The following is a 57671-nucleotide window of genomic DNA, read 5'->3' on the forward strand; positions in this document are numbered from 1 at the left end:
CGCCCGGTTACATTCCGAACCCGGAAGCTAAGCCTCACAGCGCCGATGGTACTGCAGGGGGGACCCTGTGGGAGAGTAGGACGCCGCCGAACAATTCTTCAAAAGGTCGGATCCTGAACTTCGGTTCGGGGTCCGACCTTTTTCTGTTGTGCGTAACGTGTCGTTCACGTTCCGCGCCCAGCATCCACTACATGGGTACTGCTGCAATGCTCAGGGCCGCCGGCGTCGGAGTCGGCGACGAGGTCGTCGTACCGGCCTTCGGCAACGTCGAGATCGCCGAGGCCGTGACCCTGGCCGGTGCGCTTCCGGTGTTCGCCGACATAGACCCGGTGACCTACTGCCTCGACCCCGACGCGGTCGAGGTTGCCGTAACGTCCCGCACCGCGGCCGTCGTTGTCGTGCACCGATTCGGACGGCACGCCGACATCGGGCGCTTGCACGCGCTCGGCCAGCGGCACGCGCTGCTCGTACTGGAACAGGGCGAGTCCGAGGCGCCGTACGACGAGATAGCGCAGCGCAGGGAGCGTGCCGCGTATCTCGACGCCAAGCTGAAGGGTGTCCGGACGCCGGACGGCGGTGACGGGCACACCTATCAGCAGTACGTCGTCCGGGTGCCGGGCAACGGCCGGCCGGACCGGGACGCCTTCGCACGTGCCGTGCGTGCCAGGGGAGTCGAGTGCCGGGTACCGGTGAAGACGCCCGTGCACCGGCTGCCGGAATTCCGGCGCTGCGTGTCGCTGCCGCAGACCGAGCTGGCCGCGGACGACACGCTCGCCCTGCCCGTGGACGCCTCGCTGACGAAGCGTGAGATGCAGAGGATCGTCTCTGCCTGCAACGCCCTCGGGGGACTGCTCCAGCCCGCCTTCTGAGCGTGCACCGAACGAATTTGGGAACTCGGGCCCGCTCGGGGTACAGTTTCTTCGTCGCCGCGAGGGAAACCTCGACAACGACAGGCCCCTATAGCTCAGTCGGCAGAGCGTCTCCATGGTAAGGAGAAGGTCAACGGTTCGATTCCGTTTGGGGGCTCCGCAAAAAGGCCCCACCCATTCGGGTGGGGCCTTTTCGTGCTTCCTCATGCCTCCTTGTGGATGCCCGGGACGCGCATCGCCAGAATCGCCATGTCGTCCGACGGGGCATCCGACGCGAAGCGCTCCACCGCGCGCATGATGCGTGCGGCCACCGCGCCGGCCGTCAGACCCGTGCACGTGGTGAGGACGTCGGCGAGGCCGTCGTCGCCCAGCATGCGCGTGCCCTCCCGGCGTTCGGTGACGCCGTCCGTGACGCACAGCAGCACGTCACCGGGGTCGAGGATGACCGTCTCCTCGTACAGCTCCAGGTCCTCCATGACGCCCAGCAGGGGCTGCGGTTCCGCCGACGGCACCACCGTGCCGTCCTGGCGCAGGCGCAGCGGCAGCGGGTGGCCGGCGCAGACCAGCTTCAGCTCGGCGCTGCCGTCCTCCTGCGTTCGCAACTCGCCGTAGAGGAGGGTCAGGAAGCGGCTGCGGTCCCCCTCGTCGAGGATCGCGGAGTTCAGGCGTTCCAGGACGGCCGGGCCGGACAACCCCTCCCGGGCCAGCAGGCGCAGCGCATGCCGGGCCAGGCCGGTGACCGCCGCCGCGTTCGGGCCCGTACCGCAGACGTCGCCGATGGCGAAGCCGTAGGCGCCGTTGCCGATGGGGAAGACGTCGTAGAAGTCGCCGCCGACCTCGTTGCCCTCGCCGGCCGCGCGGTAGATGACCTCGACCTCGACGCCTGGGATGTGCGGCTGGCCCGGCGGGAGCAGGCTGCGCTGGAGAGACTGGCTGATGGCCGTACGTTCCGAGTACAGGCGGGCGTTGTCCAGGGCGAGGGCGGCGCGGCGGCTCAGGTCCTCGGCGAGTTCCAGGATCTCCTGGCGGAAGTGCTCGTCGGTGGGCTTGCCCAGGGTCAGCATGCCGATGACGCGGTTGCGAGCGACGAGCGGCAGAACGACGGTCTCGCCGCCGACCGCGGAAGCCGTCGCGAGCGTCGGGCCGATGCCGGAGGCGAGCCGGTGCGTGGGCCCGCCGGTCAGGCCGAGGCTGCGCATGGAGGTGCGCAGGGCCGCCTCGTGGGCGACCTCGCCCGGGGTCGTCCAGACGCGTGCGCCGGGCGTCGGTACCGGGTCCGGCGGGGGGACCTTCGACAACAACGACTTGATGCCGTCGATGAGTTCCTCGTCCTCGTGCAGGACGTACGACAGATACGGCTCGGAGGCCTGGTCCGCGATGGTGTACACCGCGCACCAGGTGGCCAGGGTCGGGACGGTCATCTGGGCCATCAGGGCCAGGGTCTGGTCCCGGTCCAGGGTGCCGGCCAGCAGGTCGGAGGCCTCGACCAGGAAGCTCAGGGAGCCGCGGCGCAGCCGTTCCAGCTCGCCGAGGCGGGCGGACTCGACGGCCAGGGCGATGCGGTCGGCGGCGAACTGCAGGCGCAGCGCCTCTTCGTTGGTGTAGCGGCCGGGGGCCTCCGCCGCGACGCCGAGGGAGCCGGTCAGGCGGCCCTCGACCTTCAGCGGGACCGTGACGACCGAGCGCATGCCGGTACCGGCGAGCAGCGGTACGGCACCGGGCACCGCGGCGAGATCGTCGTGGACGGCGGGCATGCGGGCCGAGCCGTAGCGGCCGGGGCCCGCCTCGACGGGCACGCGCGCGAAGCGCTGGCGGGCGGAGGGCAGGCCGGTGGAGGCGCGGACCTCCAGCTCCGTCTCGTCGTCGGTGGCGAGCAGCAGGAACGCGGAGTCGCCGTCGAGCATGTCCCGGGCACGTTCCACCGTGCGCTGCAGCAGGCCGTCGAGGTCGTCCGGGGCGGGGGAGCCGATGAACACCTCGAAGGGGTCGGTGCTCTGCCCGTCGGAGGACTGCGTCTGGTCGGATGCGGGCACGCGGGACGGCGTCTGCAGGACGGCGCGCTCGTGGTCGCGGACCAGGAGGCAGACGGTGGACGGCTCGCCGCCGGTGTCGCGGACCCTGAGGTGGGAGGCGTACACCCGGGCCACACGGCCGTCCTCGCCGCGGATGCCGTAGGTGCCCTCCCAGCGGGAGAGCTGGAGGGCCTCGGCGATGCCGGTGCCGGTGCCCGGGGTGTGCGGCCAGGCGGCCAGCTCGGTGAGGGGCTTGCCGATGACGTCGCCCGCCCGGTAGCCGAAGAGTTCCTCGGCGTCCTCGTTCCAGGCGCTGACGGCGCCCTTGCGGTCGACCTGGAGGACCGCGACGCGGACCCGGCCGTCGGCCAGCGGGAGGAGGTCGGCGGGCAGGGCCGGACCGGCGGTGCGGGTGCCGACCGGGCGTTCGGGCAGGTTGAGCTGGAACCAGACGTTCTTGTGGGTGGGCGTGTAGTCGACGCCCCAGCGGGTGGCCAGGGCCGCACACAGCTGGAGGCCGCGGCCGCCCTCGCGGTCGGGGTTGCCCATGGTGGCGGGGGAGCTCTGGAGCGGGACCTCGCGCTCCGGGTAACGGTCGGAGACCTCGATGCGCGCGCCGTCCTCGGTGCGCAGGCACAGCACGTCCGCGTGCGTGCCCGCGTGGACGACCGCGTTGGTCACCAGTTCGCTGGTGAGTACCACGGCGTCGTCGACGATGTCGGCGAAACCCCAGCCCTGGAGGGTGTCGCGGACGAAGGCCCGGGCGGTCGCGACCGATCGCCCGACGGGCTCGAAACGGGCAGCCGCGCGCGCGGTGATCACAGGACTCCTCGGCCGGTCGTCGTCGTGCAGGGCTTCCGGGCCGGACGGCTCGCGCCGCTGCTGCGGCATCAGCTCGCCCGTCGGCTGTGGCTCCGGGGGCTGTCCCCCGGGGATCAGTCCGGTGGTCATGGTCTGCGGCCGCCCCTCCGATGCCCGCTCTTTTCTCGTGCCACCGCCCAGGCCGGTCGGGACCGGTGCGGCTGGACAGCCGGATGCAAGGTTACTTACCTTCGCCGTCCGAGCGGATGCCGGTCGCCGGTGTTCACCCCCCACGGTGTGCGGACGATGTGCGAAGCTGCCGAACTGTTATGGCCTGGTTCGGCCGGGGTGAAACACTGGGCAGGCTTCTGATGAAGGTCGGGTCGGGCTGCGTGTGTTCCGTGTACGGCGGGCAGCAGCCCCTGGTGCGGCCGGATCTCGTCTGGCAGAAGTACGCAGAAGTAACCGGTACGCGGAAGTAACCGGTATGCCGAGGACCGGCAGGCCGGGGCCGAAGCGGCCGAGCACAGCAGTAACGGTCTACCCCTCCGGGAGGGACACAGTGGAGTCTGGCGCGGCGACGCGAGGCACGAAGACGCGCGCGAAAGGCGGACCGTCCCTGGGCAGGAGCGGCGGGACCACCGAGGTGGACACGGCTGCTCTGAACCGGCTGCTGGTGGCGCTGGTGTCCATGCGTGACGGGAACTTCCGCAAGCGGCTCACGGTGTCCGGGGACGGCGTGATGTCCGAGATCGCGGCCGTCTTCAACGAGGTGGCCGACCGGAACCTGCATCTGACCGGTGAGCTGTCGCGGGTGCGGCGCATGGTGGGGCGTGAGGGAAAACTCACGGAACGGCTGGAGACGGGGGCCTGCGAGGGCTCCTGGGCGACGGCGATCGACAACTCCAACGCGCTCGTGGACGATCTCGTCTGGCCCGTCTCCGAGGTCAGCCGGGTGCTCACGGCGGTCGCCGAGGGTGATCTGTCGCCTCGGATGGAGCTGCGCACGCAGGCGCCGGACGGCGGCACCGGGCATCCGCTGCGGGGTGAGTTCCTGAAGGTCGGCCGTACCGTCAACAACCTGGTCGACCAGCTGTCGACGTTCACGGACGAGGTCACGCGCGTGGCCAGCGAGGTCGGCACCGAGGGCAAGCTCGGCGGGCAGGCCCAGGTGCGCGGTATGTCCGGTTCGTGGAAGGACCTGACCGAGTCCGTCAACACCATGGCGGACCGGCTGACCGCTCAGGTGCGGGACATCGCGCTGGTGACCACGGCGGTCGCCAAGGGTGATCTCTCGCGCAAGGTGACCGTGCATGTCGCCGGCGAGATGCTGGAGCTGAAGAACACCGTCAACACGATGGTGGACCAGCTGTCGGCCTTCTCCTCCGAGGTCACCAGGGTGGCCCGGGAGGTGGGCACCGAGGGCATCCTGGGTGGCCGGGCGCAGGTGCCCGAGGTGGCCGGTGTGTGGAAGGAGCTGACCGACTCCGTCAACACGATGGCGGGCAACCTGACCGCCCAGGTGCGCGGGATCTCTCAGGTCACGACAGCTGTGGCCAACGGTGATCTGTCCCAGAAGGTGACCGTTCCGGCGCGGGGCGAGGTGGCGCAGCTCGCCGAGACGATCAACCAGATGACGGAGACGCTGCGGATCTTCGCCGACGAGGTCACGCGTGTGGCCAACGAGGTGGGAGCGGAGGGCCGGCTCGGCGGGCAGGCGAACGTGCCGGGTGCGGCCGGTACGTGGAAGGACCTGACGGACTCCGTCAACACGGTGTTCCGGAACCTGACGACCCAGGTGCGGGACATCGCCGCCGTGACGACCGCGGTGGCCAGCGGTGATCTGTCGCAGAAGGTCACCGTGGACGTGGCCGGCGAGATGCTGGAGCTGAAGAACACCGTCAACGGCATGGTGGACCAGCTGTCGGCGTTCGGTGCCGAGGTGACGCGGGTCGCGCGGGAGATCGGTGTCGAGGGTGAGCTGGGCGGTCAGGCGCAGGTGCCCGGCGCGGCCGGTACGTGGAAGGACTTGACCGACTCCGTCAACACCGCGTTCCGCAACCTCACCGGGCAGGTCCGCAACATCGCCCAGGTGACCACGGCGGTGGCCAACGGCGACCTGTCGCAGAAGGTCACCGTGGACGTGTCCGGCGAGATGCTCCAGCTGAAGAACACCGTGAACACGATGGTGGACCAGCTGTCGAGCTTCGCCGACCAGGTCACGCGGATGGCCCGGGACGTGGGTACGGAGGGCCGGCTGGGCGGTCAGGCCCGGGTGGACGGTGTCTCCGGTACATGGAAGGAGCTGACGGACTCCGTCAACTTCATGGCCGGCAACCTGACCTCCCAGGTGCGGCAGATCGCCCAGGTGACGACGGCCGTGGCGCGCGGTGACCTGTCGCAGAAGATCGACGTCGACGCGCGCGGCGAGATTCTCGAGCTGAAGAACACGATCAACACGATGGTTGATCAGCTGTCCGCCTTCGCCGACCAGGTGACCCGGGTGGCGCGCGATGTGGGTACCGAGGGGCGCCTCGGCGGGCAGGCGCAGGTGCCGGGTGTCGCCGGTGTGTGGCGTGACCTGACCGACTCGGTGAACGGCATGGCCGGCAACCTGACGGCCCAGGTGCGCAACATCGCGCAGGTCGCCACCGCTGTGGCCCGCGGTGATCTCTCCCAGAAGATCACCGTGGACGCGCGCGGGGAGATCCTGGAGCTGAAGAACACCCTGAACACGATGGTCGACCAGCTGTCGTCGTTCGCGCAGGAGGTCACGCGGGTGGCCCGTGAGGTGGGCACGGAGGGCATGCTCGGCGGCCAGGCCGAGGTGCAGGGTGTCTCCGGCACCTGGAAGGACCTCACGCAGTCCGTGAACTTCATGGCGAACAACCTGACCATCCAGGTGCGCAACATCGCCGAGGTCACGACGGCGGTCGCCAAGGGCGACCTGTCGAAGAAGATCACCGTTGACGCGAAGGGCGAGATCCTCGAGCTGGTCACGACGGTCAACACGATGGTTGATCAGCTGTCCAGCTTCGCGGAGCAGGTGACCCGGGTGGCCCGTGAGGTGGGCACCGAGGGCATCCTGGGCGGTCAGGCGCACGTGCCGGGCGTGACCGGCATCTGGAAGGACCTGAGCAACAACGTCAACCTGATGGCCAACAACCTGACCATGCAGGTGCGGAACATCTCGCAGGTCTCGGCGGCCGTCGCCAACGGTGACCTGACGCGTCAGGTCACCATCGAGGCGCGAGGTGAGGTCGCGCAGCTCGCCGACACCATCAACACGATGGTGAAGACGCTGAGTTCGTTCGCCGACCAGGTCACCAAGGTGGCCCGTGAGGTGGGTACGGACGGCATCCTGGGCGGTCAGGCGCATGTGCCGGGGGTGGCCGGTACCTGGAAGGACCTCACCGAGTCCGTGAACCAGATGGCGTCCAACCTGACCGGCCAGGTGCGGAACATCGCCATGGTGACGACGGCCATCGCCAAGGGTGACCTGACGAAGAAGATCGACATCGATGCGCGCGGTGAGATCCTCGAGCTGAAGACGACGATCAACACGATGGTCGACCAGCTGTCCAGCTTCGCCGAGGAGGTCACACGGGTGGCCCGCGAGGTGGGTACGGAGGGACAGCTCGGCGGTCAGGCACGCGTGCGTGACGTCGACGGCACCTGGCGGGACCTCACCGAGTCCGTGAACGAGATGGCCGGGAACCTGACCCGCCAGGTGCGTGCCATCGCGCGCGTGGCGACCGCGGTGACCCGTGGCGACCTGAACCTGAAGATCGACGTGGACGCGTCCGGCGAGATCCAGGAGCTGCAGGACTACATCAACAAGATGATCGCCAACCTGCGCGACACCACGATCGCGAACAAGGAGCAGGACTGGCTCAAGGGCAACCTGGCCCGGATCTCGGCCCTCATGCAGGGCCGGCGGGACCTGGAGGACGTGGCCTCGCTGATCATGAGCGAGCTGACTCCGGTGGTGTCCGCGCAGCACGGGGCGTTCTTCCTGGCGATGCCGCTCATGGAGGGCAAGGACGTCGGGAGCGGCGACGACGACTACGAGCTGCGGATGCAGGGCTCGTACGGCTACTCGATGGGCTCCATGCCGACGTCGTTCCGGCCCGGTGAGGCGCTGGTCGGCACGGCAGCCGCGGAGAAGCGCACGATCCTGGTGGAGAACGCGCCCAGCGGCTATCTGAAGATCTCCTCCGGGCTCGGGGAGGCTCCGCCGGCGCAGGTGATCGTGCTGCCGGTGCTGTTCGAGGGCAAGGTGCTCGGCGTGATCGAGCTGGCGTCCTTCACCCCGTTCACGCAGATCCAGAAGGACTTCCTGAATCAGATCGCGGAGATGATCGCGACCAGCGTCAACACCATCTCGGTCAACACCAAGACCGAGGAGCTGCTGAAGCAGTCGCAGGAGCTGACCGAACAACTGCGCGAGCGTTCGGCCGAGTTGGAGAACCGGCAGAAGGCGCTGCAGGCCTCCAACGCCGAGCTGGAGGAGAAGGCCGAGCTGCTGGCCCGGCAGAACAGGGACATCGAGGTGAAGAACACCGAGATCGAGGATGCCCGGCAGGTCCTGGAGGAGCGCGCCGAGCAGCTCGCGGTGTCGATGCGCTACAAGAGCGAGTTCCTCGCGAACATGTCGCACGAGCTGCGCACGCCGCTGAACTCGCTGCTGATCCTGGCCAAGCTGCTCGCCGACAATGCCGAGGGCAACCTCTCGCCGAAGCAGGTCGAGTTCGCCGAGACGATCCACGGGGCCGGCTCGGACCTGCTGCAGCTGATCAACGACATCCTCGACCTGTCGAAGGTCGAGGCGGGCAAGATGGACGTCTCGCCGACGCGTATCGCGCTCGTACAGCTCGTGGACTACGTGGAGGCCACCTTCCGGCCGCTGACCGCAGAGAAGGGCCTGGATCTGTCCGTACGGGTCTCCCCGGAGCTTCCGGCGACCCTGCACACCGACGAGCAGCGGCTGCTGCAGGTGCTGCGGAACCTGCTGTCCAACGCGGTGAAGTTCACCGACTCCGGGTCGGTGGAGCTGGTGATCCGGCCGGTCGGCACGGATGTGCCGAAGTCCATCCGGGAGCAGCTGCTGGAGGCCGGTTCACTGGCCGACCCGGACGGCGAGCTGATCGCTTTTTCGGTGACCGACACCGGCATCGGCATCGCCGCCGGCAAGATGCGGGTCATCTTCGAGGCGTTCAAGCAGGCGGACGGCACCACCAGCCGCAAGTACGGCGGCACCGGTCTCGGCCTGTCGATCTCGCGGGAGATCGCGCAGCTGCTCGGCGGTGAGATCCACGCCCAGAGCGAACCGGGCCGCGGTTCGACCTTCACCCTGTATCTGCCGCTGTACCCGAGCGAACTGCCGCCGCAGGGCTACCAGCAGGCCGTGCCCGCACTGGAGGCAGGCGACCTGGTGGCGTCCGAGGCGCACCTGTCCTCGGAGCTGTCCGCGGTGGAGGTCGAGACGCCGGCCGAGGTGAAGTCGTACCGGGAGACGCAGAACGGCGCCGCCGCGCTCTTCCGGCGCCGCCGGCGGACGCTGCCCGAAGAGGTGGAGCGGCTTGAGCAGTGGACGGCGGTCCCGGAGCAGGAGCGCGGACAGCAACAGAGCCGTGCGGTACGGTTCGGCGGCGAGAAGGTGCTGATCGTCGACGACGACATCCGTAACGTCTTCGCGCTGACCAGCGTCCTGGAGCAGCACGGGCTTTCGGTGCTGTACGCCGAGAACGGCCGTGAGGGCATCGAGGTGCTGGAGCAGCATGACGATGTGGCGGTGGTGCTGATGGACATCATGATGCCCGAGATGGACGGGTATGCGACGACCACGGCGATCCGTCGGATGCCGCAGTTCGCGGGGTTGCCGATCATCGCGCTCACCGCGAAGGCGATGAAGGGCGACCGGGAGAAGGCGATCGAGTCGGGTGCCTCCGACTACGTCACCAAGCCGGTCGATCCCGATCACCTGCTGGCGGTGATGGGCCAGTGGATGACCGCGAGGTGACCCCGGCGGGCGGCTCGGCCGGACCTGGCGTGAACGGCAGGGGAACCTCGGACGTGCCCCGGGAGTTGCTGCATGATGAGGGTCGGCAAGGCGCAGGAATCCCGGATTCCGGGAACTTTCCGGGGTTCCGTCGCGTTTCCGGTACGTGCACAGTGACATCGCGGTGACAGGGTGTGGCGACAGGCGGGGTGCGGCTACGATGACCGGCACAAGGACGGGCGACGAAAGGGAGTCGTCCCCTGGGGCGGCGCCCGGTGTACCGCCGGGGCGAGGAGGGCGGGCCATGGTGCAGAAGGCCAAGATCCTCCTGGTCGATGACCGGCCGGAGAATCTGCTGGCGCTGGAGGCCATCCTCTCTGCGCTCGATCAGACGCTGGTGCGGGCATCGAGCGGGGAGGAAGCGCTCAAAGCGCTGCTCACGGACGATTTCGCCGTGATTCTGCTGGACGTCCAGATGCCGGGCATGGACGGGTTCGAGACCGCCGCCCACATCAAGCGGCGCGAGCGGACGCGGGACATCCCGATCATCTTCCTCACGGCGATCAACCACGGCCCGCACCACACCTTCCGGGGCTATGCGGCGGGCGCGGTGGACTACATCTCCAAGCCGTTCGACCCGTGGGTGCTGCGCGCGAAGGTCTCGGTCTTCGTCGAGCTGTACATGAAGAACTGCCAGCTGCGTGAGCAGGCTGCGCTGCTGCGGCTCCAGTTGGAGGGCGGCGGCAAGGGCGGCGTCGCAGGCAAGGAGTCGGCCGGGCTGCTCGCCGAGCTGTCCGCGCGGCTCGCGGCCGTCGAGGAGCAGGCGGAGGCGCTGTCCAAGCAGCTGGACGACGACTCCGCGGACGCGGCGGCGGTGGCCACGGCGGCCCATCTGGAGCGCAAACTCACCGGATTGCGCCGGGCACTGGACGCCCTGGAGCCGGGCACGGGCGCCACCGGCGCATCGGTGCCCTCGCAGAACTGAGGTACGCGGGGATCGCAGTTGCCGATGAGTGTGCGTCAGTTTCGGTCCTCGCCAAGCACGACACGAACGAGTGAAGCTGTGGGCACACGTGTCCGCCGTCGTCTCCCCCGGTAACCTCACACCCATGGCCTCACGTCCCTCCGCAGCGAAGAAGCAGCCCGCCAAGAAGGCTGCGGCTCCCGCGAAGGCTCCGGCGAAGAAGGCCGCAGCGAAGAAGGTCCCGGCCAAGAGGGCACCCACAAAGAAGGCCGTGGCGAAGAAGCCCGTTCCGAAGCCGGCCCCCAGTCCCACCGGGGGCGTCTACCGGCTCGTGCGCGCCCTCTGGCTCGGCCTCGCGCACGCCGTCGGCGCCGTCTTCCGCGGCATAGGGCAGGGCGCGAAGAATCTGGACCCGGCCCACCGCAAGGACGGCGTCGCGCTCCTGCTGTTCGGCTTGGCGCTGATCGTCGCCGCCGGGACCTGGGCCGACCTGAAGGGCCCCGTCGGCGACCTGGTGGAGATCCTCGTCACCGGCGCCTTCGGCCGGCTCGACCTGCTGGTGCCGATACTGCTCGCGGTGATCGGCGTGCGGTTCGTCCGGCACCCGGAGAAGCCGGAGGCCAACGGGCGGATCGTGATCGGCCTGTCCGCGCTCGTCCTCGGCGTGCTCGGCCAGGTCCACATCGCCTGCGGCTCACCGGCCCGCAGCGAGGGCATGCAGGCCATAAGGGACGCAGGCGGCCTCATCGGCTGGGCGGCGGCCACCCCGCTGACGTACACCATGACCGAGATGCTCGCCGTACCCCTGCTGGTGCTGCTGACGGTCTTCGGTCTGCTCGTGGTGACCGCCACCCCCGTCAACGCCGTCCCGCAGCGGCTGCGCACGCTCGGCGTGCACCTGGGCGTGCTGTCCGACCGCGAGGACGAGTTCGCCGGGGAGGCGGAGGAGTACGACGAGCCGTGGCGCGAGACGCCGCCCGCGCGCCCGCGCAGGCGCTCGAGCGCCCCGCAGGCTTACGACCCCGAAAACGCCGAGGAAGAGGCCCTCTCGCAGCGCCGCGGGCGCCCCAGGCGCTCCGCGGTGCCCCAGCCGGATCTCCAGCGGCAGATGGACGCCGTGGACGTCGCGGCGGCGGCCGCCGCCGCGCTCGACGGCGCCGTCCTGCACGGCATGCCGCCGTCCCCGCTCGTCGCCGACCTCACCCAGGGGGTCAGCGCGGGCGAGCGCGAGGACACCACCCCGGTGCCCACTCCCGCGGCGGCGCCGGTGCCGGCCGCCCGACCCCAGCAGGAGAAGCTCGGGACCGGAGCCGTACCCGACCTGACCAAGAAGGCCCCCGAGGAGCCCCGCGACCTGCCCGCGCGCGCGGAGCAACTCCAGCTGTCCGGCGACATCACCTATGCGCTGCCCTCCCTGGACCTGCTCCGGCGCGGTGGTCCCGGCAAGGCGCGCAGCGCCGCCAACGACGCGGTCGTCGCCTCGCTCACCCAGGTCTTCACCGAGTTCAAGGTCGACGCGGCCGTCACCGGCTTCACCCGCGGCCCGACGGTCACCCGCTACGAGGTCGAGCTCGGGCCCGCCGTGAAGGTCGAGCGGATCACCGCACTCACCAAGAACATCGCGTACGCGGTGGCCAGTCCCGACGTGCGGATCATCAGCCCCATCCCCGGCAAGTCCGCGGTGGGCATCGAGATCCCGAACACCGACCGGGAGATGGTCAACCTCGGCGACGTACTGCGTCTCGCGGAGTCCGCGGAGGACGACGACCCGATGCTGGTCGCGTTCGGCAAGGACGTCGAGGGCGGGTACGTGATGCACTCGCTGGCGAAGATGCCGCACATGCTGGTCGCCGGCGCCACCGGGTCCGGCAAGTCGTCCTGCATCAACTGCCTCATCACCTCGGTCATGATGCGGGCGACCCCGGAGGACGTCCGGCTGATCCTGGTCGACCCCAAGCGCGTCGAGCTGACCGCCTACGAGGGCATCCCGCACCTGATCACGCCGATCATCACCAACCCCAAGCGGGCCGCCGAGTCGCTGCAGTGGGTCGTCCGCGAGATGGACCTCAGGTACGACGACCTGGCCGCCTACGGGTACCGGCACATCGACGACTTCAATCGCGCGGTGCGCGAGGGCAAGGTCACGGCGCCCGAGGGCAGCGAGCGGGAGCTGCAGCCGTACCCGTACCTGCTGGTGATCGTGGACGAGCTGGCCGACCTGATGATGGTCGCCCCGCGCGACGTCGAGGACGCCATCGTGCGCATCACGCAGCTCGCGCGTGCTGCCGGCATCCACCTGGTGCTCGCCACCCAGCGGCCCTCGGTGGACGTGGTCACGGGTCTCATCAAGGCCAACGTGCCCTCCCGGCTGGCCTTCGCCACCTCCTCGCTGGCCGACTCCCGGGTCATCCTCGACCAGCCCGGTGCCGAGAAGCTGATCGGCAAGGGCGACGGGCTGTTTCTGCCGATGGGCGCCAACAAGCCGACCCGTATGCAGGGCGCGTTCGTCACCGAGGAGGAGATCGCGGCCGTCGTCCGGCACTGCAAGGACCAGATGGCGCCGGTCTTCCGGGACGACGTCACGGTCGGCACCAAGCAGAAGAAGGAGATCGACGAGGACATCGGCGACGACCTCGACCTGCTGTGCCAGGCGGCCGAGCTGGTCGTCTCCACCCAGTTCGGGTCGACGTCCATGCTCCAGCGCAAGCTGCGCGTCGGCTTCGCCAAGGCCGGGCGGCTCATGGACCTCATGGAGTCCCGCAACATCGTCGGACCGAGCGAGGGCTCCAAGGCGCGTGACGTTCTCGTGAAGCCCGACGAGCTGGACGGCGTACTCGCGCTGATCCGCGGGGAGTCCGAGGGATGAGGCGGAGGTCCGTCCGGCGGATGCCGGTCATGCCGGCCGGCGGCATCGCCGTGATACACCCGTTAGAGACCGGCGAGCAACCGTTTCCCTTTGCCGCACGTCAAGTTGAGCGAGAGGACAGGTAGACGTCCCACACTGGGGTACCTGCTTGTCCAGCCCTCGGGGTGTCCGGCCATTCCGATGGCGTACAAAGTCCCACCGTCCGGTTGCCCCACCCTTTCGTACCCCCCCTAGACTGAGCTTCCAGCACAGGTGGCTACACGCTCGAAAGGCGCCCCCGTGTCCATCGGCAACTCCCCTGAAGACGAGCGTCCGTTCCCAGACGAGTCCCAGGAAGCCCGACCCTCCGTCGGCCGCGCGCTGCAGCAGGCACGGATCGCGGCCGGGCTCACCGTGGACGAGGTCAGCAGTGCCACTCGTGTCCGTATCGCCATCGTGCACGCCATCGAGGCGGACGACTTCGCTCCCTGTGGCGGCGTCGTCTACGCCCGTGGTCACATCCGCACGCTGGCCAAGGCCGTCCACCTCGACCCCGAACCGCTGATCGCCCGCTTCGACGCCGAGCACGGCGGCCGTCCCGCGCCCACCCCCGCCGCACCTCTGTTCGAGGCCGAGCGGATCCGGCCCGAGCGCCGCGGGCCGAACTGGACCGCGGCCATGGTCGCCGCGATCGTCGTCGTGATCGGCTTCGTCGGCTTCACCGCCTTCAAGGGAAGCGACGACAGCGGCGACGCCAAGTCGCAGGTCGCCGAGGGGGTCAAGCCTTCCGCGGGCAAGACGTCCTCGCCCAAGCCCAAGAAGGAGGAGCCCGCCGAGCCGAGCGGCGAGCCCTCCGACAGTGCCATCGCCGCAGCTCCCCAGGACAAGGTCACCGTCCAGGTCAGCGCGGCCGACGGACGCAGCTGGATCTCGGCCAAGGACCACAACGGCCGGATGCTCTTCGACGGGCTGCTGAAGAAGGGCCAGTCCAAGACCTTCCAGGACAACTCCAAGATCAACCTGATCCTGGGCGACGCCGGCGCGATCGAGCTGTACGTCAACGGCAAGAAGATCGAGGACGACTTCAAGCCGGGCTCCGTGCAGCGCCTCACGTACACGAAGGGCGACCCCGTGGCGGGCTGACGAGCGGCGCGGCGGCGGTACGCGCGGCGGATGTGACGGAGTCGGCCAAGATCGGCCAACCCCGTCGACGTGGGCTGTCAGTGAGACAAAGTAGTCTTGAGCCCATGCCTGAACGCCGTACCGTCGCACTCGTCACTCTCGGCTGCGCTCGTAACGAGGTGGATTCCGAGGAGCTCGCAGGCCGTTTGGAGGCGGACGGCTGGCAGCTCGTCGAGGACGCCGCGGACGCCGATGTCGCCGTGGTCAACACCTGTGGCTTCGTGGAAGCCGCGAAGAAGGACTCCGTCGACGCCCTGCTGGAGGCCAACGACCTCAAGGACCATGGCAGAACCCAGGCCGTCGTGGCGGTGGGCTGCATGGCCGAGCGGTACGGCAAGGAACTGGCCGAGGCGCTGCCCGAGGCCGACGGCGTACTCGGCTTCGACGACTACGCCGACATCTCCGACCGTCTGCAGACCATCCTGTCCGGCGGGATCCACGCCGCGCACACCCCCCGCGACCGGCGCAAGCTGCTCCCGATCAGCCCGGCCGAGCGGCAGGAATCGGCCGCCGTGGTCGCCCTGCCCGGCCACGGCCCGGCCGACCTCCCGGAAGGTGTCGCGCCCGCCTCCGGCCCGCGCGCCCCCCTGCGCCGCCGCCTGGACGGCTCCCCGGTCGCCTCGGTGAAGCTCGCCTCCGGCTGCGACCGGCGCTGCTCCTTCTGCGCCATCCCGTCCTTCCGCGGCTCCTTCATCTCCCGACGCCCCAGCGACGTGCTGAACGAGACGCGCTGGCTGGCCGAGCAGGGCGTGAAGGAGATCATGCTGGTCTCCGAGAACAACACCTCCTACGGCAAGGACCTGGGCGACATCCGCCTGCTGGAGTCCCTGCTGCCGGAGCTGGCCGAGGTCGACGGCCTGGAGCGGGTGCGGGTGAGCTACCTGCAGCCGGCCGAGATGCGCCCCGGCCTGATCGACGTCCTGACCTCGACCCCGAAGGTCGCGCCGTACTTCGACCTGTCCTTCCAGCACTCCGCGCCCGGCGTGCTGCGCGCCATGCGCCGCTTCGGCGACACCGACCGCTTCCTGGAACTGCTCGACACCATCCGCACCAAGGCCCCCGAGGCCGGCGTGCGCTCCAACTTCATCGTCGGCTTCCCCGGCGAGAGCGAGTCGGACCTGGCCGAGCTGGAGCGCTTCCTGAACGGTGCCCGGCTGGACGCCATCGGTGTCTTCGGCTACTCCGACGAGGAGGGCACCGAGGCGGCGACCTATGACGACAAGCTGGACGAGGACGTCGTCGCCGAGCGGCTGGCGCGGGTCTCCCGGCTCGCCGAGGAACTCGTCTCGCAGCGCGCCGAGGAGCGCGTCGGTGAGACGGTGCGGGTCCTGGTGGAGTCGGTGGACGAGGAGGAGGGCGTCTACGGCCGCGCCGCGCACCAGGCGCCGGAGACCGACGGCCAGGTCCTGCTCACGAGCGGCGCCGGCCTGAGCGTCGGACGTATGGTCGAGGCAAAGGTGGTCGGTACGGAAGGTGTCGACCTGGTGGCCGAGCCGCTGGCCGGCTCGCTCGCGTGTAGTGAGGAGGCGGGCAGATGACCGGAGTCCCGGCATCCGCCGCGGGTGGCTCCTCCGGCGCGCAGGGCGCCCGGGGTCCCGCCGCTGCCGACGGCGCCCGGTCCGAGGTCTCCGGTTCTGCTTCCGGCCCCGACAACGGGGGCAGGGCCCCGCGCGGCGGCAAGATCGCGGCCGCGGCCGTCAACCAGGCGAGCGTCTGGAACGTAGCCAATCTGCTGACGATGCTCCGGCTGGTCCTGGTGCCCGGCTTCGTGGCGCTGATGCTGGCGGACGGCGGCTACGACCCGGCGTGGCGCGCGCTGGCCTGGGCGGCCTTCGCCATCGCCATGATCACCGACCTGTTCGACGGGCACCTGGCACGCACGTACAACCTGGTCACCGACTTCGGGAAGATCGCCGACCCCATCGCCGACAAAGCGATCATGGGGGCGGCGCTCATCTGTCTCTCCGCCCTCGGTGACCTGCCCTGGTGGGTGACGGCCGTGATCCTCGGCCGGGAACTCGGCATCACCCTGCTGCGTTTCCTGGTCATTCGCTACGGCGTGATCCCCGCCAGCCGCGGCGGCAAGCTGAAGACGCTCACCCAGGGCGTGGCCGTCGGGATGTACGTCCTGGCGCTGACCGGCTGGCTGGCCACCCTGAGGTTCTGGGTGATGGCAGCGGCGGTCGTGCTCACGGTGGCGACGGGCCTCGACTACGTGAGACAAGCCATTGTGCTGCGCCGGCAGGGAATCGCCGAGCGCGCGGCAGCGTTGGAGGAGAAGGAAGCGTGAGTTCCGGGGCCACCGAACTGGTGCGACTACTGACCGTGAGGGGCGAGACCCTTGCCGTCGCCGAGTCGCTGACCGGTGGCCTGGTAGCGGCGGAGATCACCGGGGTACCCGGAGCCTCCCGGGTGTTCCGGGGCTCGGTCACCGCCTACGCGACCGAGCTGAAGCACGGGCTGCTGGGTGTCGACGCCACTCTGCTGGCGCAGCGCGGAGCAGTGGATCCGCAGGTCGCGGCCCAGATGGCGGCCGGAGTCCGCAAGGCACTCGGCGCCGACTGGGGCATCGCGACCACTGGGGTCGCCGGCCCCGACCCCCAGGACGGCAAGCCCGTCGGGACGGTGTTCGTGGCCGTCGACGGGCCCCTGGCCGTCCCGGACGGTTCTGCCGGTGGCGGAAAAGTCGGTGCTCTGCGGTTGAACGGCAGCCGTGCGGAAATTCGTATGGAGAGTGTACGGAGCGTACTCGCACTGCTCCTGGAGCAGGTTGCGGGCGAACAGACTGGGAATGAGCGGGCACAGGATACGGAACGGAACGGGGGGTTTTGATGTTTGCAGCCCTGAGTGAACACGACATCGCTCCCCGCACGGCCGCGGCGCGAGGCGGTACGGTGGGGCGAGAAGGATGCGGCTACGCGGTCCGAGGAGGGAGCCACCGATGATTCTGCTCCGTCGCCTGCTGGGTGACGTGCTGCGTCGGCAGCGCCAACGCCAGGGCCGTACTCTGCGCGAAGTCTCCTCGTCCGCCCGAGTCTCACTCGGCTATCTCTCCGAGGTGGAGCGGGGGCAGAAGGAGGCTTCCTCCGAGCTGCTCTCCGCCATCTGCGACGCGCTGGACGTACGGATGTCGGAACTCATGCGAGAAGTGAGCGACGAGCTGGCGCTCGCCGAACTGGCCCAGTCCGCCGCGGCCACCGAGCCTGTACCCGCGTCGGTCCGACCGATGCTGGGTTCCGTGTCGGTGACCGGTGTGCCACCGGAACGGGTGACCATCAAGGCGCCCGCGGAGGCGGTGGACGTGGTCGCCGCGTGAGGTTCGCGTGCGTGGCCTGACGACCCGAGACGACTGAAGCCCCGGCCGGCTTTCCCAGGGAGACCTGGGAAAGCCGGCCGGGGCTTCGTCCTTGTCGGCGTTGCCCTGGTCCGTGGGACTTTGCACCCATCCCTTTGCACCCCCGCTGCCCCATTTGCCGGTACTGCAGGGTGCGGTCATCGTGGGAGGGACGTGACGGCGCCGAAGCACCCGGAGGAAGCGGATGAACGTCGTGAAGAGCCCGTTGCCCGACGCGGATCTGAAGATCGTGTCCGAGGCGCTGCAAGGCGCGCTCGTCGACCTGGTGGACCTCTCCCTGGTCGCCAAGCAGATCCACTGGAACATCGTCGGGCCCCGCTTCCGCTCCATCCACCTCCAGCTCGACGAGGTGGTCGCCTCGGCTCGCACCCACTCGGACACGGTGGCCGAGCGGGCCTCGGCGCTCGGTGTACCGCCCGACGGGCGCGCCCCCACGGTGGCCTCCGGCAGCGGCATCGAGACCACCCCGCCGGGATGGATCAAGGACGGGGACGCGGTCGGGACGATGGTGGACGCGTTGGGCGCGGTGATCACCCGGATGCGGGAGCGGGTGGCGTCGACCGGGGAGCCCGACCCGGTGTCCCAGGACATCTTCATCGGGATCACCGCGGACCTGGAGAAACACCACTGGATGTTCCAGGCGGAGAACGCGTAGCGGGTGCGACGGGCGGCTGTGAGAGCGCTGCCTCCGGTTCCGGATGGTCCGGTGTTGCATCGATGAGCCCGTGATGCGCCTCCCGTGCGGGGCAGGCGACGGTCTAGCGTCCGGCTGGAGGTGGTGGCGGGCATGGTGGGGCGGATAGTGCGTCGGGGGGTCGCGCTCGCACTCGGGGGCCTGTGGTGGTGGGCAGTGCTGCGGCTGGCCACGAGGGAGGACCCGGGTGCGGTGGAGGCAGCCGTCGTGGTCGGCGGCTGGGGGCTGAGTCTGCTGCCCGTGCACTGTGTGCCCAAGGGGCGTGCGACCGGAGCCGTGCCGGTGGGGCGCTGGACGGCCGCCTGGCGGACGTCGGACGCTACCAGGGCATCGCCACACCCCCGTTCGGGCGAAGTATCTGACCCGTCGTGAACGCCGACGCGTCCGAGGCCAGGTACAGCACCGTATGCGCGACGTCGTCCGGCTCACCGACCCGGCCCAGTGGTGTCATCCGGGTCAGCGTGGCCTCGGTGTGCGCCTGTGCCTCACGGTCGTGGCGGTCGGTCATGGGGGTGCGGATCCAGCCCGGCGCGATCGCGTTGACCCGGATGCCGTGTGGTCCGACCTCGGTGGCCAGCGTCTTGGTCAGCTGCACGACGGCCGCCTTGGCCGCGCCGTAGCAGAGCAGCCCGGCCCCGCCGGTGTCGACCGCGCCGGAGGCCATGGTGACGATACTGCCGCGTGTCGTGCGGGCGAGCATCAGCCGGGCCGCCTCCTGGCAGGCGTACAGCACGCCCTTGAAGTTGACGTTCAGCACCCGGTCGAGATCCTCGTCCCGTGTCTCCAGCACCGGGCTGCTGTGCATGATCCCGGCGATCGCCGCCATCACGTCCAGCCGCTCGCAGGACACGACCGCTTCGCCGAGCCGGGCCCGGTCGGTGACGTCGACGACGTGCACATGGACCGTGCCGCCGCGGTCCTTGATCAGCGCCGCCGTGCCGTCCAGGCCGTCCGCGTCCCGGTCGGCACAGTGCACCGTCGCTCCCGCCTCGGCGAGCAGCACGGCGGAGGCCCGGCCGATGCCGCCGGCCGCTCCGGTGACGAATGCGGTGCGTCCACTGAGGTCGTACGCGGTGAGGGCCATACAGGGACGGTACGAGTATTTCTGACGGACCGTCAATTATTGCGACTGGGTTGCGCCTTGGGGTGGTTCCTGAGTGGCGGGCGGGGGATGTGTGGCTTGCGGCGGGGGTCTTTGCGCGGGGCGCTGGGCGGCCGGCGACCGGCCCGGGGCGTCGCGTGGTCAGCCGGTGCGGCGGGGGTAGCGGTCGCGCCAGCGCTGGGCTGTGCCGGCTGCGGGCGCGGGACCCGTCTGGCAGGTGGGGCACCAGTAGGTGGGACGTTCCTGGGAACCGTCGCCCTGGTCGGCCACCCGGACGGAGGTGTGGCAGCGCAGGCACGGGCGGGAGGCCCGACCGTAGACGAACAGGTCGTGCCGGTGCAGGCCCGTGGTCTGCCGGACCGGCCGGTCGCGGTTCACCTCCAGGAGCCGCTTGGCCAGGCCGGGCAGCTTCTCGGCGCGGTTCGCGGGGAGCGCGCCGACCGGCAGCCACGGGGTCACGCCGAGCAGGAAGCACAGTTCGCTCTTGTAGACGTTGCCGATGCCGGCCAGATTGCGCTGGTCGAGCAGGGCCTCGCCGAGCGGGCGGGCGGGGTCCGCGAGGATGTTGGCGAGGGCGCGCTCAGGGTTCCAGTCCGGGCCGAGCAGGTCGGGGCCCAGGTGCCCGACGACCCGCTCCTCCTCGGTCGTGCGCAACAACTCCAGGACCTGCAGCCGGTATCCGACGGCCGTGCGGTCGTCCGTGCCGAGGATGGCACGGATCTGGTGCGCCGGCCCGCCCCGCCAGCGCTCGCCCGGGCCGTACACCTTCCATGCGCCTTCCATGCGCAGATGGGTGTGCAGGGTCAGGCCGCCCTCGAACCGGGTGAGCAGGTGCTTGCCGCGCGGGACCGTGCTCAGCACCCTGCTGCCGGTCAGGTCGACCGTCGCGTACTTCGGCACCCGGAAGTCGCTGCGGGTCAGCGCCCTGCCCGCGAGGGCCTCGTGCAGCCGTCGCGCGGCCTGCCACACCGTGTCACCTTCGGGCATGCGTCAAGGGTGCCACGGTGAGGTGGGAGCGGGCGGGTGCGGATGCCTGCTGCCTGGCGGGTGCGTGGCCGCGAGCTGCCGTCTGCTTGCCGGGTGCGTGGCCGCGACGCTGCCGTTGGAGGATGCCTGGTCACCGGCGCTGCCCGGCGCGGCAGGAGGCGGCCCCGGCGGGACCGAGTGTGGGACGGGCTGCACCGCGGGTCACGCTCTCAGGCGCAGGCCGCGCGGCGTCGCCACGAACCCCGCCGCCTCCAGAAGGGCGCCTGTGGGTGAGGTCAGGGCCTGGGCGCCGTTGATCCGCTCGACGGTGACCGTGCCGAGCGAGCCCGCGCGGGCCGCTGCGGCCAGGGCCTCGGCGGCCGTACGCAGGCGGGGGTCGTCCGGGGCGGCGGTGTCCGGGCGGGCGGGCCAGGCCAGCAGTGTCTTGCCGCCGCGCTCCATGTAGAGCGTCAGTTCGCCCTCCACCAGGACGACCAGCGAGCCTGCCTTGCGGCCCGGCTTGTGCCCGGCTCCGGTCGGCGGCTCCGGCCAGGGGAGGGCGGACCCGTAGGCGTTGGCAGGGTCGGCCGCGGCGAGCACCACGGCGCGGGGGTCGGGCGCCTGGGTGCCGGTACGACCGCTTCCGTAGCCCCGCCGCGCGGCGGGGCCGTAGGGGGCGGAGGCGTAGGGAGCGGGGCTGCCGCCACGGGGGCCGCCGTAGCCGGGGGAGGCGAAGGGGTCGGCGAGGTCGCGGGACGAGGTGTGGTCGCCGTCGGTGGCCGGCTGGTCCTCCGGCGGCCAGGTGAAGTCGCCGTCCAGGCCCGGGTGGGCGAAACCGCCGTCGGACCCGTCGAAGGCGCCGGGGGGCGTGTGGCCGTGCGGAGCGCCGGGGGCTCCGTCGAACGGGTCCGGGAGCCCCGGACCGGCGAAGCCGGCAGAGGAGGCTGGTCCGGATGGTGAGGCCAGGCCGGCTGCGGAGGGGAAGCCGGCCGGGGAGCCGAAGCCGTTCTGGCGTGACGGGCCGGGCAGGGCCTCGGCCCGGTCGCGGGCGTTGGCCACGGCGCGCAGGCGGTCCACCGCGCCGTCCATCGCGAACTGGGCCGCGCCCAGCCCTTCGACCACGTAACCGCGCCGGGCCTGGCCGCTCTCCTCGAACGCGGACAGCACCCGGTACACCGCCGAGAAGCCACCCTCGACCCCCTCGGCGGCGACCGCGCCCCGGGTGACCACGCCGTGCCGGTCCAGGAGGGTGCGGGCCAGGGCGTGGGCGCGCACGGTGGCGTCCGGTTCGGCCGCGGGCAGCAGTGACCAGCGGCCGGCGACCGTCGGCGGTCCGGTCCTCGAGGCGGTGCGGGCGGCGGCCGTCAGCGAGCCGTAGCGTCCGCGCGGCACGGCACGCTTGGCGCGGTGCGCGGTCGAGCCCGCCGTACGGCCGGACCCCAGCAGGGCGCGCATCGGGGCGAGGGTGTCGTTGGTGAGCCGGCCCGACCAGGCCAGATCCCAGAGCGCGTCGGCCAGTTGCGGGTCCGTGGCCTCGGGGTGAGTGGTGGCACGGACCTGGTCGGCGATCTGCCGGAAGAACAGGCCGTAGCCGCCGGAGAGAGCGTCCAGAACGGACTGGTGGAGCGGGGTCAGCTCCAGCGGGTGGGGTGACGGGAGCAGCAAGGGGGCCGCGTCCGCCACATAGAGGGAGACCCAGCCGTCCTTTCCGGGCAGCGCACCCGCGCCGGCCCACACCACTTCGCCCGCGGCGGTCAGTTCGTCCAGCATCGCGGGAGTGTAGGTGGCCATGCGGGAGGGAAGGACCAGCTTCTCCAGCGCCGAGGCGGGCACGGAGGCGCCCTGCAACTGCTCGACGGCACGCACCAGTCCGTCGATGCCGCGCAGCCCATGGCCCTTGCCGATGTGCTGCCACTGCGGCAGGAACTCGGCCAGGGCGGCGGGCGGCACGGGCTCCAGTTCGTGCCGCAGGGCCGCCAGCGAACGGCGGCGCAGGCGGCGCAGTACGGCCGCGTCGCACCACTCCTGGCCGATGCCCGCCGGGTGGAACTCGCCCTGGACGACCCGGCCGGCCGCGGCAAGCCGGTGCAGGGCGCCCTCGGTGACCGCCACGCCCAAGCCGAACCGGGCCGCTGCCGTGGCCGAGGTGAAGGGGCCGTGGGTGCGGGCGTACCGGGCGAGGAGGTCGCCCAGCGGGTCCTTGACCGGCTCGGTGAACGCCTCGGGGACACCGACCGGCAGTGCCGTGCCGAGCGCGTCGCGCAGCCGGCCCGCGTCCTCGACGGCCGCCCAGTGGTCGGCGCCGGCGATACGGACCTTGATCGCCCGCCGGGCACCGGTCAGCTCCCGTGCCCACTGCGGGTCGGCGCCCCGCGCCACCAGTTCGGCGTCGGTCAGCGGTCCGAGCAGCCGCAGGACGTCGGCGACGCCCTCGACGTCCTTGACCCGGCGGTCCTCGGTGAGCCACTGCAGTTCGCTCTCCAGCTCGGTCAGCACCTCGGCGTCGAGCAGTTCGCGCAGCTCGGCCTGGCCCAGCAGCTCGGCCAGCAGTCGTGAGTCCAGGGAGAGCGCGGCGGCGCGGCGCTCGGCCAGCGGGGAGTCGCCCTCGTACAGGAACTGGGCCACGTACCCGAAGAGCAGCGAGCGGGCGAACGGGGACGGCTCCGGGGTGGTGATCTCGACCAGGCGCACCTTGCGGGACTCGATGTCGCCCATCAGCTCGGCGAGCCCGGGGACGTCGAAGACGTCCTGCAGGCACTCGCGCACCGCTTCCAGGACGATCGGGAACGAGCCGAACTCGCTCGCCACCTGCAGCAGCTGGGCCGCCCGCTGCCGCTGCTGCCACAGCGGGGTGCGCTTGCCGGGGTTGCGGCGCGGCAGCAGCAGCGCGCGTGCGGCGCACTCGCGGAACCGGGAGGCGAACAGCGCCGAGCCACCGACCTGGTCGGTGACGATCTGGTCGACCTCGCCCTTGTCGAACGCGACGTCCGCGGCGCCGACCGGGGCCTGCTCGCTGTCGTACTCGGTGCCGGCCTTCATGGGCTCCTGGTCGAGCAGATCCAGGCCCATCAGATCGGCGTCGGGCAGGCGCAGCACGATGCCGTCGTCGGCGTGCATGACCTGCGCGTCCATGCCGTACCGCTCGGACAGGCGAGCCCCGAGGGCGAGGGCCCAGGGGGCGTGGACCTGGGCGCCGAAGGGGGAGTGGACGACGACCCGCCAGTCGCCCAGCTCGTCGCGGAACCGCTCCACGACGATCGTGCGGTCGTCCGGGATGTGGCCGCAGGCCTCGCGCTGCTCGTCCAGGTACGCCAGCACGTTGTCCGCCGCCCACCCGTCCAGGCCAGCTGCCAGCAGCCGCAGCCGGGCGTCGTCCTTGGACAGCGAGCCGACCTCGCGCAGGAAGGCGCCCACCGCGCGGCCCAGCTCCAGAGGGCGGCCCAGCTGGTCGCCCTTCCAGAACGGCAGCCGGCCCGGCACACCCGGCGCGGGGGAGACCAGCACCCGGTCGCGCGTGATGTCCTCGATCCGCCAGGAACTCGTGCCCAGCGTGAAGACGTCGCCCACCCGGGACTCGTAGACCATCTCCTCGTCCAGCTCGCCGACCCGGCCGCCCCCCTTCTTGGGGTCGGAACCGGCGAGGAAGACCCCGAACAGACCGCGGTCCGGGATGGTGCCGCCGGAGGTGACGGCGAGGCGCTGGGCACCAGGGCGGCCGGTGACCGTGCCGGCCACGCGGTCCCACACCACGCGCGGGCGCAGCTCCGCGAACGCGTCCGACGGGTAGCGGCCCGCGAGCATGTCCAGGACCGCCGTGAACGCCGACTCGGGCAGCGAGGCGAAGGGGGCCGCCCGGCGGGCCACGGCGAGCAGGTCGTCGAACTGCCAGGTGTCCAGCGCCGTCATCGCCACCAGCTGCTGCGCGAGCACGTCCAGCGGGTTCGCGGGCACCTTGAGCGACTCGATCGAACCCGACCGCATCCGCTCGGTGACCACAGCGGCCTGGACGAGGTCGCCCCGGTACTTCGGGAAGACCACACCGGTGGAGACGGCGCCGACCTGGTGACCCGCGCGGCCCACGCGCTGCAGCCCGGAGGCCACCGAGGGCGGCGACTCGACCTGGACGACGAGATCCACCGCACCCATGTCGATGCCGAGTTCCAGACTGGAGGTGGCCACCACGGCGGGCAGCCGGCCCGCCTTCAGGTCTTCCTCCACCAGGGCGCGCTGCTCCTTGGAGACCGAGCCGTGGTGCGCGCGGGCGATCACCGGGGGCGCTCCCTGAGCCGCGCCGGAACCGCCCATCAGCTGGGCCGGGGCGTGGTGCTCGTCCAGGGTCTCGCCGGTCGCGCGCTCGTACGCGATCTCGTTGAGCCGGTTGCACAGCCGCTCCGCCAGGCGGCGCGAGTTGGCGAAGACGATCGTGGACCGGTGGGACTGGACCAGGTCCGCGATCCGCTCCTCCACATGCGGCCAGATCGACGGCCGCTCGCCTCCCTCGGACGCGTCCGACGCCGGGGAGCCGCCCAGCTCGCCCATGTCCTCGACCGGAACGACCACGGAGAGGTCGAACTCCTTGCCGGACTCGGGCTGGACGATCTCCACCTTGCGGCGCGGCGACAGATACCGCGCCACCTCGTCGACCGGGCGCACGGTCGCCGACAGGCCGATCCGGCGGGCGGGCTTCGGCAGCAGCTCGTCCAGCCGCTCCAGGGAGAGCGCGAGATGCGCGCCGCGTTTGGTGCCCGCGACCGCGTGCACCTCGTCCAGGATCACCGTCTCCACGCCCGTCAGAGCGTCGCGCGTGGCCGACGTCAGCATGAGGAACAGCGACTCGGGCGTGGTGATCAGGATGTCCGGCGGGCGCGTGGACAGGGCACGGCGCTCGGCGGCCGGGGTGTCACCGGAGCGGATGCCGACCTTGATCTCGGGCTCGGGCAGCCCCAGGCGCACGGACTCCTGGCGGATGCCGGTCAGTGGGCTGCGCAGGTTGCGCTCGACGTCCACCGCCAGGGCCTTCAGCGGTGACACGTACAGCACCCGGCAGCGCTTCCTCGGGTCGGCCGGGGGCGGGGCGGAGGCCAGCTGGTCCAGGGCGGCGAGAAAGGCGGCCAGCGTCTTGCCCGAGCCGGTCGGGGCGACCACCAGCACGTCCGAGCCCTCGCGGATGGCCTGCCACGCGCCCGCCTGGGCCGCCGTGGGCGCGGAGAACGCCCCCGTGAACCAGCCGCGGGTCGCGGGGGAGAAGCCGTCCAGGGCTCGATGTGCAGAGCTGACCATGCGTCCATCCTGCACCCGGCCACTGACAATTGACCTGACCTGGGGAAATGGGGTCGGTGTGGGTTGCGGCGCGGTGGTGGGGCGGTTGCGGCGCGGTGGTGGGGCGGGGTGGAGCGGGCGAGCACGGCGGATCCGGGACGGCCCGTGTGGGGGTGAGGTCCGGGGAGGTGCGGGTGGTGCGGGCGAGCACGGCGGAAGCGGGACGGCCCGTGTGGGGGTGAGGTCCGGGGAGGTGCGGGTGGTGCGGGCGGGCGGTGCGGGTGAAGTCCACGGCGGTGTGGGTGGTGAAGTCTGCGGTGTCGCTGGTGAGGCTCGCGGCAGGCGGGCAGGCGGGCAGGCGGGCAGGCGGGCAGGCGGGCAGGCGGGCAGGCGGGCGTAGCGGGGCCCGCGGCGGCTGTGGGGGGTCTGCGGCGGGTGCTTCACCGCACCCGAGCGAGCCATGCGGCTCCGTCCCGGTGCCGGGCAGGACGGACAATGGCCGTATGGCGGGTTCAGGGGAGAGGGCGCGGCACTGGCGGTACGCGGAGCTGCCGGGTGTCGACCTGTTGCGGGCCCGGTACATCCGCAAGACCTTCGTCCGGCACACGCACGAGAACTTCGTGATCGCGGCCATAGCCGACGGTGTCGAGGTGTTCCACCACCGAGGCTCCGACGTCTCCGCGGGAGCCGGAGCCCTCGCCCTGGTCAACCCGGACACCCCGCACACCGGCCGGGCGGGCGTGCCCGAGGGCTGGCGGTACGGCGCCGTCTATCCGTCGCCCGACGTGGTCGCCGCGATCGCCGCCGAGACCACCACCCTCCGGGGCACCCCGGGCTTCGTGAGCCCCGTCCTGGACGACCCCTACACGGTCCGCCTGGTCCATCAGGTGCTGCGTGCCGCCGACGAGGGCAACGCGCTGGCCGCCGACACCCTCCTCCGGGTCGCCGTGACCAGGCTGCTGCAGCTGAACGGCGGCCCGCTCCCGCAGCGGCGGACCCCGGCGGCCGGGGCACGGATCGCGGCACGGGCGCGTGCGGTGCTCGAGGAGCGGATGGCCGCACCGCCGACCCTGGAACGGCTCGCCGCGGACCTCGGGACCAGCCCGTTCGCCCTGCTGCGGGCGTTCCGCGACGCGTACGGCATGCCGCCGCACACCTGGCTGACCGACGCCCGTGTGCGCCGCGCTCGGCTGCTGCTGGACGCGGGCACGGCCCCGGCCGAGGCGGCCATCGCCGTCGGCTTCACCGACCAGCCGCACCTCAACCGGCACTTCGCCCGGATCGTCGGCGTGCCCCCGGGCGCCTACCAGCGTGAGCGCAGGGTCGTGGGCGAGCGCAAGAACGTACAAGACCCGGACTGACGTCCGCCCGTACCGTCCGGGGCGTGGCACAGCACACTGCACTCACGGACCGGACCGCCGACACCGCGGACAAGCCGGACGCGGCCGTCGTACGGGACGCCCTCGGGGTCGGCGTCGCCGTGGGCCTGTCCGGATTCGCCTTCGGGGTGACCTCGGCAGGCAGCGGCCTCGGCCTGCTCCAGACCTGCGCGCTCAGCCTCCTGGTGTTCACCGGCGCCTCCCAGTTCGCGCTGGTCGGAGCGCTCGCCGCCGGGGGCAACCCGTTCGCGGCCGCCGCCGGCGCCTTCTTCCTGGGCGTGCGCAACGCCTTCTACGGGCTGCGTCTGTCGCAGCTGCTCGCCATCCCGCGCGCGGTGCGGCCGTTCGCCGCGCAGTGGGTGATCGACGAGACCACCGCGGTGACCCTGGCACAGCCGACCCGGCGTGCCGCGCGGATCGGCTTCACCGTCACCGGGCTCAGCCTGTACGTCCTGTGGAACCTCACCACGCTGCTCGGCGCACTGGGCGCCAGGGCGATCGGCGACACGCGCGCGTGGGGCCTGGACGCGGCGGGTCCTGCCGTGTTCCTGGCGCTGCTCGCCCCGATGCTGAAGACGGCCACCGAGCGCGCGGTCGCGGGCCTCGCCGTGGTGCTGGGCCTCGGTCTGCTGCCCGTTCTGCCGGTCGGTGTGCCGGTTCTGGTGGCGGCAGCGGCGGCCCCGCTCGCGCTCTTCGCCGAGGGCCGGCGCAGGAGTCGTACCCGGCATGACGCACCGGGCGGATCCGGTGGACCGAGTGGACCGGATGTACCGAGTGGACGGGATGGATCAGCAGGACCGGCTCGGGTCGACCAGGTGGACGGACTGCATGACATGGAGGAGCACCGGTGAACACCTGGCTCGCGATCGGCCTGACCGTCCTCGGCTGCTACGCCGTCAAGCTCGCCGGTCTGCTGGTGCCGGCGCAGACCGTCGAACGGCCCTATGTGCGGCGGCTCGCCGCCCTGCTGCCCGTCGCTCTCCTGGCCGCGCTCACGGCCCAGCAGACGTTCGCCGACGGGCATGCGCTCATGCTCGACGCGCGGGCCGCGGGGCTCGGCGCGGCGGCCGTGGCACTGATGCTGCGCGCGCCGTTCCTGCTGGTCGTCGCGGCGGCCGTGGTGGTGACGGCGGGCGTACGGGCCATCGGCGGGTGAGGCGGACCCGATCAGCCCGGCTCACGGGCAGGGTCAGCCGACGAAGCGGCCGTACGCCCTCAGTGTGCGCAGTGCCTCGATGGTCACCAGGGGGCGTGCTTCCAGCGCGGGCGCCGGGGCCCACTGGCGCCAGCGGACGGGCCAGCCGCCGTCCTGCTGCTGCTCGTCGGCCAGCTGGTCCAGCGAACGGGCCATCTCGTCGTCCGTGAACCACGCGCGTGCGAGCGAGTCCGGGGTGCGGGCGAAGTCGTGCGGGAAGTGGTGCTCGCCCGGGGCGTAGCCGGAAGCGACCGGAAACGCGTCGAGCCGGTCCGGGTCCAGCGCCGCGAGCCGCTGCTCCCGCACCAGGCGGCCGAGCCGGTCCGCGGCGGCCTCCGCGCGCGGGCGGTCGGGAGCGGAGTCCAGGAAGGTCACAGCGGCCTCCACTTCGTAGGGGTGGGACTTGTCCAGGGACTCCACGGCCTGCCAGCAGAAGTCGGTGGCCCTGAACAGCCAGGCGTGCCACACCTCGTTGCGGTGCAGCAGGCCGACCACCGGCCCGGTGGCCAGCAGCTCGCTGGGGGGATCGTCGACGACCGGGACGAACGGCGCCGTCGGATAGCCGCGCTGGCCGGGGCGGACCGCCGGGAGGGCGCCGTCCGCGGTCGAGACGGAGGTCAGGTAGCGGCACACGCGCTCCACCCGCTGCCCGCCGCAGCGCCCGACGGCGTCCAGTACGCGCAGTGCGTGCGCGATGTGCAGGGGCTGGCTCAGCGGTCCGCGCAGATCGGGCTCCAGGGCGTGCCCGTAGCCGCCGTCCTCGTTGCGGTAGGCGTCCAGCGCGGCTTCCACCGCCTCCGGGCAGCCGTGCAGGAAGAGGTACGCGAAGAGGCGTTGCTCCAGCACGCGCGCGGTGAGCCACACGAACTGTTCGGCACGGAAGAGCGGCGTTCGCGCGGGGGGCGTGGAAGGGAGTGGGGAAGCTCCGGTGTCGGCCATGCGTCAGACCGTAGGGCGGAAAGCGGTCTCCAGCAGGGCTCCCGGCCAGGGCCCACCCTCAGGGGCGGGATACTGAAGTCATGCGGTTGACGGTCTTCTGGCAGCGGATGGCGGAGCACTTCGGTCCCGGGTACTCCGAAACCTTCGCGCGCGATCACGTCATGTCGGAGCTGGGCGGACGGACGGTGAACGAGGCTCTGGACGCCGGCTGGGAGGCCAAGGACGTCTGGCGCGTGGTCTGCACGGTCATGGACGTGCCCGGCGAGAGGCGCTGACGCGCCGACCGAAACACCCTGCTTGTCGGCTTTGAGGCCGACGGTACGGCACTGATCTGTCACGAAGATCGCAGGCGGGCGCCGGTTGTCGGTGGCGTGGGCGAGACTTGGCCCGTGGCACCCACTGACGACGAATCCCTGGCACACCCCGCCGAGGACGGCGAGCCGTCCGCCCGGCAGGCAGCACCCGCTGCCGCGACACCGCCCGGCCGCCCTCCGGCCCCCGGCACGGTCGCTCCGGGTGGAAGGATGCCGCGCTGGCTGCCACGCGCCATGGTCCTCGCGCTCGCGCTGATCGCTGCCTTCCAGCTGGGCAGCTGGGCGTTCCACCAGCTGACCGCGCTGTTGATCAACATATTGATCGCGTTCTTCCTGGCCCTCGCGATCGAGCCCGCGGTGAGCCGGATGGCGGCTGTCGGCATGCGGCGGGGGCTCGCGACCTTCCTGGTCTTCCTCGGCCTGACCATCGCTGCCGCCGGGTTCGTCACCTTGCTCGGGTCCATGCTGGCCGGCCAGATCATCAAGATGATCGAGGGTTTCCCGGGCTACCTCGACTCGCTCATCAACTGGATCAACGAGACCTTCCACACGGAGCTGAGGAGGGTGGACATCCAGGAGGGTCTCCTCCACTCCGAGTGGCTGCGCAAGTACGCGCAGACCAGCGCGGCCGGCGTCCTCGACGTGTCCGCCCAGGTGCTCGGCGGCCTCTTCCAGTTGCTGACGGTCGGCTTGTTCTCGTTCTACTTCGCCGCGGACGGCCCCCGGCTGCGCCGCGCCCTGTGCTCCGTCCTGCCGCCCGCACGTCAGGCCGAGGTGCTGCGGGCCTGGGAGATCGCCGTCGACAAGACCGGCGGCTATCTCTACTCGCGCGGTCTCATGGCGCTCATCTCCGGCATCGCCCACTACATCCTGCTCCAGTCCCTGGGTGTGCCGTACGCGCCCGTGCTGGGCGTCTGGGTGGGCCTGGTCTCGCAGTTCATCCCCACCATCGGCACGTACCTCGCGGGGGCGCTGCCGATGTTGATCGCGTTCACCGTCAATCCCTGGTACGCGGTGTGGGTGCTGGTCTTCGTCGTGGTCTACCAGCAGTTCGAGAACTACATGCTCCAGCCGAAGCTGACCGCCAAGTCGGTCGACATCCACCCTGCGGTCGCCTTCGGCTCGGTCGTCGCGGGCACCGCCCTGCTGGGCGCCGTCGGTGCGCTGATCGCCATCCCGGCGGTGGCCACGCTGCAGGCGTTCCTGGGGGCGTACGTGAAGCGGTACGCCGTCATGGACGACCCCCGCGTCCACGGCCACCGCAGCAGAGGGCCGGGCGGTCCCGGAATGCTCACGCGCGCCCGCCGACTGCGGTCGGGCCGCCCCGGCCGGGAGGGGCGGTCGTAGAGCGGGCCGGTCGGTTCCTGGGCCGCGCGCATCGCCTCGTTGCCGCGCGTTCTGCGCCTCGCCGTCGCTGCGCGAGCCCGCACCTCGCCGTCGCCGCGCAGGCATGTGCCTCGCCGTTGCCGCGTCGGCCGCACGCCGGTAGGCCGGCAGGCCCCGGTTGGCCGTAGCGCTTCAATACGTCAGCGCGGCCCGTACGGCGGCCAGGACGACGGCTGCCGTGTAACACCCCGCCACCGTGGCCACGATCTGCCGGCGCGTCCGCTCGCTCCACGGCGTGCGGGACAGCAACCAGACCAGCAGGGGCAGGGCGAGGACGGCATGCAGGCTGATGCCGTGCAGTGGCTTGAGCGGAGCCGTCGAATGGTAGGCGGCCTCCTGGTGGCCGGTCCGCGTCAGGACGACCCCGCGCGCGATCATCGCCGCACCCGAAGCCAGGGCCACCAGCAGCAATGCGAAACCGGACCGCACCGCGAGCGGCATCCCGGCCGGGCCCGTCGGCCGGTGCCGGAAGGACGCGACGGCGAAGACGGTGAGCAGGACGACCAGGACACCACCGCCCACCGCGAGGGTCATGGACGCCGCTGTGTCGAAGGGGGTCTCCATGTTCAGGTGGGAGGGCACGCGGCGCCACGCCTGGAGGCTGATGCCGCCCACCTCCACCACGCAGTCGGCGGCGAGGACGAGCAGCAGGGCCGAACGCAGCCGGGCATCGAACCGCAGGTACGACGTGACCCAGGTGAGCGCGATCAGGGTCACCCCGAACGAGAGCCCGAACGTGACGGGCTTGCGCCAGGAGACCGGACCGTTCCAGGGGCCGCCGTCGACTGCGAACACCACCAGGTGGACGAGGCCGGACAGCACGAGGAGGAGCCCGATCGCATGGCAGACGCGGTCGACGGCGGCGCGCGGCTTCGTCATGACCCAAGGCTCGCCGGGAGCGGCCCGCACGGTCGTCCTCCGGCCGGAGACATCTGCGGTACGCCGACGGGAGCAGCCGGCGGAGCCGGAGCTTGTTGCGTGCCTGCCGGTCGCGAACAGGGGAGGGAGTCGTGTCGGGCGCGTGCGGAGTTCCGAGTGCCTGTTAGAGCTGTTTTGTGATCACGCTCCCTCGCTTGAAGAGCCCGGTCGTCACCGTGGCGGTGTGTGCCCTTCTGGCCGCCTGCGGAGCGGCCGCACACAAGGGTGAGGCCGCGCAGAAGGCGGAAGCCGTGACCGCTCCGGCGACGGCACCGTCGAAGTCAGAGCCGTCGTCCCGTCCCGCCTGGGGCAAGCCCCATCCGGTGGACTGCCGCAAGGTCCGATGCGTGGCACTCACCTTCGATGCCGGGCCAGGCCCCTATACGGCACAACTGCTGGACATCTTGAAAGCCGAGCGCGTCAACGCCACCTTCTTCCTCCTGGGGAAGGGCGGTGTCGCCCGCTTCCCGGACCTGGTGCGCAGGGAGGCGGGGGAGGGGCACGAGGTGGGCAACCACAGCTGGAGCCATCCGCGCCTGACGGACGTCTCGGACGCCGAGATCCGCCGCCAGCTCTCTCTTGTGCAGCAGCAGGTCAGGCGGCTCACGGGACGCGCCCCGTCGCTGATGCGTCCGCCGCAGGGGCGTACCGACCAGCGGGTGGCGGAGATCAGCCGTTCGCTCGGGCTCGCGCAGATCCTGTGGACGGTCACGGCCAAGGACTACCGCGACCACGACTCCGGTCTCATCACCCGGCGGATCCTCGCCGGCGCGGCTCGCAACGGGATCATCCTGCTGCACGACGTCTACCCGGGCACCGTCCCGGCCGTGCCCGGGATCATCGACGGGCTGCGCCGGGAAGGGCTGACCCCGGTGACCGTTTCCCAGCTGTTCGCCCCCGGCAGACCCCAGCCGGGGCGTGCCTACTGGAGCGCGCCGTGAGGGCGTGAGCCATGCCCTGCAGAAGCCCGGCCCGGGGCGCGTGGTGTGCTTGACACGAAAATCGAACATCCATTCTTATGGAGGCTCAGGCGAGGCTTTCGGCTGGGGATTCGTCCCGTTTCGCAGGGAGATGTCCCCCGGTTATCCACAGGCTGGACCTGCGTCGGGGCGCATTGTCAGTGGCAGGCGTTAGCGTCTTTGACGTGAAGCGATCGACTCAAGCAAACCGGGTGGAACCCATGGCAGGAACCGACCGCGAGAAGGCGCTCGACGCCGCGCTCGCGCAGATTGAACGGCAATTCGGCAAGGGCGCGGTCATGCGCATGGGCGAGCGGTCGAAGGAGCCCATCGAGGTCATCCCGACCGGGTCGACCGCCCTCGACGTCGCCCTCGGCGTCGGTGGCCTGCCGCGCGGCCGTGTCGTGGAGATCTACGGACCGGAGTCCTCCGGTAAGACGACCCTGACGCTGCATGCCGTGGCCAACGCCCAGAAGGCCGGCGGCCAGGTCGCCTTCGTGGACGCCGAGCACGCCCTCGACCCCGAGTACGCGCGCAAGCTCGGCGTCGACATCGACAACCTGATCCTCTCCCAGCCGGACAACGGCGAGCAGGCCCTGGAGATCGTGGACATGCTGGTCCGCTCCGGTGCCCTCGACCTCATCGTCATCGACTCCGTCGCCGCGCTCGTCCCGCGTGCGGAGATCGAGGGCGAGATGGGCGACAGCCACGTCGGTCTGCAGGCCCGTCTGATGAGCCAGGCGCTGCGGAAGATCACCAGCGCGCTCAACCAGTCCAAGACCACCGCCATCTTCATCAACCAGCTCCGCGAGAAGATCGGTGTGATGTTCGGCTCCCCCGAGACCACGACCGGTGGCCGGGCGCTGAAGTTCTACGCCTCGGTGCGCATCGACATCCGCCGCATCGAGACCCTGAAGGACGGCACGGAGGCGGTCGGCAACCGAACCCGCTGCAAGGTCGTCAAGAACAAGGTCGCGCCGCCCTTCAAGCAGGCCGAGTTCGACATCCTCTACGGCCAGGGAATCAGCCGTGAGGGTGGCCTGATCGACATGGGTGTGGAGCACGGCTTCGTGCGCAAGGCCGGCGCCTGGTACACGTACGAGGGTGACCAGCTCGGCCAGGGCAAGGAGAACGCGCGCAACTTCCTCAAGGACAACCCCGACCTGGCCAACGAGATCGAGAAGAAGATCAAGGAGAAGCTGGGAGTGGGCGTCCGTCCGGAGGAGCCCGCCGCCGAGCCGGGCGCGGACGCGGCCGCCACCGCCGCGGCGGCCGAGGACACCGCCAAGTCGGCACCCGCCCCGGCAGCCGCCAAGGCCACCAAGCCCAAGGCCGCCGCAGCCAAGAGCTGACCCGTGACGCGACGAACCGACTGGGCCGAGTACGAGTACGCCACCCCCGGTGCCCCACGGGGGAGGGGCGCCGGGGGCTACCCGGACTCCGCCCCGGACGGTGACGACGGACACCGGGGCGACGGGTACCGGTATGCCGGGTCCGGGGGCACAGGCGAGTACCGCGATCGGGACGAGTACGGCGGACATGCGGCGTCCCACGGAAGCGGCGGGCTCGAGGGGGACAGGGACCCGCACCAAGGTGACCTGGGCGGTGAGCCGTACGGGGGCGGCTCACCGGACCGTGGCTCCGGGGGTGCCGACGGCGGCCGCGGGGGCGGTCCGCGGGGCGCCGGCCGGGGGCGCGGCCGGCGGCGGCGCGGTTTCGGGGACGCGCCCGGTGAGGACGAAGGCGCCCCTCCCTCGGCGAGGGACGAGCGGGGGGAGTCTTCTGGGGACCCGGTTGAGCGGGCTCGGGCGATCTGCCTGCGCCTGCTCACCGGGACCCCGCGCACCCGCAAGCAACTCGCTGACGCCCTGCGCAAGCGGGAGATCGACGACGAGGTCGCCGATGAGGTGCTGTCCCGGTTCGAGGAGGTCGGCCTGATCGACGACGCAGCCTTCGCCGACGCCTGGGTGGAGTCCCGGCACCATGGCCGGGGACTCGCCCGCCGCGCACTCGCCCGGGAACTGCGCACCAAGGGTGTCGAGTCGGCGCTGATCGAGGACGCCGTCGGCCGACTCGACTCCGAGCAGGAAGAGGCGACCGCCCGCGAACTCGTCGCCCGTAAGCTGCGCGCCACACGGGGCCTCGACCGCGACAAGCGCCTCCGGCGTCTGGCCGGCATGCTCGCCCGCAAGGGCTACCCCGAGGGCATGGCTCTCCGGGTCGTCCGCCAGGCCCTGGAGGAAGAGGGCGAGGACACGGAGTTCCTCGGAGACGCGGACTTCTGACACTTCCTCGGGCGCAGAGGCTTTCGACTCTTCGGGAGCGGAGACCTCCGACGGTTCCGCGGGGAACGACCCTCGGCTCGTTCCTCCTCGGGAGCAGCTGCTGCTGACGGATTGCTCGAAGGGCCGGCTGCTCCCGGCTCCCGGCTGCTCCCGACGGCTTCCCGGCAAAGAGCCCGCTGACGGATTCCCCGCGCGCCGAGTGCCGTAGCACCACGCCGAGCGCCGTAGCCCCGCGCCGCCGCCGTAACGCGCGCCGCGGTCTGCCCAGGGATCCTCGTGACGGAGGGGTGGGGCTAACCCCCGCCGGAGACGGGTGGGCCCACCCCCGGTCCAAGACGCCGGGTCACCGCAGTGCTCTCTCCTCTTCGCGCGGGCGAGTCTGTACGCGTACCCCGGTCACGGCACTCACCAGCCGAGACCGGACGCCTACGACACAACTCGTGCACACAACAGAACAGAAGAGAGCCCGTCCCCATGATGCTGCGTTACGCCCTGAAGACAGTCCGCGCCCGCAAGGCCGGGTTTCTCGGCGCCTTCCTCGCCCTGATGTGTGCCGCTGCCCTGATCACCGCCTGCGGCACCCTCCTCGACACCGGCCTGCGCGGCACCATCCGGACCGAACGCTATGCCGCCGCTCCCGTCGTGGTCTCCGCCGACCAGTACGTCCACCAGACCACCGTCAAGCACAAGAAGGGCAAGACCAAGGTCAAGCACAAGGCGAAGCCCATCGCCGAACGTGCCTGGCTGTCCGAGCACCTGCGCAGCACGCTCGCCCGAACCCCCGGCGTGGCCCGAGTCGTCCCCGAACTCACCTTTCCCGCCCAGCCGTTGACCCCGTCCGGTACCGGCGGCCGTACCGCATACGGCCATGCCTGGGACTCCGCCGCGCTGACGCCGTACCGGCTGACCACCGGCCGCGCCCCCCAGGCCACCGGTGACCTCGTCATCGACGAGGAACTCGCCGCGCGGGCCCGTCTGCGGCCCGGCGACCGGCTCACCGTGCAGTCCTCGCAGGCTCCCCGCAGCTACCGGATCACCGGTATCGCCGCCCCGGCCACCGCCGTGCGCCACCAGACCTCTCTGTTCTTCGCCACGGCCGAAGCCCGGCGACTGGCCGCGCACCCCGGGCAGGTCACCGCGTTCGGTGTGCTCCCGGCCAAGGGGGCGGACCCCGAGCGGGTGCGCCAGGCGGTGGCGCAGGCTCTGCACGGCACCACCGCCCAGGTCAGCACCGGCGACGCCCGCGGGTCCGTGGAGTTCCTGGACGCGGCTTCCGCACGCACCCGGCTGGTCAGCATGGGCGGCGCGATGGGCGGCACCTCGCTGCTGGTGGCGGTCCTCGTGGTTGTCGGCACCTTCGCGCTCACCGTCCAGCAGCGCCATCGCGAACTAGCTCTGCTCCGAGCCCTCGCCGCCACGCCCGGGCAGATCCGCAAGCTGCTCGGCCGGGAGGCACTGATCGTCGCAGTGACGGCGGGCGCGGCCGGCGCACTGCTCGGGCTGCCGCTGGGGAGTTGGCTGCACACCAGGTTCGTCGCCCTGGGCGCCGTACCCGACACGCTCGAGCACACCGTCAGCGTCTTCCCACCGCTTGCCGCTCTCGCCGCCACCCTGCTCGGGGCCTGGGCGGCAGCCCGGATCGCCTCCCGCAGGATCGCCCGGATCCGCCCGGCCGAAGCCCTGGCCGAAGCAAGGGCCGAGCGGCCCCGGCCGGCCTGGGGCCGCATCGCCGCCGGTCTGCTGCTCCTCGCCGGCGGAGTCGTCCTCGTCGTCGTCCTCACCTCCCTGCGCACCGAGCCCGCGTCCACTCCCGTGACGTTCCTCGCCGTCGTCGTCCTGTCCACCTCCGTCTCGCTGCTCGGGCCCGTCCTGGTCAAGGCCGCCGCACTGCTGCTCGCCGGCCCGCTCCGGCTCACCGGTCACGGCGGCAGGCTCGCTGCGGCCAATCTGCGCGGCAACGCAGCCCGCATGGCGTCCGTCGTCACCCCCCTCACCCTGCTCGTCGGCATGACCTGCACCGTCCTGTTCGTCCAGTCCACCCTCGGGGACGCCGCCCGCGGCCAGGCCCGCGAAGGAATCAGGGCCGACTGGATCGTCGCTGCTCAGGGCCCGGGTGTGCCCGGCGAGGCCGCCGAACGGCTGCGGGCGCGGCATGACACCGTCACCGAGGTGGTCCGCACCACCGTCCGCGTCGGCCTCGACAAGTACCCGGCGCAGGGCGTCACCCCCGCAGGCCTGACCCGCACCTGGGACCCGAAGGTCACTGCCGGTTCCCTCGGCCGGCTCGGCCCCGGCACCGTCGCCGTCAGTGAACTTGCTGCCGAACAGCACCACTTGAAGCCCGGAAGCACTCTCAAAGTCACGCTCGGCGACGGCACGCCCGCCACGCTGACCGTCGCCGCCGTCTACTCCCGGGGTCTAGGCTTCGGCGACCTCACCTTCGCCTACGACCTCGTCGCCCGTCACATCGACAACCCGCTCGCCTCCTCCGTCCTCGTCAGCACAACCCGTACACAGACAGAACTCGCGACTACACTCCGTGAGTTCCCGGGGGTGCGAGTTCTTTCGCCGGCCGCCGCCGACGACCTCCAGGCCGACCGGCAGCAGACGAACGCCGAAGTCAACTACCTCGCCATGGGACTCGTGCTGGCCTTCACCGCCATCGCCGTCGTCAACACGCTGGCCATGTCGGTCGCCGAGCGTGTCCGGGAGTTCGCCCTGCTCCGCCTCGCCGGCGCGACCCGCCGCCAGGTTCTGCGCATGCTGCGCACCGAGGTGCTGTCCGTCCTGCTCATCGCCACGACACTCGGCAGCGGTATCGCCCTCGCTGTACTCACCGCGTTCAGTGTGGGCATGACAGGCAAGGCGGCGCCCACGGTCGTCCCGCTGCTCTACGTCGCCGTCGTCGCGGCCGCCGGGCTCCTCGCGCTCCCGGCCGGCGCCGTGCCGGGGCGGGTGGCACTCCGGGTGCGGGCGGTGACCGTCGCCACGGCGAAGGAGTAGGAGCCGGCGCGGACCGTGAAGCGTCCGTGCGTCCGTGTGTGCGTGGCGCGCGTCCGTGCGTCGTCGTTTCGTCCGTCCGTGCGTCCAAAGCGGTGAACCCCCTGGCATGCCAGGGGGTTCACCGCTTTCCGGGACGCATCGCTCAGGGCGTCACCGGTTCCACCGGCAGCCCCGCCGCCCGCCATGCCTGGAAGCCGCCCACCAGGTCGGTCGCCCGGTGCAGGCCCAGCTGGTGGAGGGAGGCGGCGGCGAGGCTGGAGGCGTAGCCCTCGTTGCAGATCACCACGACGCGCAGATCGTGTCCGGTGGCCTGGGGGAGGCGGTGGCTGCCCTGCGGATCGAGGCGCCACTCCAGTTCGTTGCGTTCGACGACGACCGCGCCGGGGACGAGTCCGTCCCGCTCGCGCAGGGCCGCGTACCGGATGTCGACCAGCAGCGCCGCACCGGACTGCGCCGCCTCGTGCGCCTCCGGTGCCTCGATGCGCTGGTAGCCCGCGCGCACCCGCTCCAGCAACTCGTCGATTCCGGACGGCCGTTCGACCGCCACGGCAGTCGCCGCCGAACCTTCGCGCGTGCCGCTCACTGCCAGTCCTCCGGGCGTTCGACCTGCTCCAGGCGCAGCACCTGGCCGATGCGACTGTAACGACGGATCCGCGGCAGTGGCGGGTAGTAGGCGTGCACGGAGATCGCGTGTCGGCCGCGGGACTCGTTGAGTACCTCGTGCACATGGTGGCGGCCGAAAGCGCGGCCCTGGCCGGCGGGCAACCGGCGCGTACGGTCCACGTCCTCGGCGAGTTCCAGGGTCTTCCAGCCGTCGGTGGGCAGCCGCGCGGCCAGCGAGTACTCCTTCAGCTCGCCCGACGCGGTGAGGAAGGCGCCGACCGAGTCCGCGTGGTCGTGCCAGCCGGTACCCGTACCGGGCGGCCAGCCGATCAGCCAGGCCTCGCTGCCGCCCGGACCCTCCAGCCGCACCCAGGTGCGGCCTTCAGGATCGAGCGGCAGGGAGGCGATCAGCTCGGCGTCGGCCGCCGTACGCCTGACGAAGTCGAACAGGTCCTCCTGAGTGGGCGCCGAGCCGGAGGCAGGGGACGCGGAAGGAGACAGAGAAGGAGAAGGGACAGACACGTGCACCGTCCTGAAGGTTCGCAGAAACGGACGCGTTGCGGCGCCCGGAGAAGGAAGGGGATGCGAATTCAGCAGGACGGACGACACACGCAGCCCGCGTAACGGACGAGGTCCATATGGACCCTCCGCCACAGGCGCACACAGGTGTCGGTCACGATCCGGAGTACAGCATGCCGCCGTACCCGGGTCAACCGCGTGTCACCCTGCGGACGGACGGAGGGCGCAAGGGGCAGGGGGGACGCGCGCCGGAGGAGCCGGCGTACCGCGTACGGTCGGCGCGCAGGTGGCGGCGACCGTCTTCCCGGGCACGGTCAGCGTCGTGCCCCGGACGCCGCCTCCGCCTTCTCCTCCTGTTCGGCCTCCTGCGGCGCCCCGCCCAGCGTGGCCTCGGCCGCCGTGTACAGGTCGGCCGGGCGGACCCCGCTCAGCGCGGTGACCAGGTGGCCGTCGGGTCGTACGAGCAGGACACTGTGCGCCGGCGCACCGGGGTAGCTCTCGGCGACCAGCAGCTCGGCGGGGTGCGGCAGCGCGGTCACCGCCGCCGCCAGCCGGGGCATCACCCCGGCGGACATCCAGTGCTTGCGGTCCCAGACCCCCGTGCCGGGAGCGATCAGGACGACGAGCAGTGCGCCGCGGCCGAGCCGGTCGCGCAGCTGGACGAAGGAACCGTCCTCGGCTGTCACCCGGACATCGGTGACCTGCGCGCCGGGCGTGGTGTCGACGGGGATGGCACCCTCCAGATGCCGGGGTGCGAGCGGCGAGCCGGCGTACGTCCCGGGCGCGCTCAGCGGGCCGCGCCCCAGATGTGCGTCCGTGAGCAGCGCGTCATGGCCCCGGGCCGTGCCCGGGACGATGTGGCGCAGCCCGCCTCCGCCACGCAGCACCGGCAGGACCTGGTCGGCGGCGCGCAGCCGGGCGGCGACCGCCGCGCGCCGCTCGGTCTGATAGCTGTCCAGCAAGGCCTCATGCGGGCCGTGGTGCCAGGCCGTGGCCAGCTTCCAGGCGAGGTTGTCGGCGTCCCGGAGGCCCTCGTCGAGCCCCTGGGTGCCGAGCGCGCCGAGCAGATGCGCCGCGTCCCCGGCGAGGAAGACGCGGCCGGCTCGCCACCGGCGGGCGAGGCGGTGGTGCACCGTGTGGACACCGGTGTCGAGCAGGTCGTACGTCGGAGTGGTGCCGTCCGACCAGCCCGCGAGGGTCTCGCGGATGCGGGTCAGCAGGATGTCGGGCGTGATCAGATCCTTGCCCGGCGGGAGCAGCCAGTCCAGGCGCCAGGCGCCGTCCGGGAGGGGGCGGGCGGTCACCTCCCCGGCCGAGGGCCCGGACGACCGCCACGGCGGCATCCGATGGAGCAACGCGTGACCCTCCCACGGAAGTTCCACGCGCAGCGTGGCGACCGCGTGCCGCTCCACCGCCGTACGGCCCGGAAAGCGGATGTCCTGGAGTTTGCGCACGGTGGAGCGGGGGCCGTCGCAGCCGATCAGGTAACTGCCCCGCCACCAGGTGCCGTTGGTGCCGCGGCTGTGTGCCGAGACGCCGGAACGCTCCTGCTCGATCCCGTCCAGGCGGCTGTCCACGACCGTCTTCACCAGCGGCTCCTCCGTGACGGCCGCGCGCAGGAAGCCCGTGAGGAAGTGCTGTGCGATGTGCAGCGGGGCGGGCTCGTCCTCGTCGAAGGCGATCTCGCTCATCACCTGCCGGCGTCGCAGGGACCGCCACCCGGCCCAGCGGACGCCGTGTTCACCGAGCGCCACTCCGGTCAGCCGCTCCAGCAGCGCGGTCGTGTCCTCGCGCAGGACGACGGTGCGTGCCGGACGGGGTTCGTCCTTGCCGGGGCCCTCGTCCAGGACGACGGACGGCACCTCCTGGCGCGCCAGGGCCAGGGCGAGCGTGAGCCCGACGGGCCCCGCTCCGACGATGATCACCGGGTCCACGGTGTGGCGCTCCCTGCTCGCAGCGATGCCTTGACGGAGACAAGTGAACAGGAAGGTGGAGCGAGGTGCACGATCACACAACGTATGCAACCCATTGGCAGAGTTTGCGTCAAGCGACCGGGGCCAGTGGCGATCATGCCACTGGCCCCGGTCGCTTCACGTCACCTGGTTGCCCGTCAGTCTTCCTTGCCGACGCCCTGGTCGCCGCCGACGAAGGGACCGCTGAGGTCCACGCCTCCGGGCGCGCCTCCGGCCCCGGTCGCCGCCGTGCCCCCGATGCCCGCGACGTCCTGGACGCCGAGCACCGCACCGGTCGACTTCTTCCGCTTGCGCAGCCGGCCCTCCAGCCAGCTCGCGAACGAGGTCAGCGAGAAGTTGAGGACGATGTAGATCAGGGCCACCACCGTGAATGACGCAATGGTGTTGGCACCGTAATAGCCGCTCATGGTGCTCGCGGCGGCGAGCAGTTCGGGGAAGGTGAGGACGGCGCCGCCGAGCGCGGTGTCCTTCACGATGACCACCAGCTGGCTGACGATCGCCGGGAGCATCGCGGTGACCGCCTGCGGCAGCAGGATGAGCCGCATCACCTGATTCTTGCGCAGGCCGATGGCCATGGCCGCCTCGGACTGACCCTTCGGCAGGGCGAGGATGCCCGCGCGGACGATCTCGGCGAGCACGGACGCGTTGTACAGCACCAGGCCGGTGACGACGGCGTAGAGCGGCCGGTCGTCGGAACTCACGTCGGTGTACTGGCTGTACAGCTCGTTGCCGAAGATCATCAGGACCAGCACCGGGATCGCGCGGAAGAACTCCACCACGACCGTGGCCGGGCCCCGCACCCAGCGGTGGTCCGAGAGCCGGGCGATGCCGAGGGCGGCGCCCAGCGGCAGCGCGATGATCATCGCCAGTGCCGCGGCCTTCAGGGTGTTCTGCAGGCCGGGCCATATGTAGGTCGAGTACGCCTCGGTGCTGCCGCCGAAGTAGGGCTCCCACAGCGCCCACTCCAGCTGGTTCTTCTCGTCGAGGGAGGTGTACACCCACCAGCCGACCGCCGCGAGCGCGACTATGAAAAGCGCCGTGTAGAAGACGTTGCGCCACTTGGCGCGCGGCCCCTGGGCGTCGTAAAGGACCGAACTCATCGCTTCACCGCCACCTTCTTGCCCACCCAGCCGAGGATCAGACCGGTCGGCAGGGTCAGGCAGCAGAAGCCGAACGCGATGATCGCTGAGGTCAGCAGCAACTGCGCATCCTTCTCGACCATGGTCTTCATCAGGAATGCCGCCTCGGCGACGCCGATGGCGGCGGCCACCGTCGTGTTCTTCGTCAACGCGATCAGGACGTTGGTCAGCGGGAGGACGGCGGCCCGGAAGGCCTGCGGCAGCACGACCAGGAACAGGACCTGGGTGAAGCTCAGGCCGATGGCGCGCGCGGCTTCCGCCTGCCCCACCGGCACGGTGTTGATGCCGGCGCGGATCGCCTCGCACACGAAGGCCGACGTGTAGACGATCAGCCCGAGCACTGCCAGCCGGAAGTTGCGCGTGTCCACGATGTCGCCGGCGCCGAGGCTGACGCTCAGCGTGTCGTGGAGGCCGAGCGAGGTGAACAGGATGATCACCGTGAGCGGGATGTTCCGCACGATGTTCACGTAGGCGGTGCCGAAACCGCGCATCAGCGGCACGGGGCCCACCCGCATGGCGGCCAGCAGGGTGCCCCAGACCAGGGAGCCCACCGCGGACAACAGTGTCAGCTGCACCGTCGTCCAGAAGGCGCCCAGTACGTCGTAACCTTCAAGAAAGTCGAACACGATCTCCCGCGCTTCCGCGTGTAGGGATGCCCGGGTGCGCCGCCCTCACGGACGGCGCACCCGTAGGGCGTTGCCTCAGCTCTTGATCTCGCCGATCTTCGGAGCGGCCTCGTTCTTGTAGCCGGCCGGACCGAAGTTCTTCTTCACGGCCGCATCCCAGGAACCGTCGGAGACCATGGCCTCCAGCGCCTTGTTGATCTTGTCCTTGAGGTCGCTGCCCTTCTTGACGCCGATGCCGTAGTTCTCGTTGGTCATCTTCAGGCCGCCGAGCTTGAACTTGCCCTTGAACTGGGACTGGGCGGCGTAGCCGGCGAGGATCGAGTCGTCCGTGGTCAGGGCGTCGATCGCCTTGCTCTGCAGACCGGTCAGGCAGGCGGAGTACGTCGGGTAGTTCTGGAGCTGCGCCTTGGGAGCCAGCTTGTCCTTGACGTTCTGCGCCGAGGTCGAGCCGGTGACCGAGCAGAGCTTCGCCTTGTTGAGGTCGGACGCCGACTTGATCGAGGTGTCGTCCGCGCGGACCAGCACGTCCTGGTGGGCCAGCAGGTACGGGCCGGCGAAGTCGACCAGCTTCTGGCGCTCCGGGGTGATCGAGTAGGAGGCGGCGATGAAGTCGACGTCACCGCGCTTCAGCATGGTCTCGCGGTCGGCGCTCTTCGACTCCTTCCACTCGATCTGGTCGGCGCTGTAGCCGAGCTTCTTGGCGACATAGGTGGCCACGTCGACGTCGAAGCCCGCGTAGCCCTGCGGGGTCTTCTGGCCGATGCCCGGCTGGTCGAACTTGATGCCGATGGTGATCGTCTTGCCGTCGCCGGACCCCTTGTCGTCCTTCTTGTCGCCGCCGCACGCGGTGGCGGTCACGGAAAGGGCGAGGAGGACGGCCGAGGCGGCGGTGACCTTGCGGAGCTTCATGATGAACATCCTTTGAGTGGTGAGGAACGAGGTCCCTGAGGCGTGCGACGCGATCGGGGCCGTGTGACGTGACCGGGTGTGTGAAGCGAGCGGCGGTCGTGCGTCAGTGGTGCAGGATCTTGGACAGGAAGTCCTTGGCCCGGTCGCTGCGCGGGTTGCTGAAGAACTGGTCAGGCGCAGCCTGTTCGACGATCCGGCCGTCGGCCATGAAGACGACACGATTTGCAGCCGATCGTGCGAAGCCCATCTCGTGGGTGACGACGATCATCGTCATGCCCTCGCGGGCGAGCTGCTGCATGACCTCGAGGACCTCGTTGATCATCTCGGGGTCGAGGGCGGAGGTCGGCTCGTCGAAGAGCATGACCTTCGGGTCCATCGCCAGTGCCCGGGCGATCGCGACTCGCTGCTGCTGGCCGCCGGACAGCTGGGCGGGGTACTTGTCGGCCTGGGTACCGACGCCGACCCGGTCCAGCAGGGCCCGCGCTTTCTGCTCGGCCTGCTTCTTGTCCGCCTTGCGGACCTTGACCTGGCCCAGCATCACGTTCTCGAGCACGGTCTTGTGCGCGAAGAGATTGAACGACTGGAACACCATGCCGACGTCCGCCCGGAGCCGGGCCAGCTCGCGGCCCTCGTGCGGCAGGGGCTTGCCGTCGATCGTGATCGTGCCCGAGTCGACCGTCTCCAGGCGGTTGATGGTGCGGCACAGGGTCGACTTTCCGGACCCGGAGGGCCCGATGACCACGACGACCTCGCCGCGGGCGATCGTCAGGTCGATGTCCTGGAGCACGTGCAACGCGCCGAAGTGCTTGTTGACGCTGCTCAGGACGACCAGTTCGTCGGACGTGGCCACATCTTCCTTGGCCACCGATACATTGGTCATCGCTCTCAGGCTCCGTCCTCCTCGGGTTTCCGAGGACAGTAGTGAGCGGCTGTGACCTGCGTCATCACATCTGAGGGAGATCTGAGCATCACGATCCGATAGCAATCGGACACGTGTCGTAGCACGTGCCATCCGTGCGCGTATCGGCCGGGTAACGGAACCGGCGGGCAACCCGAAGCCTCTTGACGCCGTCCTTATCCATCGGCGTCACTGCCATGGTGCACGCGCGCGTGCTCGTGATCTACAAGACCGACGAAAACCGTGACCGTACGACCGCTGAACCGGAGGGGGCCGGGATGAGACTGCTTCTCGTCGAGGACGACAACCACGTCGCCGCGGCCCTGTCGGCCGTCCTCGCGCGACACGGCTTCCATGTCACCCACGCGCGCAGCGGCGAAGAAGCGCTCCAGGCACTCGTCCCCGAGGGCGCGGGCTTCGGTGTCGTCCTGCTCGACCTCGGCCTGCCCGACCAGGACGGCTACGAGGTCTGCGGCAAGATACGCAAACGCACCAGCACTCCGGTCATCATGGTCACCGCCCGCTCCGACGTCCGCTCCCGCATCCACGGGCTCAACCTGGGCGCCGACGACTACGTCGTGAAGCCCTACGACACCGGGGAACTCCTCGCCAGGATCCACGCCGTCAGCCGGCGCACCGCCCACGAGGACGCCGCGACCGGCGGCGACAGCGCCCTGCACCTCGGTGCCGTGCGCATCGAACTGCCCACCCGCCAGGTCAGCGTGGACGGCGTCGTGATCCCCCTGACCCGCAAGGAGTTCGACCTGCTGGCCCTGCTCGCCCAGCGGCCCGGAGTGGTCTTCCGGCGGGAACAGATCATCAGCGAGGTCTGGCGCACCAGTTGGGAGGGCACCGGCCGCACCCTGGAGGTGCACGTCGCCTCCCTGCGCGCCAAACTGCGCATGCCGGCGCTGATCGAGACCATACGAGGCGTCGGCTACCGGCTCGTCGCCCCGGCCGCCTAGCGGGGACGGGTGCGCACACGCCTTCTTCCGCTCCTCATCGTCCTGCTGGCGGCCGTGCTGCTCGCGCTCGGCGTCCCGCTCGCCGCCAGCGTGGCCGCCGCCCAGCAGCAGCGGGTCGTCGTCGACCGGATCGACGACACGGCACGCTTCGCGGCGCTCGCCCAGTTCGTCACCGACGGGCCCGGCGGACCCCAGCTCACCCCCACGGACGAGCGCTGGGAGACGCTGCGCAGCGAGCTGCAGAGCTACTACGGCGTCTACGGCATCCGCGCGGGTGTCTTCTACCGCAACGGCTCGGCGATGGCCAACGCGCCCGGCGACTGGTTCGTACCGCCGACGGGTGAGGTCCGCCGGGCCTTCGACGAGGCGCTGCTCAGCCGGCGCAGCCACGATCCGCAGCAGGTGTGGCCCTGGCAGCGCGGACGGCTGGTCGTCGCCTCACCGGTGATCCGGGACGGCGACGTCGTCGCGGTCGTCGTCACCGACTCGCCCACGGGGCAGATGCGCTCCCTGATCCTGCGCGGCTGGCTGTTCATCGGGGCCGGCGAGATCGCGGCCATGCTGCTCGCCGTCGGCGCGGCGCTGCGGCTGACCGGCTGGGTGCTCAGGCCGGTACGGGTCCTGGACGCCACCACCCACGACATCGCCACCGGGCGCCTGAAGTCCCGGGTCGCGGCCGCCGGCGGGCCGCCGGAACTCAGACGGCTGGCCCGCTCGTTCAACGAGATGGCGGACAACGTCGAGGCCGTGCTGGAGCAGCAGCGCGCCTTCGTCGCCGACGCCTCGCACCAGCTGCGCAACCCGCTCGCGGCGCTGCTGCTGCGCATCGAACTGCTCGCTCTCGAACTCCCCGAGGGCAACGCGGAGATCGCCTCGGTCCGCACCGAGGGCAAGCGCCTCGCACAGGTGCTGGACGACCTGCTGGATCTTGCGCTGGCCGAGCACGCCGAGGCCGACCTGGCGCTGACCGACATCGGTGCGCTGGCCGAGGAGCGGGTGGCCGCCTGGGCACCGGCCGCCGCTGCCCAGGGCGTCCGGCTGACCGGGGACTGCCCGCCCACCACCGCCTGGGCCGATCCGATCGCCCTGTCCAGCGCCCTGGACGCGGTGATCGACAACGCCGTGAAGTTCACGCCCGAGGGCGGCACGGTGGACGTGACCGTCTCCGCCGACGGCGACACCTCCACGGTCGTCGTCACCGACACCGGCCCCGGACTCACCGACGAGGAGATCGGGCGCGTGGGCGACCGTTTCTGGCGCAGCGGCCGGCACCAGAACGTGAAGGGGTCGGGCCTGGGCCTGTCCATCAGCCGTGCCCTGCTCGCCGCGGCCGGCGGCTCCATCGACTACGCCCATCACGAGCCGCGGGGACTGCGGGTGACGGTCACGGTGCCGCGGCACGGGCAGACCGGAACGGACTCGGCGGACGCCCTCTAGGACCTCGGTCCGGAGGTTCGTTCCGGCCCTCGGCCCGGAGCACGTCACAGGGCCCTCGCCCGGCGCCTTCCCGCGGTCCTGCCGCGCGACTTTCCCGAGGTTCGGCCCCGGTGTCTTCCTGTGATCCTGGCCCGGGTGCGCTCGTGGCCTTTGCGGGGTTCTGCCCCGGTGCCTTCCGGTGGTCCTGCCGCGTGGTCTTTCCGGGGCCCTGCCTCGGTGTCACCCGTGGTCAGCCCGCGTGGTGTTCACGGGGCTCTGCCTCGGTGCCTTCCCGCGGCCCTTGCCTCGTGGCCTGCCCGAGGTGTTCTCCTAGGGCTTCATCGACCGGTAGTAGCGCCGGGCGCCCTCCTGCAGGGGCAGCGGGTCGGTGTAGATGGCGGTGCGCAGGTCCACCAACTGGGCGGAGTGGACGTGGGCCCCGATGCCGTCGCGGCTGTTGATCACCGTACGGGTCACCCACTCGGTCAGCCGGGGATCCATGTCCGCACGGGTCATCAGCAGATTGGACACGGCAATGGTCGGCACCTGGGCGCCCAGCTGCACGTGCGGGTAGGCCGACTCCGGGATGTTGGTGGGGCGGTAGTAGCGCGCCCCCTCGCCCTCGCTGTGCAGCCTGGTGACGAGGTCGTCGTCGATCGGCACGAAGCGGAAGGCGGCCTTCTTCGCCAGCCCCACCAGTCCCTTGGTGGGCAGGCCGCCGGACCAGAAGAAGGCGTCGATCTTCCCCTGCTGAAGCCGCGCGGGCCCGATGTCGATGCCGTCCGCCACCGGGGTGATGTCCTTGCGCGGGTCGATGCCGGCGGACCGCAGCACCCGGTCGGCGATCAGCCGCACCCCGGAATCGGGCAGTCCGGTCGCCACCCGCTTGTGCCGCAGATCCGCGACGCTCTCGATGTCCGAGCCGCGGGGCACGATGAGATGCACGTAGTCGTCGTAGAGCCGGGCCACACCGCGCAGCCGCCCGGCGCCGCTGCCGTGCCGCAGCCCGTACGTCGCCACCGCGTCGGCCGCCGCGATGGTGAAGTCGGCCTCCCCGGTGGCCACCCGCTGGACGTTCTCCTGGGATCCGGCGCTGGGGAGCAGCTTCACCTTCAGGCCCGGCATGTCCTTGCCGAGTTCGGTACGCAGCCGCTCGCCGTACTCCTGGTAGACCCCGCGGGACGAGCCGGTGCTGAACACGATCGTGCCGCTCGGCGGCTTCTCGCCCAAGGGCAGCAGCCACCACAGCAGCAGCCCGAGGGCCACGACACCGGCGGTTGCGCCCTGCAGCGCCCGGCGCCTGCTGATTCGGGGGAAGACCTTGGACATGCGGCGATCCTGCCAGCCGATGCGGCGCCCTGACCAGGGCCGGGGTCACTCCGGGCCCGCTCGCCGGCCGGCGGGCGTTGTCAGTGGCGGCCGTTAGAGTCGCCGACATGAGTTCTTCGCCCGCCGACCTCGTCCGAGAGTTCCACCGTGCCTTCGGTCTCGACGCCCGCAGTACGCCGACGGAGGTGGAAGCCGAACTGGCCGCGCAGCGCGGGGAACTGCTCGCCGAGGAGGCCGCGGAGGTCGCCGAGGTCGCGGTCGAGGGGCCGCTGGACCGGCTCGCGCACGAGCTGGCCGACGTGGTGTACGTGGCGTACGGCACGGCCCTGGTCCACGGCATCGACCTCGACGAGGTGATCGCCGAGATCCACCGCGCCAACATGACCAAGCTCGGCCCGGACGGGCAGGTCGCCCGCCGGGCCGACGGCAAGGTCCTCAAGGGGGACCATTACCGGGCGCCGGACGTGTCGGCCGTGCTGCGCCGCCAGGGCTGGATACCGGGCGGCGCGGCCTGACACCTCCGCCGGCGCCTACGAGGACAGCGAGCCGCCCGCCAGCTTCCACTCGCGGTGCAGACTGCCCAGGGGGATGCTGCGCTGAATGACGGGCGTGCCGAAGATCGACAACTGGAGCCGCAGGGTGCCGGACAGGTCGACGCCGCCGTACACGCCCCAGGTGCCCTCCGCCTTGGGCGCGCTGCCGTCGGTGGAGGCGGTGACGGTGCCGGAGGCCTCGCCGCGCAGGTAAGGGGCCAGGTCGGCGGTGACGCCGACGGTGCCGTAGAGACCGACCGTGGCTTCGGCGCCGAGCGCGGTCTTCACGGTGCCGGCGGTGGTGAGGGAGGCCCGCACCGGTGTGCTGGTCATGTTCGAGGAGCTGACCGGGGTCCACCCCCGGGCCGGGCCGAAGGTGCCGCCCGCCTTGAAGTCGCCCTTCAGGCTCTGCTCGACGTCGACGGTGACCCGGCCGTCGGCGCTGATCTGGAAGTAGCAGGTCAGATCGAGGTTGACGACGACGGGAACCGGGCCGACCTGCAGCACCGGGTCGGCGTGCAGCTTGGCGAACGGGATCCGCAGCGGGGTGCCGGTCGCCGCGGCGGCCCGTCCCTTGACCGCCCAGCCGGAGGTCCAGTCTCCGGACACACCGAGGTACGCGGAGCCGGGCGGCGCGTCCGTCCCGGTGCCGCCGTAGGAGAAGTCGACCTGCGGGGCGACCTGGACGAAGCCGTTCACGGAGGCGGTGGCCGAGGCCGGGGCGTCCTCGGCGGTCGGCACCGAGGCGCTGACGTCGAGCCGGAGGCTGCCCAGCGGCACCGTCGCGCCCTTGGGACCGGCATGCACGTCGCCGGTCTTCGACCAGGACACCTTCACGTCGGGCAGCAGTTTGTCGACGGCGAAGGAGGACGGGTCGACCGGCACGACGCCCTTCGCCGTGTCGTCGCCCAGCAGCGCGTTGAGCGTGGCGGGCTCGGTCTGCACCTCCGTGCCGCCGTCGGTCTCGCCGACCACCTTGGTGACCTTGGCGAGCAGTCCGTGCGGAGCGCCGGGCGCGGGCGCGCTGGCGATCACGTCGCCCACCGCGGTCCCGCGCGAGGCGCTGGGGGAAGAGGTGGGGGAGCCGGACGAACTCCCGTTCTTTTCCGGCTTGTCGGAGAGGACGGCGCGCCGCGTGTGGCTGTCGTAGGAGCTGATGGCGAGCGCGCTCTTGTGGGCCTGCCGGCCGGGGCCGGCCGGGCTGGCCGTTGCCGTCGCGGTGGTCTTGGGAGCCGCGGCGACGGCGAGTGAGTGGTCCGTGTCGTCGGTGGGCCGGGCGTCGGCCTGGATCTGCTTGCCGTTTCCGGCGGCCGGCCGTTCCTCGGCCTGCGGTGAGGCCGAGGAACAGGCCGCCGCGAAGAACAGAGTGGTCACGGCGAAAGCGGGCAGCAGGGCACGTCTGTGCCTCATGCGTCTGCGCAAGGTCGGTCCTGGGAGAAGTGGGGGGTGGCAGAGAGGTACCGAAGACCGGGCGCTACTCATGGGTAGAACCAGACGGTAACTCGATGACGGCCATGAGCATGCCATGATCCTGAGCGGCCCCCTGCACAATCCGGCCACAACTCAACGTGACCTGTGCCACGACGAGTTGGCGGGTGAGCGGGCTCAGCGGCCGGTCAGGCCCGTGCCGCCCAGCCGGGTCAGCAGGTCCGCGAGCCGGGCGATGTCCTGCGGGCTCCACGCGGCGCCGGCGAAGATCTCGGTGGCGGTCTCCTCGGCCGTGGCCAGCATCTCCGCGAGCCGCTGCCGGCCGGTCGCGGTCAGCGATGCGTAGGCCACGCGCGCGTCCCGAACGTCCCGTTCGCGGGTCACCAGCCCGATCCGCTCCAGTGGAGCCAGCCCGCGCGTGACCCCGGAGGCGGTCAGACCCAGCGCCTCGGCCAGGTCGACCCGGCGCATCCGGCCGCCGGCTGCCTGGCCCAGCCGGAGCAGCAGGGTGAAGTCGGCGAGACTCACCCCGTGCAGCCCGCCGAGCCGTGCGTCGAAGCGGCGCACGAGCGCCGCCTGGGCCCGTACCAGCCGCAGCGACGCGTCCAGAGCCTCACTCATGACCGGCTCGCCTCCGAAGTCCCTTGCGGTTTCCTTGACTACTCAAGTTTAGGCGCTGTGGAGTCGTGCCGCGCGGCGCTGACGCTTGCCCAGAGGCGCCAGAGAAAGGTCCTCAGCGGTGCTCCGGAGGCGCTTGAAGGCGTAGCCGCGCTCGGCCAGCCAGGTCTTCGCCGCCTCCTCGGCCCGCTCGGTGGCCTCGAGGATGTCCTCCTCTTCTTCACCCGTGGCGGAGAAGCGGAAGACGAAGGCGGGGCGGGCGGCGATGTCGTAGGTGAGGGTGCCCTCGGGCGTGAAGGCGGCGCGCAGGACGTCGTGCTGGGCGGCGCCGGCGAGCAGAGCGGCACGCTGCGGCTCGGTGAGGGCGTCGAAGGCGCCGCGGACGGTGATACGGAAGGTTCGCGTACTCATTCCGCGACCTTAGGCACAGCGGGACGGACACCTCCACCGGGTTTCCGGGCCGTCCGGTTCCCGGCCGTACCGGACGCCCGAGGGCCGCGGACCGCGGGCAAACCCGAGTGGTCGCCGGCCTCCCGCGTGCGAGGCTCGTCCCCACGGGCACCGCCGCACCGGGCCCGACCGCCGCCGAGGATCGGCGGCAGGGGCTGTCCGAGGGACCGCCTACCCTTGAGACATGACCAGCAGCAGCGACCGGAGCCCGGCAGTGGACGTTCCCTCCCCCAAGAGTTACGAGATCCGCACCTACGGGTGCCAGATGAACGTCCACGACTCCGAGCGGTTGGCCGGCCTGCTCGAAGACGCCGGCTACGTGCGCGCGCCCGAGGGCTCCGACGGCGACGCGGACGTGGTGGTCTTCAACACCTGCGCGGTCCGTGAGAACGCCGACAACCGGCTCTACGGCAACCTCGGCCGCCTCGCGCCGAAGAAGGCCTCCCACCCCGGTATGCAGATCGCGGTCGGCGGCTGTCTCGCGCAGAAGGACCGCGACACCATCGTGAAGAAGGCGCCCTGGGTGGACGTCGTCTTCGGCACGCACAACATCGGCAAGCTGCCCGTCCTGCTGGAGCGCGCCCGCGTGCAGGAGGAGGCGCAGGTCGAGATCGCCGAGTCCCTGGAGGCCTTCCCCTCCACGCTGCCGACCCGCCGCGAGAGCGCCTACGCGGCCTGGGTGTCGATCTCCGTCGGCTGCAACAACACCTGCACCTTCTGCATCGTGCCGGCCCTGCGCGGCAAGGAGAAGGACCGGCGCCCCGGTGACATCCTCGCCGAGGTCGAGGCGCTGGTCGCCGAGGGTGTCTCCGAGATCACGCTGCTCGGGCAGAACGTCAACGCCTACGGCTCCGACATCGGCGACCGCGAGGCCTTCAGCAAGCTGCTGCGCGCCTGCGGGAACATCGAGGGCCTGGAGCGGATCCGCTTCACCTCCCCGCACCCGCGCGACTTCACCGACGACGTGATCGCGGCCATGGCCGAGACCCCGAACGTGATGCCGCAGCTGCACATGCCGCTGCAGTCCGGTTCGGACACGGTCCTGAAGGCGATGCGCCGCTCGTACCGCCAGGAGCGCTACCTCGGGATCATCGAGAAGGTGCGCGCCGCCATCCCGCATGCCGCGATCACCACCGACATCATCGTGGGCTTCCCCGGCGAGACCGAGGAGGACTTCGAGCAGACCCTGCACGTCGTCCGCGAGGCCCGGTTCGCCCAGGCCTTCACCTTCCAGTACTCCAAGCGCCCCGGCACCCCCGCCGCGACCATGGACGACCAGATCCCCAAGGAGGTCGTCCAGGCGCGCTACGAGCGGCTGGTCGCGCTCCAGGAGGAGATCTCCTGGGAGGAGAACAAGAAGCAGGTCGGCCGCACGCTGGAGCTGATGGTCGCTGAGGGCGAGGGCCGCAAGGACGGCGCCACCCACCGCCTCTCCGGCCGTGCCCCCGACAACCGCCTCGTCCACTTCACCAAGCCGGAGCAGGAGGTGCGCCCCGGCGACGTCGTCACGGTCGAGGTCACCTACGCCGCCCCGCACCACCTCCTCGCCGAGGGCCCCGTCCTCGGGGTGCGCCGCACGCGCGCGGGCGACGCCTGGGAGAAGCGCAACGCCGCAAAGGCCGCCGAGCCGGCCGGCGTCATGCTCGGCCTCCCGAAGGTCGGCGTCCCGGCCCCGCTGCCGGCGGCCACGAGCGGCTGCGGCTGCGATTGAGTTCCTGGTAGAGGGCAGCCGCTGCCGATGGCCACATGCGGCTGCGGCTGCGGCTGAGTTCCTGGCAGTGGGCAGCCACTGCCGGCGGTCACGAGCGGCTGCGGCTGCGAGTGAGTTGGCGCAGGGCATCGAGGCAGCCGTCGGTGACGGCATGCTCGTCGTGCGGGCCCCGGCTCCAGTCGGCCGAGCGCACCCGGCCGGTTCCAGGACCGTGATCGACCGGGCGGACGCGCTGACCGAGCAGTGACGCACGCTGAGCTCGGGTTACCCTGCCGATCATGCTTGTCGCCGCAGCCGTCCTGCCCTGTCCTCCGTTGCTCGTACCCGAGGTCGCCGCGGGTGCTGCACCCGAACTGGATGCCGCGCGCGCGGCGTGCACGGACGCGCTCGGCGTGCTCGCCGCCGCCCGTCCGGACCTGCTGGTGGTCGTCGGCCCCGCCGAGCCGGACGGGCAGGGCTCGTTCGCACAGGGCACGGCGGGATCGTTCCGCGGGTTCGGGGTCGACCTGGACGTGCGTCTGGGCGCCGCCCCCCACCCCGACACCGGACCCGAGCTGCCGCCCTCGCTGGCCGTCGCCGGCTGGCTGCTGGAGCGGACCGGCTGGGCCGACGCCCCGATCGAGGGGCTCGGTGTAGACGCCGCGCTTCCGCCGGAGCGGTGCGCCGAGGCAGGGAGGGAACTGGGTGCGCGGGCCGGACGGGTGGCGCTGCTGGTGATGGGAGACGCGAGCGCCTGCCGCACGCTCAAGGCGCCCGGGTACCTGGACGAGCGCGCGGCACCCTTCGACGCGGAGGTGGCACGGGCGCTCGGCGAGGCGGACCTCGCGGCCCTGCGCGGACTGGATCCCGCCCTGGCCCACGAACTGAAGGCCTCCGGCCGCGCTCCCTGGCAGATCCTGGCCGGCGCGGCCGAACACGCCGGCCTCACGGGCGCCCTGCTGTACGACGACGCCCCGTACGGCGTGGGCTACCTCGTCGCGACCTGGTCCTGACACCGGCCACGGGACCCCCGCCCATCCTTGCCCGCTCAAGGACAACACCGGCCGCACGGCCCGGCCTGGTACCACCCCTGTACACGAAACGGCGGACGGCCGGGAGAGGTTCCTCTCCGCGGCCGTCCGACGGTATGTCTGCCGTTGTCTCCTGGGCCCGCCCGCCGCCCCGACGAAGCCGTGACGTCCATCGGGCCCGGGTGCACCACCCACATGCGGCAGGGTCACGAAGCCGGTGGCGGGCCCTCAGGTCGGGTGGGGGGCATCGGGTCGCCGGCCGCACTCTCCGGGCCGCCCTTGTGTGCGAGGCGGTCCATCGCACCCTTGGCCTTGCCCGTGCCCGCCTGGATCTTCTCGCTGTACTTGCCCTTGGTTCGCTCGTCGACGGCCTTCGCGGCCTTGTCGATCCCGTGCTGAACCTTGTCCCCGTGCTGCCGCGCGAGGTCCGACACCTTGTCCTTGGCCGGGCCGAGCTTGGCCTTCACGTTGTCCATCAGACCCATGGTCCACCTTCCCTCGCGGGCCAGTTACCTCCGGGCGCCCTCGCCGGACTCGCTGTCGGCGACCTCCTCGGCGGACTGCTGCCGGGGAATCCCGGCACCGTCGGACGCTTCGTCCGTCCCGGCGTCAGGCCGCGCGACCACGTCCGCGTGCCCGTTCCCGGCCGTCCCCTGCTCCTCCGCCGTCTCGGCTTCCTTCGCCTCGGCTCCCTTAGCCTCCGCCGACTCCGTCTGCTCCGCCTCGGTCCCATCCGGCTCCGCGCCGGTCCGTGCCTCGGCGTCCGACGCCTCCGGAGTCGTCTTCGACCTGCCGAGGAGTCGTGCAAACACGCCCATATCCACTCCATACGGTACTCGTGCGGGCGAATTCCCGCGTTGCCCGGTGCGTAGGGTTGCGCCGCCCGGGTCACCGCCTCCGGCAACCCGGCAGGCGGCACCTGCCACGGGCAACGACCCGGGGTGTACGCCGTCACGTAACTCGTTCGAGACCTCGCCAGGAGGTTTGCGAAACTGGTGCCGTGAGCAGTGCATCCCTCGCCCCCCGCGTCATCGCCGTCGTCGGACCCACCGCGGCCGGAAAGTCCGATCTCGGCGTCTTCCTCGCCCAGCAGCTAGGCGGCGAGATCGTCAACGCCGACTCCATGCAGCTGTACCGAGGGATGGACATCGGTACCGCCAAGCTGACGCCCGAGGAGCGCGGCGGCATCCCGCACCACCTGCTGGACATCTGGGACGTGACGGTCGCCGCCTCGGTCGCGGAGTACCAGAAACTGGCCCGCGCCAGGATCGACGCACTGCTCGCCGAGGGCCGCTGGCCGATCCTGGTCGGCGGCTCCGGCCTGTACGTCCGCGGAGCCGTCGACAACCTGGAGTTCCCCGGCACCGACCCGGAAGTCCGGGCCCGCCTGGAGGAGGAGCTGGCGCTGCGGGGCTCCGGCGCGCTGCACGCCCGCCTGGCCGCCGCCGACCCGGACGCCGCCCGCGCGATCCTGCCGAGCAACGGCCGCCGTGTCGTCCGGGCCCTGGAAGTGATCGAGATCACCGGCCAGCCTTTCACGGCCAATCTGCCCGGCCACGACTCCGTCTACGACACCGTGCAGATCGGTGTCGACGTGGCACGTCCGGAACTGGACGACCGTATCGCGCGGCGCGTCGACCGGATGTGGGACGCGGGTCTCGTGGAGGAGGTGCGCGCACTGGAGGCGCAGGGCCTGCGCGAGGGGCGCACGGCGTCGCGCGCGCTCGGCTACCAGCAGGTCCTCGCGGCGCTGGCCGGCACGTGCACCGAAGCGGAAGCGCGGGCCGAGACCGTCCGTGCCACCAAGCGCTTCGCGCGCCGCCAGGATTCGTGGTTCAGGCGCGATCCCCGGGTGCACTGGTTGAGTGGGGCCGCAGCGGACCGCGGGGAACTTCCGCAGCAGGCCTTGGCGTTGATCGAACGACCGGTCACAGCCTGATCACGTGATGGCATCGGGATGCGCCGCCGGTCATCCCGGCCTGCGGCGCCGTGCCATCATCGAGCTTCGATCGACCAAGTGGAGTCCTAGTTGGGAGGGCGCGTGGCGATGGAGGCCGGCCCTCGCGACACCGCACAAGATGCCGAGCACGTCACCACTGAGAGTGACGAGCTGGTCCAGGCTGCGCACCGTCCGACCGAGAACCGTCCGACCGGCGAACGGCTCCCCGACGAGCGTCCGACCGACGACCGTCCGGCCGGCGAACGGCTCCCCGACGAGCGTCTGGCCGAGGTTCCTCTGACGGAGGACGGGCCGGACGAGGCGGCGGGCGGGGTGACGGCCGACGGACCCGCGCCCGAGGAGATGTACCCGGGCGGGCCGGAAGTGGAGGTCGAGCTGCGGCCGCAGCGCCGGCTGCGCATCTGGCAGCTCGCGCCCATCGTGGGACTCTCCGCGGTCGGCTCCCTGATGTTCGCCTTTCCGCTCGCCTTCGACTTCGGCGACAGCGGCGCGGTCATCGCCATGCTCGGCCTGCTGATCTGCTCCTGCGCGGCCGGCTGGGGCATGATGGCCGCCCGCCGGGTGGGCTACACCTGGCCGGGGCTGCCGCCACGGGGCTCGGGCCGCCGCCCGGACTGGCGGGTCGTCCTCGGGTACGTTCTGCTGGTGGCCGTGGTCGTGATCCTCGCCGTCTGGCGCGTGGCCAGGCTCCGCTGAAGCGCCTCCGGGAGCCCCGGACCGTATTCGACATGCGGCTGCCGCCGCGTGGGCGATCGACTCGCGACGGTCGCCGGGGGGCGTGATCACCCACCATCGATGCGCACCGGGCCGCCGCGTGGGCGTGATCATCTGCCATCGATCCGCCCTGGGCCGTCGCGTGGGCGTGATCACTCGCCCCGACCCGCACTGCGCCGCCGCGCACGTGTGATCACCCGCCATCGACCCACACTGCGCCGCCACATGGGCGTGATCACCCGCCCCCGACCGGCGCTGCGCCCCGCCCCCACCGCCGATCGGCTCTTCGAGCGGAGCGTACCCTCGAGGAATGAGCACCAGGATCGCCTTCCTCAAGGGTCACGGCACCGAGAACGACTTCGTGATCGTCCCCGACCCCGAGAACGCCATCGAGCTGTCCCCGGCCGCCGTCGCCGCCCTGTGCGACCGCCGGGCCGGTATC

Annotated in this window: 47 protein-coding genes, 1 tRNA gene and 1 rRNA gene (1 of these 49 running past the window's edge); 29 read left to right on the forward strand and 20 right to left on the reverse strand. The window is 71.3% G+C overall.

Annotated elements, in window-relative coordinates; genetic code table 11:
* The 3 genes from rrf to ACZ4SF_RS29570 all read left to right on the forward strand — a co-directional run.
* Positions 1-92: ribosomal RNA gene (gene rrf / locus ACZ4SF_RS29560) — 5S ribosomal RNA — on the forward strand; the annotation flags it as partial.
* A gap of 114 nt (positions 93-206) precedes the next feature.
* Complete coding sequence (locus ACZ4SF_RS29565; RefSeq protein WP_468390540.1) at positions 207-869, forward strand: DegT/DnrJ/EryC1/StrS family aminotransferase; 663 nt, start codon at positions 207-209, stop codon at positions 867-869.
* Between the two features lie 84 nt (positions 870-953).
* Positions 954-1026 (forward strand) — tRNA-Thr (locus ACZ4SF_RS29570).
* Positions 1027-1072: 46 nt separating this feature from the next.
* On the opposite strand, the gene ACZ4SF_RS29575 is transcribed toward ACZ4SF_RS29570, so the two are convergent.
* Positions 1073-3832 carry a SpoIIE family protein phosphatase gene (locus ACZ4SF_RS29575; RefSeq protein ID WP_468390136.1) on the reverse strand — a complete coding sequence of 920 codons (2760 nt, stop codon included), beginning with the start codon at positions 3830-3832 and terminating at the stop codon, positions 1073-1075.
* Between the two features lie 412 nt (positions 3833-4244).
* On the opposite strand from ACZ4SF_RS29575, the gene ACZ4SF_RS29580 reads away from it, so the two are divergent.
* From ACZ4SF_RS29580 to ACZ4SF_RS29620, 9 genes are all read left to right on the forward strand, one after another.
* Positions 4245-9704 carry a HAMP domain-containing protein gene (locus tag ACZ4SF_RS29580; RefSeq protein WP_468390139.1) on the forward strand — a complete coding sequence of 1820 codons (5460 nt, stop codon included), beginning with the start codon at positions 4245-4247 and terminating at the stop codon, positions 9702-9704.
* 283 nt (positions 9705-9987) lie between these two features.
* Positions 9988-10668, forward strand: coding sequence for a response regulator (locus tag ACZ4SF_RS29585; protein ID WP_468390141.1), 681 nt, complete (start codon positions 9988-9990; stop codon positions 10666-10668).
* 124 nt (positions 10669-10792) lie between these two features.
* Positions 10793-13513: a DNA translocase FtsK gene (locus ACZ4SF_RS29590; protein WP_468390144.1), complete on the forward strand. Its 2721-nt coding sequence runs from the start codon at positions 10793-10795 to the stop codon at positions 13511-13513.
* A 279-nt stretch (positions 13514-13792) separates the two neighbouring features.
* The gene (locus tag ACZ4SF_RS29595; RefSeq protein ID WP_468390147.1) at positions 13793-14635 is read left to right on the forward strand and encodes a helix-turn-helix domain-containing protein; all 843 of its coding nucleotides are present in this window, start codon (positions 13793-13795) and stop codon (positions 14633-14635) included.
* A 104-nt stretch (positions 14636-14739) separates the two neighbouring features.
* Entirely contained in the window at positions 14740-16212 is a 1473-nt protein-coding gene (gene rimO, locus ACZ4SF_RS29600; RefSeq protein ID WP_468390150.1) for a 30S ribosomal protein S12 methylthiotransferase RimO, read from the forward strand.
* Positions 16209-16964 carry a CDP-diacylglycerol--glycerol-3-phosphate 3-phosphatidyltransferase gene (pgsA, locus tag ACZ4SF_RS29605; protein WP_468390153.1) on the forward strand — a complete coding sequence of 252 codons (756 nt, stop codon included), beginning with the start codon at positions 16209-16211 and terminating at the stop codon, positions 16962-16964. Before rimO ends, pgsA begins: the two co-directional genes overlap by 4 nt.
* Positions 16961-17506 (forward strand): CinA family protein, encoded by a 546-nt coding sequence (locus tag ACZ4SF_RS29610; RefSeq protein WP_468390156.1) that lies wholly within the window; start codon positions 16961-16963, stop codon positions 17504-17506. The genes pgsA and ACZ4SF_RS29610 overlap by 4 nt, the downstream gene beginning before the upstream one ends.
* Before the next feature lie 109 nt (positions 17507-17615).
* The gene (locus ACZ4SF_RS29615) at positions 17616-17990 is read left to right on the forward strand and encodes a helix-turn-helix domain-containing protein (RefSeq protein ID WP_450700374.1); all 375 of its coding nucleotides are present in this window, start codon (positions 17616-17618) and stop codon (positions 17988-17990) included.
* A 223-nt stretch (positions 17991-18213) separates the two neighbouring features.
* Entirely contained in the window at positions 18214-18684 is a 471-nt protein-coding gene (locus ACZ4SF_RS29620; RefSeq protein ID WP_468390160.1) for a Dps family protein, read from the forward strand.
* 358 nt (positions 18685-19042) lie between these two features.
* Here ACZ4SF_RS29620 and ACZ4SF_RS29625 read toward each other — a convergent pair whose 3' ends face one another.
* The 3 genes from ACZ4SF_RS29625 to ACZ4SF_RS29635 form a co-directional block, all read right to left on the reverse strand.
* Positions 19043-19807, reverse strand: coding sequence for an SDR family NAD(P)-dependent oxidoreductase (locus tag ACZ4SF_RS29625; RefSeq protein ID WP_468390163.1), 765 nt, complete (start codon positions 19805-19807; stop codon positions 19043-19045).
* Between the two features lie 159 nt (positions 19808-19966).
* Positions 19967-20812 (reverse strand): Fpg/Nei family DNA glycosylase, encoded by an 846-nt coding sequence (locus ACZ4SF_RS29630; RefSeq protein WP_468390166.1) that lies wholly within the window; start codon positions 20810-20812, stop codon positions 19967-19969.
* 201 nt (positions 20813-21013) lie between these two features.
* Positions 21014-26071 (reverse strand): ATP-dependent helicase, encoded by a 5058-nt coding sequence (locus ACZ4SF_RS29635; protein ID WP_468390169.1) that lies wholly within the window; start codon positions 26069-26071, stop codon positions 21014-21016.
* A 482-nt stretch (positions 26072-26553) separates the two neighbouring features.
* On the opposite strand from ACZ4SF_RS29635, the gene ACZ4SF_RS29640 reads away from it, so the two are divergent.
* Genes ACZ4SF_RS29640 through ACZ4SF_RS29650 form a run of 3 tightly spaced genes read left to right on the forward strand, consistent with a single transcriptional unit; the run spans position 26554 to position 28585 of the window.
* Positions 26554-27411, forward strand: a complete 858-nt coding sequence (locus ACZ4SF_RS29640; RefSeq protein WP_468390172.1) for an AraC family transcriptional regulator — start codon at positions 26554-26556, stop codon at positions 27409-27411.
* Positions 27412-27434: 23 nt separating this feature from the next.
* A complete protein-coding gene (locus ACZ4SF_RS29645; RefSeq protein ID WP_468390175.1) occupies positions 27435-28280 on the forward strand; it encodes an AzlC family ABC transporter permease in 846 nt (281 codons plus the stop codon).
* Complete coding sequence (locus tag ACZ4SF_RS29650; RefSeq protein ID WP_468390178.1) at positions 28277-28585, forward strand: AzlD domain-containing protein; 309 nt, start codon at positions 28277-28279, stop codon at positions 28583-28585. Before ACZ4SF_RS29645 ends, ACZ4SF_RS29650 begins: the two co-directional genes overlap by 4 nt.
* Positions 28586-28618: 33 nt before the next feature.
* On the opposite strand, the gene ACZ4SF_RS29655 is transcribed toward ACZ4SF_RS29650, so the two are convergent.
* Positions 28619-29563: a hypothetical protein gene (locus tag ACZ4SF_RS29655; protein WP_468390180.1), complete on the reverse strand. Its 945-nt coding sequence runs from the start codon at positions 29561-29563 to the stop codon at positions 28619-28621.
* A gap of 80 nt (positions 29564-29643) precedes the next feature.
* On the opposite strand from ACZ4SF_RS29655, the gene ACZ4SF_RS29660 reads away from it, so the two are divergent.
* Both ACZ4SF_RS29660 and ACZ4SF_RS29665 read left to right on the forward strand, forming a co-directional pair.
* Complete coding sequence (locus tag ACZ4SF_RS29660) at positions 29644-29838, forward strand: DUF3046 domain-containing protein (RefSeq protein WP_468390183.1); 195 nt, start codon at positions 29644-29646, stop codon at positions 29836-29838.
* Positions 29839-30087: 249 nt separating this feature from the next.
* Positions 30088-31224, forward strand: coding sequence for an AI-2E family transporter (locus ACZ4SF_RS29665; RefSeq protein ID WP_468390543.1), 1137 nt, complete (start codon positions 30088-30090; stop codon positions 31222-31224).
* 171 nt (positions 31225-31395) lie between these two features.
* Here the strand turns inward: ACZ4SF_RS29665 and ACZ4SF_RS29670 are convergent, their stop codons facing one another.
* Positions 31396-32142, reverse strand: a complete 747-nt coding sequence (locus ACZ4SF_RS29670) for a hypothetical protein (protein ID WP_468390186.1) — start codon at positions 32140-32142, stop codon at positions 31396-31398.
* Positions 32143-32336: 194 nt separating this feature from the next.
* Between ACZ4SF_RS29670 and ACZ4SF_RS29675 the strand changes: the two genes are divergently transcribed.
* From ACZ4SF_RS29675 to ACZ4SF_RS29690, 4 genes are all read left to right on the forward strand, one after another.
* On the forward strand, positions 32337-33122 hold the full coding sequence (locus tag ACZ4SF_RS29675; RefSeq protein ID WP_468390188.1) for a polysaccharide deacetylase family protein: 786 nt from the start codon (positions 32337-32339) through the stop codon (positions 33120-33122).
* A 239-nt stretch (positions 33123-33361) separates the two neighbouring features.
* Entirely contained in the window at positions 33362-34492 is a 1131-nt protein-coding gene (recA, locus tag ACZ4SF_RS29680) for a recombinase RecA (RefSeq protein ID WP_468390191.1), read from the forward strand.
* 3 nt (positions 34493-34495) lie between these two features.
* The gene (recX, locus tag ACZ4SF_RS29685; protein WP_468390193.1) at positions 34496-35425 is read left to right on the forward strand and encodes a recombination regulator RecX; all 930 of its coding nucleotides are present in this window, start codon (positions 34496-34498) and stop codon (positions 35423-35425) included.
* 474 nt (positions 35426-35899) lie between these two features.
* A complete protein-coding gene (locus tag ACZ4SF_RS29690) occupies positions 35900-38428 on the forward strand; it encodes an ABC transporter permease (protein ID WP_468390195.1) in 2529 nt (842 codons plus the stop codon).
* Positions 38429-38570: 142 nt separating this feature from the next.
* On the opposite strand, the gene ACZ4SF_RS29695 is transcribed toward ACZ4SF_RS29690, so the two are convergent.
* The 8 genes from ACZ4SF_RS29695 to ACZ4SF_RS29730 form a co-directional block, all read right to left on the reverse strand.
* Entirely contained in the window at positions 38571-39011 is a 441-nt protein-coding gene (locus tag ACZ4SF_RS29695) for a rhodanese-like domain-containing protein (RefSeq protein ID WP_468390198.1), read from the reverse strand.
* Positions 39008-39559: a cupin domain-containing protein gene (locus ACZ4SF_RS29700; protein ID WP_468390201.1), complete on the reverse strand. Its 552-nt coding sequence runs from the start codon at positions 39557-39559 to the stop codon at positions 39008-39010. The genes ACZ4SF_RS29695 and ACZ4SF_RS29700 overlap by 4 nt, the downstream gene beginning before the upstream one ends.
* A gap of 62 nt (positions 39560-39621) precedes the next feature.
* Positions 39622-39669 carry a hypothetical protein gene (locus ACZ4SF_RS29705; RefSeq protein ID WP_309506048.1) on the reverse strand — a complete coding sequence of 16 codons (48 nt, stop codon included), beginning with the start codon at positions 39667-39669 and terminating at the stop codon, positions 39622-39624.
* Between the two features lie 195 nt (positions 39670-39864).
* On the reverse strand, positions 39865-41484 hold the full coding sequence (locus ACZ4SF_RS29710) for an FAD-dependent monooxygenase (protein ID WP_468390203.1): 1620 nt from the start codon (positions 41482-41484) through the stop codon (positions 39865-39867).
* A 176-nt stretch (positions 41485-41660) separates the two neighbouring features.
* On the reverse strand, positions 41661-42623 hold the full coding sequence (locus tag ACZ4SF_RS29715) for an amino acid ABC transporter permease (protein WP_468390205.1): 963 nt from the start codon (positions 42621-42623) through the stop codon (positions 41661-41663).
* Positions 42620-43288 (reverse strand): amino acid ABC transporter permease, encoded by a 669-nt coding sequence (locus ACZ4SF_RS29720; protein ID WP_468390207.1) that lies wholly within the window; start codon positions 43286-43288, stop codon positions 42620-42622. Before ACZ4SF_RS29720 ends, ACZ4SF_RS29715 begins: the two co-directional genes overlap by 4 nt.
* A 75-nt stretch (positions 43289-43363) precedes the next feature.
* Positions 43364-44197 (reverse strand): glutamate ABC transporter substrate-binding protein, encoded by an 834-nt coding sequence (locus ACZ4SF_RS29725; RefSeq protein WP_468390210.1) that lies wholly within the window; start codon positions 44195-44197, stop codon positions 43364-43366.
* Positions 44198-44300: 103 nt separating this feature from the next.
* Positions 44301-45077: an amino acid ABC transporter ATP-binding protein gene (locus ACZ4SF_RS29730; RefSeq protein WP_468390213.1), complete on the reverse strand. Its 777-nt coding sequence runs from the start codon at positions 45075-45077 to the stop codon at positions 44301-44303.
* A gap of 296 nt (positions 45078-45373) precedes the next feature.
* On the opposite strand from ACZ4SF_RS29730, the gene ACZ4SF_RS29735 reads away from it, so the two are divergent.
* Positions 45374-46060, forward strand: a complete 687-nt coding sequence (locus tag ACZ4SF_RS29735) for a response regulator transcription factor (RefSeq protein ID WP_468390214.1) — start codon at positions 45374-45376, stop codon at positions 46058-46060.
* Positions 46061-46069: 9 nt separating this feature from the next.
* Positions 46070-47497, forward strand: a complete 1428-nt coding sequence (locus ACZ4SF_RS29740; RefSeq protein WP_468390217.1) for a sensor histidine kinase — start codon at positions 46070-46072, stop codon at positions 47495-47497.
* Between the two features lie 309 nt (positions 47498-47806).
* Here ACZ4SF_RS29740 and ACZ4SF_RS29745 read toward each other — a convergent pair whose 3' ends face one another.
* Positions 47807-48805, reverse strand: a complete 999-nt coding sequence (locus ACZ4SF_RS29745) for a TAXI family TRAP transporter solute-binding subunit (RefSeq protein WP_468390220.1) — start codon at positions 48803-48805, stop codon at positions 47807-47809.
* Positions 48806-48912: 107 nt separating this feature from the next.
* On the opposite strand from ACZ4SF_RS29745, the gene ACZ4SF_RS29750 reads away from it, so the two are divergent.
* A complete protein-coding gene (locus ACZ4SF_RS29750; protein WP_468390222.1) occupies positions 48913-49320 on the forward strand; it encodes a pyrophosphohydrolase domain-containing protein in 408 nt (135 codons plus the stop codon).
* A 15-nt stretch (positions 49321-49335) separates the two neighbouring features.
* Here the strand turns inward: ACZ4SF_RS29750 and ACZ4SF_RS29755 are convergent, their stop codons facing one another.
* The 3 genes from ACZ4SF_RS29755 to ACZ4SF_RS29765 form a co-directional block, all read right to left on the reverse strand.
* Positions 49336-50748: a hypothetical protein gene (locus ACZ4SF_RS29755; protein ID WP_468390225.1), complete on the reverse strand. Its 1413-nt coding sequence runs from the start codon at positions 50746-50748 to the stop codon at positions 49336-49338.
* 195 nt (positions 50749-50943) lie between these two features.
* On the reverse strand, positions 50944-51387 hold the full coding sequence (locus tag ACZ4SF_RS29760) for a MarR family winged helix-turn-helix transcriptional regulator (RefSeq protein WP_468390228.1): 444 nt from the start codon (positions 51385-51387) through the stop codon (positions 50944-50946).
* Between the two features lie 48 nt (positions 51388-51435).
* Positions 51436-51795 carry a DUF6204 family protein gene (locus tag ACZ4SF_RS29765; RefSeq protein WP_468390231.1) on the reverse strand — a complete coding sequence of 120 codons (360 nt, stop codon included), beginning with the start codon at positions 51793-51795 and terminating at the stop codon, positions 51436-51438.
* 223 nt (positions 51796-52018) lie between these two features.
* Here ACZ4SF_RS29765 and miaB point away from each other — a divergent pair, with 223 nt between their 5' ends.
* Both miaB and ACZ4SF_RS29775 read left to right on the forward strand, forming a co-directional pair.
* Positions 52019-53545: a tRNA (N6-isopentenyl adenosine(37)-C2)-methylthiotransferase MiaB gene (gene miaB, locus ACZ4SF_RS29770; protein ID WP_468390234.1), complete on the forward strand. Its 1527-nt coding sequence runs from the start codon at positions 52019-52021 to the stop codon at positions 53543-53545.
* Between the two features lie 278 nt (positions 53546-53823).
* Positions 53824-54537 carry a class III extradiol dioxygenase subunit B-like domain-containing protein gene (locus tag ACZ4SF_RS29775; protein WP_468390236.1) on the forward strand — a complete coding sequence of 238 codons (714 nt, stop codon included), beginning with the start codon at positions 53824-53826 and terminating at the stop codon, positions 54535-54537.
* A 224-nt stretch (positions 54538-54761) separates the two neighbouring features.
* Here ACZ4SF_RS29775 and ACZ4SF_RS29780 read toward each other — a convergent pair whose 3' ends face one another.
* Positions 54762-55040: an antitoxin gene (locus ACZ4SF_RS29780; protein WP_468390239.1), complete on the reverse strand. Its 279-nt coding sequence runs from the start codon at positions 55038-55040 to the stop codon at positions 54762-54764.
* Between the two features lie 24 nt (positions 55041-55064).
* Complete coding sequence (locus ACZ4SF_RS29785; RefSeq protein WP_468390242.1) at positions 55065-55373, reverse strand: hypothetical protein; 309 nt, start codon at positions 55371-55373, stop codon at positions 55065-55067.
* A 182-nt stretch (positions 55374-55555) separates the two neighbouring features.
* On the opposite strand from ACZ4SF_RS29785, the gene miaA reads away from it, so the two are divergent.
* The 3 genes from miaA to dapF all read left to right on the forward strand — a co-directional run.
* A complete protein-coding gene (miaA, locus tag ACZ4SF_RS29790) occupies positions 55556-56494 on the forward strand; it encodes a tRNA (adenosine(37)-N6)-dimethylallyltransferase MiaA (protein ID WP_468390245.1) in 939 nt (312 codons plus the stop codon).
* Positions 56495-56602: 108 nt separating this feature from the next.
* Positions 56603-57211: a hypothetical protein gene (locus ACZ4SF_RS29795; protein ID WP_468390546.1), complete on the forward strand. Its 609-nt coding sequence runs from the start codon at positions 56603-56605 to the stop codon at positions 57209-57211.
* A gap of 328 nt (positions 57212-57539) precedes the next feature.
* A protein-coding gene (dapF, locus tag ACZ4SF_RS29800; RefSeq protein WP_468390247.1) for a diaminopimelate epimerase crosses the window boundary here: on the forward strand, positions 57540-57671 show its 5' end (the start). 738 nt of this gene lie beyond the right edge of the window; only the first 132 of its 870 coding nucleotides appear in the window; the start codon lies at positions 57540-57542; the stop codon falls past the right edge of the window.

It is taken from the genome of Streptomyces sp. NPDC027663 (assembly GCF_055566415.1).

Excerpts from the sequence above, each read along its gene's own strand:
- ACZ4SF_RS29565 (WP_468390540.1), top strand. The coding sequence starts at position 207 with ATGCTCAGGGCCGCCGGCGTCGGAGTCGGCGACGAGGTCGTCGTACCG.
- ACZ4SF_RS29750 (WP_468390222.1), top strand. The coding sequence starts at position 48,913 with ATGAGTTCTTCGCCCGCCGACCTCGTCCGAGAGTTCCACCGTGCCTTC.
- rimO (WP_468390150.1), top strand. The coding sequence starts at position 14,740 with ATGCCTGAACGCCGTACCGTCGCACTCGTCACTCTCGGCTGCGCTCGT.
- recA (WP_468390191.1), top strand. The coding sequence starts at position 33,362 with ATGGCAGGAACCGACCGCGAGAAGGCGCTCGACGCCGCGCTCGCGCAG.
- ACZ4SF_RS29735 (WP_468390214.1), top strand. The coding sequence starts at position 45,374 with ATGAGACTGCTTCTCGTCGAGGACGACAACCACGTCGCCGCGGCCCTG.
- pgsA (WP_468390153.1), top strand. The coding sequence starts at position 16,209 with ATGACCGGAGTCCCGGCATCCGCCGCGGGTGGCTCCTCCGGCGCGCAG.
- ACZ4SF_RS29785 (WP_468390242.1), bottom strand. The coding sequence starts at position 55,373 with ATGGGCGTGTTTGCACGACTCCTCGGCAGGTCGAAGACGACTCCGGAG.
- ACZ4SF_RS29745 (WP_468390220.1), bottom strand. The coding sequence starts at position 48,805 with ATGTCCAAGGTCTTCCCCCGAATCAGCAGGCGCCGGGCGCTGCAGGGC.
- ACZ4SF_RS29630 (WP_468390166.1), bottom strand. The coding sequence starts at position 20,812 with ATGCCCGAAGGTGACACGGTGTGGCAGGCCGCGCGACGGCTGCACGAG.
- ACZ4SF_RS29690 (WP_468390195.1), top strand. The coding sequence starts at position 35,900 with ATGATGCTGCGTTACGCCCTGAAGACAGTCCGCGCCCGCAAGGCCGGG.
- ACZ4SF_RS29590 (WP_468390144.1), top strand. The coding sequence starts at position 10,793 with ATGGCCTCACGTCCCTCCGCAGCGAAGAAGCAGCCCGCCAAGAAGGCT.
- ACZ4SF_RS29625 (WP_468390163.1), bottom strand. The coding sequence starts at position 19,807 with ATGGCCCTCACCGCGTACGACCTCAGTGGACGCACCGCATTCGTCACC.
- ACZ4SF_RS29665 (WP_468390543.1), top strand. The coding sequence starts at position 30,088 with ATGCCGCGCTGGCTGCCACGCGCCATGGTCCTCGCGCTCGCGCTGATC.
- ACZ4SF_RS29670 (WP_468390186.1), bottom strand. The coding sequence starts at position 32,142 with ATGACGAAGCCGCGCGCCGCCGTCGACCGCGTCTGCCATGCGATCGGG.
- ACZ4SF_RS29760 (WP_468390228.1), bottom strand. The coding sequence starts at position 51,387 with ATGAGTGAGGCTCTGGACGCGTCGCTGCGGCTGGTACGGGCCCAGGCG.
- ACZ4SF_RS29635 (WP_468390169.1), bottom strand. The coding sequence starts at position 26,071 with ATGGTCAGCTCTGCACATCGAGCCCTGGACGGCTTCTCCCCCGCGACC.
- ACZ4SF_RS29655 (WP_468390180.1), bottom strand. The coding sequence starts at position 29,563 with ATGGCCGACACCGGAGCTTCCCCACTCCCTTCCACGCCCCCCGCGCGA.
- ACZ4SF_RS29795 (WP_468390546.1), top strand. The coding sequence starts at position 56,603 with ATGGAGGCCGGCCCTCGCGACACCGCACAAGATGCCGAGCACGTCACC.
- ACZ4SF_RS29640 (WP_468390172.1), top strand. The coding sequence starts at position 26,554 with ATGGCGGGTTCAGGGGAGAGGGCGCGGCACTGGCGGTACGCGGAGCTG.
- ACZ4SF_RS29780 (WP_468390239.1), bottom strand. The coding sequence starts at position 55,040 with ATGGGTCTGATGGACAACGTGAAGGCCAAGCTCGGCCCGGCCAAGGAC.
- ACZ4SF_RS29775 (WP_468390236.1), top strand. The coding sequence starts at position 53,824 with ATGCTTGTCGCCGCAGCCGTCCTGCCCTGTCCTCCGTTGCTCGTACCC.
- ACZ4SF_RS29755 (WP_468390225.1), bottom strand. The coding sequence starts at position 50,748 with ATGAGGCACAGACGTGCCCTGCTGCCCGCTTTCGCCGTGACCACTCTG.
- ACZ4SF_RS29575 (WP_468390136.1), bottom strand. The coding sequence starts at position 3,832 with ATGACCACCGGACTGATCCCCGGGGGACAGCCCCCGGAGCCACAGCCG.
- ACZ4SF_RS29620 (WP_468390160.1), top strand. The coding sequence starts at position 18,214 with ATGAACGTCGTGAAGAGCCCGTTGCCCGACGCGGATCTGAAGATCGTG.
- ACZ4SF_RS29615 (WP_450700374.1), top strand. The coding sequence starts at position 17,616 with ATGATTCTGCTCCGTCGCCTGCTGGGTGACGTGCTGCGTCGGCAGCGC.
- ACZ4SF_RS29585 (WP_468390141.1), top strand. The coding sequence starts at position 9,988 with ATGGTGCAGAAGGCCAAGATCCTCCTGGTCGATGACCGGCCGGAGAAT.
- ACZ4SF_RS29715 (WP_468390205.1), bottom strand. The coding sequence starts at position 42,623 with ATGAGTTCGGTCCTTTACGACGCCCAGGGGCCGCGCGCCAAGTGGCGC.
- ACZ4SF_RS29660 (WP_468390183.1), top strand. The coding sequence starts at position 29,644 with ATGCGGTTGACGGTCTTCTGGCAGCGGATGGCGGAGCACTTCGGTCCC.
- ACZ4SF_RS29725 (WP_468390210.1), bottom strand. The coding sequence starts at position 44,197 with ATGAAGCTCCGCAAGGTCACCGCCGCCTCGGCCGTCCTCCTCGCCCTT.
- ACZ4SF_RS29730 (WP_468390213.1), bottom strand. The coding sequence starts at position 45,077 with ATGACCAATGTATCGGTGGCCAAGGAAGATGTGGCCACGTCCGACGAA.
- ACZ4SF_RS29765 (WP_468390231.1), bottom strand. The coding sequence starts at position 51,795 with ATGAGTACGCGAACCTTCCGTATCACCGTCCGCGGCGCCTTCGACGCC.
- miaB (WP_468390234.1), top strand. The coding sequence starts at position 52,019 with ATGACCAGCAGCAGCGACCGGAGCCCGGCAGTGGACGTTCCCTCCCCC.